This is a genomic window from Candidatus Magnetobacterium casense (assembly GCF_000714715.1).
GTDB classification, from domain to species: domain Bacteria; phylum Nitrospirota; class Thermodesulfovibrionia; order Thermodesulfovibrionales; family Magnetobacteriaceae; genus Magnetobacterium; species Magnetobacterium casense.
The window spans coordinates 1-53,570 of sequence record NZ_JMFO01000022.1; the positions used below are offsets into that span (position 1 = coordinate 1).

A 53,570-nucleotide genomic window follows, 5' to 3' on the forward strand; every position below is an offset into this window, starting at 1 on the left:
AATAAACAATGCAGTAGATGAAGTAAGGAGAAATGAAGTAAAGGAACAAATTAGTACTTCGAGGTAAAAAGTATATATTTCTTAAAAATAGAGATGAATTAACAGAAACACAGAAGGAAGAATTGAAGAAAATAGAATTAATGCCGTATCTGAATTTACAAACTATAAGAGCATTTCATATACGTGAAAATTTTCAATCAATTTATACAGAACAGACACAAGAAGAATTTGAATTAAAACTACATAAGTGGTATTTTTGGGCAACTCATAGTCGCTTAAAGCCTATATATGAAGCAGCCAAAACAATAAAAAGGCATTGGTCAGGAGTAACGAGATGGTATGAAAGTAGAATAAACAATGGAATATTAGAAGGACTTAATAGTCTGGTACAGGCAGCTAAAGCAAAGGCAAGAGGTTATAAAACATTCAAAAACATAAAGACTATTATCTACATGCTAACAGGTAAGCTGGATTATACTAAGATTGGGCTACCCACTTGAAATGAAAAGGAACCAAGATAAATTGCTGTCCTAATTCAAATTACAGGAAGAGACAGAATCGTCATATTCATGCTAAAATATAGGTAAGCGTTAAAGGAGGCTTGTTTATGGCAACGATAAAAGCAAAATATCTGCATGGGGTCTTTGAACCTCTGGAAAAAGTGGAATTGTCTGAAGGTAAAGAAGTAACAATTACGTATGAGGGTGGAATTGATGTAAAGACTGTTAAGGCGAGTGATCTCTTGAAACATACCGGAATAATCTCGGTTGGTGGTGATGCTGTTGAGGATACAATGAATTATGCAAGATAGGGTTATTCTGGATGCTAATATATTGGTCGGACTTTATGACAATAAAGATTCATGGCACAAGCAAGCCAACGAATTAATATACGAGCTGGGGAAAATCGTTAATGACCTGATAATACTTGACTGTGTTGCAAATGAAACTTTCACAGTGCTTTCGAGAAGATTGAAAGAACGTAAGGGTGTTAATTCAATTTTACCCATTTTTGGAAAATTAAAAATGGATTTATCGAAAGAAAAGATAACTACCTCTTATTTTCTCTTAGAAACTGATTATAATGAAATAGTGGATAGAATTGTTAATACCAAAGGGGTGATTAATTTTCATGACTCTTTAGATAATAGCGTTTGCTTTAAAGCATAAAATCCATTATATTGCAAGTTTCGATAAAAACTTTGATGGAATTAGCGGGATAACCAGAATTTATAATGTGGAACAGATTAGTCGCATGTTTTGCTAAGAAGTTACAGTATCGCATTTTGACTATATATAAAACATGCAGCACTCTTTATGGGGTAAAGGTGAGAGGTTAGACCGGTGGAAGAATTCCCGCACTCGGTAGTGCTGAAGGCCTCCGCCGGATCGGGAAAGACCCGTGCGCTGACAAAGCGCTTTGTGAGGTTCCTGTTATCGGCGGATATACGCAATAATTCGCTGAAAAACATCATTGCCATCACGTTTTCCAATAACGCATCCAGGGAGATGCGACAACGCATTGTCCTGTGGCTCAAGGAACTCTCAATTGGCAAGCCCGATACACTCAACGAACTCTCCGCCGAACTCGGCACCGACAACGACTCGCTGCAGCGACAGGCCGGTGGCGTCCTTGATGAGATATTTGAGGGCTTTTCGTTCTTCCAGGTGCGGACGATTGACAGCTTTATGACCTCGATATTCAAGGCATCCGCTCTGGATATGGGCTATAACCCGGACTTTGACATCCTCCTCGATTACGAGGCGCTGATGGAGTATGCCTTTGAGGTCTTCCTGCGGCGCATCCGCCATAATTCCAAGGAAGCCGCCCTCATGCACGGCGTCGTTGACCTCATACACGACAGCCGACAGGACGACAGGACTTTCCTCTGGGAGCCTACCGCAACCATACTCAGAGAGATCAAGGCAATATATCGTAAATTGGCCTCCACGGGCGCCCGCCTCGTCATCAGCGATCACTACAGGGCCATGGAGACCGTTAAACACTCACTGCGACGACAGGCCGAGTCCCTCCACGAACTGATCGAACGCTCACAGCTTGAAAGAAGTGGCACGAGTGCATTTGTCAACATCCTCGAAAACATCCGAACCGACAGATTTGCAGACCTCATCAACCGCGGCCTCAAGAATCCGCCCGTTAAGAAACCTACAAAAAAGAACCATGCCACAATAGCCCTCTACGACGAAATCTGCACACATTGGGCTGAACTTGCTCAGACAATCAGGCAGTATATAAAGTTGTATTGCCAGGTGTACTATACGCCGTTTATACGGGTCTACAAGGCATTTGAGGCCGGCCTTGACCAACTCAAGAGGCAGCAGGGTATGATTTTTATCGACGACATCTCACACAACCTGTCGCTGTACCTTAACCAGGGTATCGTCCCGGACGTGTACTTCAGACTCGGACAGAGCCTCTGCCACTACCTCATAGACGAGTTCCAGGACACGTCGCCGATCCAGTGGAAGAACCTCACGCCGCTGGTGGAGAACTCCCTCTCCCAGGGGGGGAGCCTCTTTGTCGTTGGCGACACCAAGCAGGCCATCTACGGATTCCGCAACGCCGATTACCAGATCATGCGGGGACTGGAACACTCGGCGCCATTCCCCTGCGCTGCGCACCGCATTGAGGAACTCGACACCAACCACAGGAGCCTACAGACAATCCTCAGCTTTAACGAGGCGGTCTTTAAGCGGCTGTTACCACGGGATGAGGACTACAGCATAGCCGGCGCCAAGAGCGGTCTGACCAACTACACGCAGTTTGCCAGGTCCGGCAATCCGGCCGGTGGTTATGCCGAGGTGCGCATCGTTGAACTTGATGCGGAGAATCAGCCCGAAAAGGCCATCGTACAGGCCCACGTTGAGGAACTCCGCAGCCGGGGCTACAGATACCGCGACATCGCCATCCTCACAGACACAAACGACAACGTTGTACAGACCGCTGCATGGCTCAACGAACGGGGGATCGACTTTGTCTCCTTCAGCAGTCTCGACATCCGTACCCGGCGTCTGACAGGCGAGCTGGTTGCACTGTTGAACTTCCTGGATTCCCCGCTGGATGACCTGTCTTTTGCGACCTTTTGTCTGGGGGACGTCCTTGCCGCCGCAGCCGCTAATGATGCCGTGGCGTTGGACAGGGGATTGCTTGAGGCGTTCTTCCTTGAAAACCGCAACAACACACCACTCTACAAGGCATTTCAGGAGAGTTTCCCGGCACTTTGGACAAAATACTTTGAGGGGCTTTTTAAATCCGTTGGGTACCTGCCCCTGTACGACCTTGTCACCGACGTCTATGGCGTCTTCAGGGTCTTTGAGACGTTCAGGGACGAGGAGGCCACGCTGGTCAAGCTCCTGGAGGTCATCAAGAACTACGAGGACATCGGCAACGAAACCATCCGTGACTTTCTCGACTATGCCTCCGAGCAGGACAGGAACCAGGTCGACTGGAACATCGATGTCCCAAAGAGCAAGGACGCCGTTACCATAATGACCGTGCACAAGGCCAAGGGACTGGGATTCCCAGTGGTCATAGTCCTCATGTACGGGCAGAACAACAAGGGCTTTGATTATCTCATCGACAGAAGGGATACTGATGAAATTGATGACACCGGAGTTACACTCCTAAAGGTCAACAAGAAGATTGTTGCAGCGATACCGGAGTTTTTATCTGGCGCCTACGAGGAGGAGGTGCTCAGGGACAAGGTAAACCGTCTCAATGCCCTGTACGTGGCCTTTACGCGTGCAAAGGCGGAGCTTTATGTCGTTGGCGTAAAGGGTGCCAGGGTGTCGTACCCGTTTAATCTGTTGCCCGTGGATGAGTTTCAGCCCCGTGCCCCTGATGTCGGCAAACCGGAGGCCGTCCAGGTGGCGGATGAGCCGGAGTCGGAGCCGTTTGTGTTGCGTTACCATCGCAGAGGCATTGATTTTGCGCCAAGGCAGCATCAGGCGCCGGATATTGGCGTCTTTACGCCAGGGGTGGCCCGTCAGCGCGGCGAACTCATTCATCGGATACTGAGTCTCATTGATTACACCGTGGATGTTATCCCGCAACTGGAGGCGGTTGTTGATCGGGTGCTTGTGGCATCGGCCCATCGCGGCATAAGGGCAGAGGTCGTGGGTATCCTGAGGCGGTTCTTTATGGTGGATGGTCTCATGGAAATCATTGGCAGCAGGGTCGGCAGGGAGTTTCTCAAGGAGCAGGAGTTTGCCCTCCCTGGTGGTACGCTCTGCAGGATGGACTTGGTGGTGGTGGACGCATCTAAGGTAGTGGTTGTGGACTTCAAGGTCAGCGTCGGGGATTCCCCCGTGCATGAGCAGCAGGTCAGCAACTATGTCAGGATACTCCGCGATTATTTCAGGGGCCGTAAGGTCGATGGTGTCATCGCCTACGTAGAACAGCCGCGGCTCAAATGGGGTGGAATTTTTGGTGCGCTATGATATATAATAATAATACAGTTGAAATAAACTAACTTTAAAGAATGGAGAGAGGACACAAAGTATGAAGAAGCGATTGCTGTTGGTAGTGGTAGTAGGAGTGTTTTTAACGACCCTGGCATGTTCAAAGGCACCGGAGGACAATGTGCTTAAGAAGGGTGGCACTACTATTGTCAAGTTGGGACAGGAGACGATAACAAGCGAGCAGTTACAGGATGAGCTGGCAAAGTTGCCGCCAAACATAAAAGCCATGTTTACCGGTAAGGATGGCCTTAAGAGGTTGGTCGATGAAGTAAAAAAGAGGGAGGTACTATACCTTGAGGCTAAAAAGGTCGGACTTGACAAGGACCCTGAGTTTGTCAAAAAAATAGCAGAGTTCAGGAAAATAAATCTCATTAACACCCTTATCCAGAAAAACGTTCAGACGGCAAACGTTAAGGTAACCCCCGAAGAGGCAAAGAAATACTACGACGATAACCAAAAAGAGTTCGTAATGCCCGAACAGGTCAGGGCTGTCCACATCCTTGTAAAGACCGAAAAGGAGGCAACTGACCTCTATGACAAGTTAAAGAAGGGTGGTGATTTTGCCGCTGCGGCAAAGGCATCCTCACTGGATACCGCTACGGCGGATAAGGGGGGAGACCTCGGTTTCTTTTCACGCGGTCAGATGGAACTCAACTTTGATGAGGCTGTATTTAAGCTGAAGAAGGGGGAGTTAAGCACACCCGTTAAGACCTCCTTTGGCTACCATATAATCAAGGTAGTTGACACCAAAGAGGCAAAGGTCACCGAATTTGAAGCCGTAAAGCAAATGATAATTCAGTACCTCACTGGCGAGAAGCAGAAGAAGGCGTTTGATAGCTACTACTCATCTGTGGAGAAGAACTACAGTGTGCAGGTTGACGAAAAGGCCCTTGATGAATTTGTAAACAAGCAGAGTGCCCCCGCTGCCGCAGCTCCAGGTGCAGGTGCGCCCAATGCCCCGGCACCACCACCACCGGCAGGGGAACCACATAAGTAATGTTGCACGCAAAACAGATATTGCTATCTGTGCCTATTAAAGGATTGTTGGTATGTTGAGACTAAGGGATGGCATCGTTGAGTTGTATACAAAGGTGGCCTCATCTATCCCCTCTGACGTGGAGGACGCCTTAAAGCAGACCTATACGTCAGAGACTACAGACAGCGAAACAGGACTAGGACGTGGCAGTGGATGTTTCCATGTTATAATTGATAACGTCAAAAATGCCAGGACAACCAGAAAGCCATTATGTCGTGATATAGGCATACCTGTTTTTTGGGTGAGGCTACCATACGGTCTTGATCGTCAACAGATAACAGTTGAGATCGTGGAGGGTAGTAAGCGAGCAGTTGAAAAGTTGCTCCGCAGTCCTGCAGATAGCGGTGGTTCAGAGGCGGATGTGGCTGCTGTTAATCCTGCCATTTACTTTGAGGATTCCGATAAAAACAACCTCGTCGTAGACCTGCTACTTAAAAACACCGACTGTCAACCTGGCGGAGAGTTATCCCAGGTAGAGGGCAGTGCCTCCTTTGTCTTAAAACCTGATACCGACACTCAGGTCAACACTGAAGATTACTACGACAAAATCAGAGACGTTGTAGCAGATACCGTCAAAAATGCAAAGAAGAGAGTCTGTGGCCCATACACCATAGGGGTTGGCATCGGTTCGGCGGGGGACGATGTGGCCATGATCTCCAAAAAACAACTCCTGAGAAGACTCAATGACATCAACCCCGCAACACAGGAACTTGAAAAAAAACTACTGGAGGACCTCAACGCCATCTATACCACTGCATCGGGTTCAACAGCGGAGACTACTGCTTTGGGGGTTAAGGTCGGGGGCAGTTATTCAGACCCCGCATCCGTTGTGGTAAACGTCTCCATCTGTTGTTGGGCCAACAGACGTGGCAGGCTGATCTGGGGGTAGGTGGCCCTGCCCCTGATGTCTGACACCATTGATATCACATACGACATAACACCTCGCCATAAAGCAGACAACATCGATGCCATACTCCGGGAGATCGCACTGGAGCAGACCGTAGAGGTCCCCGACGGATATTTCTTCAACAAGCCCCACATAAACACGGCTATAGTGCCCACGGTAAAAGACGTCCACCCTACAGAGCAGGGGCGTTACCGTGCAACTCTGGCGTTTAATCCCGAGGTAACCGCTTATCAACTGCCACAGTTTTTAAACGTCCTCTTTGGCAACATTTCGTTTAAGGGCAACATAAGGGTTGTCGCTATAGACCTTCCGGAGGCCTTCCTGGGGACATTTAAGGGGCCGGGGTATGGGATACCGGGGATACGTCAGATGTTGGGGGTTTACGGCAGGCCGTTGTTGTCTGCCGTGCTCAAGCCCATGGGGCTTTCTGCGGCTGACCTTGCCACTGTCGCGACGGAGTTTGCCCTCGGAGGAGCCGATATCATCAAGGACGACCACGGACTGACAGACCAGGCATTTTGTCCCTTTGAGCAGCGCGTGACTCTCTGTCAACAAGCCATTGAGGCGGCAAACGCAAAGACCTCCCGAAAAACCCTATACTTCCCAAACGTCACTGACGGCGCAGACAGACTCGAAGGTCGCATCCGGTTTGCACTGAGACAGGGCATTGTCGGTGTGCTGGTGGCACCATACATCGTAGGGCTTGATACGGTGAGGTACCTGGCCTCAACATATCGGATAATCATCATGGCACATCCGGCGCTGACCGGGGTCTACTTCCACGACCCCCATCACGGCATACGGCCCGCTGTGTTGTTGGGCACCGTGTTTCGGTTGATGGGCGCTGACCTGTCAATTTTTCCCAACGCCGGTGGGAGGTTTAACTTTACGCCGCAGGAGTGTCTGGCCCTGTCACAAGAACTGAGGACGCCGCTTGGGCAACTGAAACCGGCCTTTCCGGCACCAGCAGGTGGCATGAGCCTCGACAACGTCCCCGACATGGCCGCCATGTATGGCCCCGATTCGGTCTGCACCATCGGGGGATCGCTCTTAAAGCATCCCGCAGGTATCAGAGAAAGCACGGCGGCGTTCCTTGAAAAGATTGTCTCCAACTTTCCACAGGCGTATTATCAGCCATCAGCTCAGTTGTCCACCACGCAGCGGCAAGCTCAAGCATCCCAGGTCTCCGTCACACTGGGGGAGGCGTTTGAGCACCTGGCATTTGCCGAGGGCTTTCGGTGGTCAGGTCGGCCCCCACGGCCATACAAGGAGGGCGTCAATCTGCCGTTTCGGTACATCTCCAGGCATGAGCTTATCGGACGGTACGGCGAGGAGACACGCTTTGACCTACGATACTTTCAGATAGACCCTGGCGGGTATTCGACCTTTGAGCGACATCTTCACATCCATGTGGTTATCTGCATCCGTGGTGAGGGCGTGTTTGTAATCGGCGGCAATCGGTACTCGTTGAGGCCATTTGACGTTGCATACGTAGCGCCAATGCGACCACATCAGTTGCTCAATGAGTCAGACGTCCCTTTTGGCTTCTTCTGCATCGTTGACCACGAACGCGACAGACCTATACAGCTTTGAGAATATAGCATATTGCAATTGGATTAAATACAAAATACGTGGTATTTTTACGGGATCAAGGGGGCTGGCCCCCTTGCAGGGGAGGTCTGAGGAGGGCCAGGTGCGACTTTTATGGCAGTGGTGCCTCACCCCCTGGAGCGGAAAAGAAGCTCCGCCGCCCTCCTTCTTTTCTTGATTGGGAACAAATTTATCGTGGAATTGGGATTGACAGTTCCCCTTGTTTTTTGTTACTTTTAAACTAATGAGAAATATTGCGGTGCTGTTTTTCTTGCTGACTCTGGTTATGGTGGGGTTATTGGGCGGAGATTACGCCTATGCCTTTGACGTAGCGGGAGTTAGACCAACCCAACCCAATGCCGTGTTTTCAACGTTTTCTACGGCAACCAACCCCCCGGGTATTTTTGCCAACGAAATCTGCCTTGAGTATGCCGTTGAGCCGACATTTTATCGCATCACATCCTCCGTAACCTACGGGATCGACTCCTGGAGTGAATTGCTGGCGACGGTTCCTTTTCGCATACAGAGTGAAGAGTATGGGTTTGAGGACGTCAGTGTCGGCCTCAAGCACCGCTTTAAGGATGAAGGTGACATCCTGCCATCGATGGCCCTGTTGATGAGCGTTTCACCTCCGTCGGGTATCAGCGACATAACAACCCGCGGGCGATATGGAGGCGGATTAATTACCTCCAAAAAAATCGGACCATTTATGGTACATGCAAACGCCTTTTATTTCTCTCCGTTTGATAGGTCCCTCAAGGGTGAGTGGAATCTGCTCCTGGGTACCGACATGCCTGCAGCGAACAATGTCAACTTCCTCACCGAAGTGGATATCAAAAAAAGTCACTTCTCAAACAATATCGATTTCGTCGAAGGAAGGCTCGGCTACAGGTACAGACCTCTCAAGTACCTCCATACAACCCTGGGCACTGGCTACGAGTTTAAAAGCCGACAGCCAAATCTGAGGGTCTTTCTGTCCTTTACGTTTGTCTATCCCTATAAAGAACCTCAAATTAAAAAGATATACGAGGAGGAATAAGCGTTATAAATCATGTTTGACCTCGGAATGCAGGAAATCATCATGATCTTTGTTGTGGCGCTGCTCGTCTTTGGCCCCAAGAGCCTGCCGGACCTTGCCAAAAAAATAGGTAAGGTGCTCGCTCAGATTAAGCGGATCATGTTTGATGTCAGAAACCAGGTCAACTCCGCCATGTACGCAGAAGAACATAACCCCTTAAGTGAGGAACTCAATAACATAAAAAGAGAACTGCACGACATCAGGCTCAAGGCAAATGAGACAACATTACAAGAAAATTCCAGGCTGACAAAACAACCGGAAAATAAAGAGTCGGAAACGCAGGAGGAAAAGAAACAAAGTTGAGTCAGGACGACAAAATGTCTTTCATCGATCACCTGGGCGAACTGAGACAGCGCCTGCTTATAACCATCGGTGCAGTCATTGTCGTCTTTATCTTCGCCTTTAACTATTCCGAAGAGCTTTTAAGGTTTCTCATGTTCCCGATGGAAAATGAGCTTGTCTTTGCACTTAGGTCGCCTTTTGTCTCATTTGTCTCAAAGCATATGAAAAACGTCTCTCTGGTATTCCTCCAGCCCGCTGAGGCATTCTGGATGCACCTCAAGATAGCGATGATGGCAGCCGTGGTGACGGCAATGCCTGTGGTGCTGACTCAGGTGTGGTTGTTTGTTGCGCCGGGGTTGTTGCCCAACGAAAGAAAGTTTGCACTGCCTTTTGTAGTGAGTGGATGTGTGCTGTTTCTGATGGGGGCGACCTTTTTGTTTTTTTGTCATCCTGCCATTTGCCCTGGGTTTTCTGCTGACCTATAAGACGCAGTCCCTTACGGCAATGATATCCATAGGCAGCTACGTGGACTTTAACATCAAGTTTTTGCTTGCCTTTGGGTTGGTCTTTGAGTTGCCCATAGTGATCCTGTTTCTGACCAGATTTGGATTTGTCACGCCCGAACGACTGGCCAAAAGCAGAAAGTACGCAGCGATCTTTGCCTTTATCATCGCCGGAATACTCACGCCAACACCCGATGCCTTTAATCAGACGTTGATGGCCGTCCCTATTATTGTGTTGTATGAAATTGGTATAATTGCATCTAAGATTATATTTCCAAAGAGCAAGGAGATAGCAGTGGTACAGGAAGATACGTAATGGTCTTATCAGACAGAGACATAAAGAAGTGGCTGCAGGAGGGCAAACTTGCTATAGACCCCGCCCCTGATCTGTCAAAGCAGTTGGGGCCGTGTTCGTTAGACCTCAGACTGGGCAATGAGTTCTGTGTCTTTGAGCACAGCAAACACCCCTATATAGACCTGCGAGGCAGTTACAGCATAGAGGACATAATGAAGCGCGTGCAGATACAGGATGACGAGGCGTTTATCATGCAGCCGGGGGACTTTGTCCTTGCCACGACCATAGAGTCGCTGCACATCCCCAACGACCTCGTAGGTCACATAGACGGTCGCAGCACGCTGGGCAGGCTGGGGTTGATTATCCACGGTACAGCCTCGAAGTTTGACCCCGGCTGGCACGGCAAGGCCACGCTGGAGCTTAGTAACATCGGTCGGATGCCGTTGGCCCTGTATCCGGGGATGCGCATCTGTGCCTTTACCTTTGAGTTACTGTCAAGCCCTGCCGAAATGCCCTACGACAAAAACCCTCGCTCCAAGTACGTCAAGCAAGACACCGTTGAACCTGGCAAGCTCTCTCCTGAAGACCTATAGCCTGACCACCGTGTTGTTTGACATTGGTTCGACGCTGGTAAACAGCCCGGGGCGTTCACCAAATGCCTTAATAGCCGGATTTATCAACAAACCCGGCATTGGCTCCGCCGACATTGGCAGCATCATCATGCAGGAGGACTTCAGCGGACCTGATGAGGTGTGCGTGCGTCTTGAGGGCGCATTTGGCGGCATAGACCCCGGTGTCAGGGAGGACATTGCCAGGCTGTGGGCGACCCAATCTGCCTCGCTGGAGAAGCTCCGCGTCTCAGGGGATGTCGTCAGGTGTTTCAAGGATGCCGGCTGTAAAATAGGGGTTGTCTCAAACATGTGGAGGCCCTACTACGAGGCATTTAAGGATGCCTGTCCTGAACTGTTGGAACTCATAGACTACCAGGCGTTGAGTTTTAAGGAGGGTTACAAGAAGCCCGCCCCGGAGATTTTTCTGACAACGCTGAATGCCCTTGATGCCATCCCGCAGGCAACGCTCATGGTTGGCGATACGTATGACAACGACATCGGACCGGCCATCGCCCTGGGAATGAAGACCGTATGGGTCTTGTCGCGCATTGAGCATGAGCGTCAGGCACTCATCGGGGTAATCAACGGGCAACGGCCAAAACCCCTGTGCTGCGTTGAAGGCATCAGCGACTTCGTATAGAGGGAAGAAGAAGAAGGGGGCCAGCCCCCTTGACCCCTTAAATGTCATTGTGGCCTTTGTTTATGTGCTGGTGGTTTTAGGTCTTTTATCGTGTGAATCTCAGGTCGGTCACTTAACGCCAACGCAGAGGGGGGCAGAGCTGATATTTGACGTGACAACGTTGAAGGGGGAAGTGCCTAAGTTTTACACTTACAGGTATCAGGGTAAGAAAATTAACTTTTTTGTTATCAAGGTGGATGGTAGGGTGATGTCGTTCCTTGACGCTTGCAAGTCGTGTTATCAGAGGAAGTTGGGGTTTGAGTTTCACGATGGTTACTTTATGTGCAGGTCGTGTAAGACTAGTTACTCCGTGCATGAGATCGAAAAGGGGATCAGCAATTGTATGCCGGTAAAAATAGATGGCAGACGACAGGGTGATGACTATCGGATAAGCGTCTCAACCCTTGAGGGTATGGCGTATATGTTTTAGCTGAGGTCTGGGCTACTTCTTTAAACTTAGGCTGTCACTTTCAAAAAATATGTCTTCTTTGATACCCTTGCTCAGGAGAAACTTGACTACTTCTACCGGTTTAAAGAACAGTCTCAGTTTCCACAACTTCTTGCCGGCATCGTTGACAATAGCCCCGTCGAGCTTGTCTATGACGTTAGATAGGGCATCGATGGCCTTTTCACTAAAATCGCTTCTTATCCTTAACTTCTCTGCCAATACGTTTGCATCGTGCAGGTCGATGAGAAACCTCCTGACAACGGATTTCACCGACAGGAGATAGCCTTTACCGGAGTCAGACTTTAAAAACCCGGGTACGTCTAACAGGAAGGACGTGAGCGATTTAACATCAGGCAGATTACCCAGGTACTTTATATCCACGGCGTATTTGTCACTGCAATGTCTCAGCAGTGTGCTTGCCAATTGCTGTGCCTGCTCATGGGCAATCCTGTTTAGCACCAGAAAGGGTTGAAATTTGCAACTCACCTCCTGGACAAGAGGAAAGACCTCCGGATCGATCTCCCTGACCCGATTAACAAACCAGCTCAACATTGTAGACTCATCATGGGCACAGGCCTGCCCCAGGTCTCGTACAATGGCTCCAATATCCTTGTGCTTTCCAAACACCGTCACCATCTTTCTAAACAACGCCCCCTGGATAAACCTGTATGCGTTCATCACGGCTCCCGGTTCGGGCACGGTCACCAAAAACCCTCTATCGGAAAATATGAAGAAGTCCAGTGTACTCAGGTCCATACCCGCACCGAGATCGATGACGATGAAATCGGCATCCAGCGTGTACAGATGTCTTATCAGTTTGATCTTTAGTTCCGCAGCGGGGTTTGACATCGTGGGGGAGTAATGCGCACCGCTTATTAAACTCAGATTGGTTATCGGGGTCTTTACGACGATATCATTGAGAGAGCTAACCTTCTTGTGTATGAAGTGAAACAACGACAACGTCTTGTCAATTACACCGAAATAGGTATGGAGATTAGCCCCACCCAGGTCAAGGTCTACGACTATGACTCTATAGCCCATCATGGCCAGTGTCGTCGAAAGGGTCACGGAGAATATACTCTTGCCCACCCCTCCCTTACCTCCTGCCACTGCCAGGATGTGACCGCCCTTTTTGGGGAACTCAGTCATTACCGTTAATTACTCGGCAGCAAAGGGATACGGCACTCAGTATATGAACCAATGCATAACCCTCTCCCAGCTTTTGGCAAAGGACAGGGCATACTCCTTCCTCAGTCCAACTCGCATGAGAAAACAGTACACATGCAAGGCATTGAGGTAATGCTGTACGAGATGTCGTATATCTCTATGATTTTTCATAATACGTATAGAGGCAATTATTATACCAGAGACACTTGTTATTTTACTACCACTGTCAGGGAAACAAACATACAACCTCTTAGGCTATTCTTGCCCGATATTGGTAAGGATTGCCTCAACCTGGAAAACTCTTCCCACGGATATACCTGTGTTGGTTATGCAGACATCAGTACGGAGAATTGACACTTTATGACAGTCTATCATCACAGAAATATTTACAGCAAGAATTTATGTACCCAGGCAATTGGGGTGCCTTGTTATAGGCACGTGATTATGCTATACTAATAGGGAGTTCAACTGAGCATATCGGGAATTAGGATGAAGGATATGGCCATAAAAAAAGACTTGCTGCTTTTTGAAACAAGACTGCTTGAGAAGTTTATAATCACAGCGGAGCTGATCAGGGATTGGAAACCCCATGTCATGTCATTGCTACGGGAGATCAATGAGTACATAGAGACGTTTAATCTCTTCACGGCATTTAAGACGACCGAGGAAGGGGGTTACGACGTGGAGGTATTTTGGCGACACCAGCCCGACAGTCAGACAATACAAGCATTCGAAGAGCTAATAAAGAAAAGCCTGCAACATGACAACAGAACCCCCGCAGACCTACAATGTAATATAGTCCATGATGTTGCAGACAGGGCCATTACAATGTGCGATACGGTCCCGGTGTCCAGGGTCAAGGCGCTTAAGACCTCAGAGGTAGACGGCATTGTTGGTATAACAACAAACTTCCAGAATCGTGGGGAACCCGAAATGGATTCTCTTGCAGAGAGCGCTCTCAATATCTTTGCCAATGTGGCAGGCTCGATCAAGGTCATCCACGGCTATACCAGGGAGATGGCGTTTTACGCCACGCGCGACCCCCTTACTAACCTCTTTAACCAACGGGTGTTCTGGGAACTCTTGCAGTATGAATCCGGCAGGGCACACAGACGCAACTACAGTTTTGGGCTGATGGTCATAGACTTCGATAACTTCAAGACGATAAACGACAGCTATGGGCATCACTTTGGTGACAGGTTTTTGCAGTTGGCGGCGCTAAAGCTGCGTCAGTCCCTGCGCGATGGCGATATCCTGGCCAGATACGGCGGGGATGAATTCACGATAATCCTGCCCGAAACCACCGAAGAACAGGCCATGCTTGTGGCCACAAGACTGACCAACGACCTGGAGTCCCTGGACCTTAAAGACCCCGCCGGTAGAAAAATAAGAACCACCGCATCCATAGGCATTGCCATATGTCCCACGCACTCCAGAGACGTCAAGGAACTCTTCCGCATAGCAGACAGCGCCATGTACAAGTCCAAGAAAAAGGGCAAAAACATGATAAGCCTGCCCACCAATGAAGACATAACAACCGTATCTCTTCAGAACAAGGAAAAAAGCCTTTTCCTGCTCAACGCCGTAAATAAAAAGGAAAATATCATCCCCCATTTCCAGCCAATTATAAACGTACAAACCGGCGCAACTGAGATAAATGAACTGCTCATGAGACTGGTAAAAGACGAAAAACTCATGGTTGCCGGGGAGTTTATAGATGTTGCCGAGGACATCGGCATAGTACACAAGCTGGACTATATAATTATAGAAAAGGCCTTTGACAAAATCCATACAGAGGGTTATACGGGAAGACTCTTTGTCAATCTCTCACCGCGATCGCTGACCATCACGCGGTTTATACCTACCATCGTAACGTTGGCCACCGACTACGGGATACAACCATCAAACGTTGTCTTTAAACTTACCGAGCAAGATGCGGTTAAGAATCTTGCCGTAGTGGAGAGGTTTGTCCTTGATCTGAGGCACGAGGGATTTCAGTTTGCCATAGAGGACTTTGGCTCCGGCTTCTCGTCATATCACTACATAAAGAGAATACCCATTGATTACATAAAGATCGAAGGAGAGTTTATCAGGGGCATGTTTAAGGACGTCATATACCATGCCTTCGTAAAGAGTATAGCGACCCTTGCTATGGAGTTAAACATAAGGACAGTGGCAAAATACGTTGAGACCCCCGAGACCCTTAAAGAGCTTGCACTGATGTCAGTGGACTATGCCCAGGGGTATTTTATTGGTATGCCCTCAGGGGTTATGAACAATCTACTTGCTGTAAAGAAAATTCTATGACGATATAATAGCACCTGCCATGAGCGAAGGGGGTTCGGCGCCGCTTCTTTGCCGCTCCAGGGCGTTTTTGGCCCATTTAGCCTCTCTATAATTGTGGCCAGGTACTTATGGCTTAGTTCTTCAATACTTTAAATGCGCTATTAGTGTCCTCCCATGTACGGATTGAGCCGTAAAGAGCAGAAACCGAAAAATGTATGATATTATAGGTTAGCCTCAAAATGCGTTGAATATCTTCTGAATTCATATGCTTGCCAAATAGTTTTTTGGATCCTACAGACAAAATATGGATTAAATCTTTACCGCAACATACTTGCATAACATCGTAATTACGTGTCATTTTATTATGAATGTCAGCTTCTAAATCGTTTTCGTTGAGTCTCGATTGCATGTTTGATTTTAACAACACATCTTTTATCATTTTTTTTACATCAATTGATAGTGTCACGTGATCAATAAATACTTCGTATTTAATATCTTTGAATATCAAATCTAAATTTTTTTGAGTTCTTGACGAAATCCAACGCAGATATCCGATAGGCAGTGCGTTATTAGTTAGCAAATCAAGTACATTAGATGTCTTAAGTTTGTCTGAAGAACGATATTCAGAAATAAACTTATCAAATGCAGCGGATTGTAAGATCATTGTTTCAATATCATGTGTATCCGTCATTAATAAATTCTTGCTTGTTATAACATAATTATCCAAGCGCCAATAATCTGCATCAACAACAGCAAGGATTCCATGAAACTTGCCTGTTTCAAGAATCTCAAGTATCTTAATTACTTTCTCCCTGCCATATCCACTAAGAATCCTGCAACTTGAGGCATTTATAAAATCCCCGTATAAACGCACATCTGTTTCTCCCTCGACAATAAAAAAAGAACCTCCATAACCGGAAGTACGAGTCATTCTGATACTGTTAGCCACTCTGTGTGGTTCAATGATGTCTTTCATTTTTCAGGACCTTTCAGCGCTATAGTAAAATCCCAGTAATCTTTAATAATGTCTGGAGAGTGTGTTGCAATCAAGACATCAAAATTCAAAAGATTGGCAATCTCTTTCAAATCGCTTAAAAATTTATACTGCCACTCTATATGTAAGGATATTTCAGGCTCATCGATTAAGATAAGCGAATTTGGCGAAACTTCAAACAACAACTCATAAGTAATAACCAACTCATGCTGTTCCCCTGAAGACAGATATTTAAGTTGCAGGGGTTTACCATTTGAAGTTTTAAAGGTAAAACCGTTTTCTCTATCAATGGACATAGATTTGTAAGAAAACCTTGTACTTATTGTATTTTTAAAAAGCTCTATCCGTTTTTTGATTTCATCAAATATGGCAAGTTTTTTCTCCATATCTTCGGCGTACACCGATAGTACCTCTTTGTTTTGAGCATTAATGTCAGGCATATTCATTACTGCTCCAGTCTCATCAAGAAGTCCTACTTCCATAAGCGCTGCTCTTTTTTTCTCCAGTGAATCTAATTTAGCTTTTAACTCATCTGTATTAATATTTGATCCGGGACTATTTTTAAATAGTCTGGCAGGAAATGTCCCGTCAAGTTCTTGTGATAAGGATGCGTAGTCAGATAGTTTTAGCTTAATAGCTTCAACAAGTCTTCCGGAATACTCTTCAACGACAGATAAAAACTTACGTGAACGTTTCGGATAACCTTTTGTAGTTTGCAAAGGTGCGAATTTTAAAAGTCTCTGAGTTTTTATGAAACTAATAGAAACTGACTTTATCATCTCCTTCAACCAGTCAGGTTCATCGGTAATTTTTTTGACAGACAACTGTTTACCAAATATTTCAAATACTTCTTTCAAAGAAAGTTCTTCTCCTGTAAGTAGATAGAACCAAGTGGAAGTACCTACTTGTACTATACCCGGTATTTCATCTTCTATCAGCTTATGAGGGATATCCATGTCTTCGATTCTATTTGGTCTCAAAACAAATTCTCCTACTATTGTTTTACCCTCCGTGTACTCAAATTTTATGTCTGTATCCTTACTGTCGTCAGCGTCATTTTTAAGGGCACTAAACCTGCTTCCATTATCAAATGTAATAGTCAGTTCACTAAAAGGGGTAACAGTGATATCATGATAGCTTCCCTTAAAAAAACTATCTATTATTGTCAGCATCACAGTTTTACCAAAACCGTTTGGACCGTGAATAATTGTAATATGTTCATGTGTATTTATTGGTATCTTATGATTAAAGATGCCAAACAATCCCTTTACCTCAATTTCTTTTATCTTCATCCTGGTTTACCTCTCTGTCAGTTAACATGTCTTTATAGCCTGAAATATACCCAAGTATTTGTAACAGCTAAAAAGATACTTAATTGCCTTTTAGGTTATAGAAAATCGATACATATTGTCAACAGTATCATAAAAAAGGGTGCATAAATTTTTGGTGGTGAGGCACCCCCGCCATAAATGTTTTTTCTTTGGGATAAGGTGCCACCATTTTTTTATGAACCCATAAAAAAGCCTACAAATATTAGGTTCAGAAGAGAGTCAGGCCGGCTCGTGGCACTTATCCTGTAATCGGCTTACGTGTAACAGTAGGGTGTGGTGGTGGGCAGTGGGATGTCTTCCTTTGTTGGGTATGAGAAGAGGTTGTTTTCGATGATCGTGATGACGTCGTTCATGGCCTCGCCATAGCGTTCGCAGTTTATGACGCACTGACCCATCTTTGCTGCCGGGATGATGCATTTCTCTATGAGACCCAGATGCCCTTGTGACGGATCGGCTCCAAGGGCCTTCCAGTGCTCTTCGGTCTGAAAGCTCTTGCGTCTTAGTTCGTCGGCAATGTGACTGAGCAGCTCGGTCATAAAGGGGTGGTCCTCGTAGTAGTACTTGACGGCGCTGTAGTACTCCTGGCGACGCTTGGGGGATTCGCTGATGTACTTGTAGATCACCCGCGATATCAGCTCTACCATCAGGTACTCGGAGTTGGCACGGTCTCTCATGCAACTGTCAACATCCAGGGTCTTTTTGGATATTACCTCCGCAAAGCGTTCATTGACCTTGTTGAAGGCCTCTTCTACAATTACCTCGGCGAGTTTGAAAAACGAAATCGTATTGAGATTGTTGCTCAACAGCTCATTGCGCATTACCTTTGTCATGCCGCCCCGGAGCAATTCGTATCGCTCCACCAGTCTTATGCAGAATATGTATAGGATGTGTTCGTGGGTCCTTTCGTTTTTTGGCAGATTGAGAGAATTCAGCAGCGGGATAAAGCGGCTGTCCTTCTTGCACCTCTGGATAAGCCCCATGACCAGTTCGTAGGTGGCCATGAAGTCGCCTTCCTCGATCTGGGTTCTCAGTCTGTCGCCTCTCTGGCTGGCAACGTTCATCTTTTTGATAGCGTCCTGCCTGGCCTCCTTGATGATACACATCAGTCTGTGTGCCTTTGCCATTTCCATCTTGGCATGCAGGCTTGCCGCAAAGGCCTCCTGCAAAAGTCGCTCTATGTTGACGCCGATATCCAGGCTGTAGATGTCCTCGCCGCAGTGAAACAGCACTTCGGCCACGTTCTTCCAGGACACGTCAGGTTCGTTTGCGTACTCCCGCGTTATATATTCCCGCATGTAGTGCTGAAAGTACAGGAGTGCGGAGTTTCCCAGATTCTCTTTGGTAAAGACATACTGTTTGACGGTTTCGCTGATGGCCTCAACCAGTGGCTCTTCGTTTACACGCGGACGACTCTTGAGATGTTCCCTCTTGTCACGGTGGAAGACGGGTCTGCCCTTGGTGCGACACTCACCACCCATCTTCTGTATCACGAATCTGTCCTGCCCCTCGCCGATAAGCTCAAAGCGTGCATTGGCCTCCTTCAGGAAAGCGTATGGCCCAAGGCGCTTTTCAAACTGTTTGAGGGTCATAATGGGCATGTAGACTGAAATCGGCGACACCTGCACTACTTCCCTGAGCACCCCGTCGATCTCCTTAAGCTCAATCACGGTGGCACGCGGACACAGCCCGGGCAACAACAGTATTTTCTTCCTCCTGGCGTAGGCAAAGCACTTGGCAAAGTATCTCAGGTAGTTTTGCGTCGTTTCGGCTATATCGACATTGATCGGTTGAGTACTTGCGTAGAGGAGACTGTTGGGGTCGCTCTCAAAGGGGAGCTTGTTGCGCGACATCTCCTGCAGGACGCTTGAGACGCCGATGAGTTCGTCGAGCTTCTGGATGATTTCGGCCTCAACGGTCTTGTCACCCATAAAGCGGACGTAGGCCTCCGTGATGTAGTATATCTTCTCCCAGTGGCTGTTGAGTGCCTCCTCGGCGGCTTCCATCACGGGTTTGCCGTAGAGCGACCACACATGAGGCTCGGCAACAAACGTAAACGCCGGGATCACGTGCTCACCCTGGCTGAAGCAGAAGTAGTCGGTCAACTCAACATCTATCCTCATTCCTTCGGGGACGGTCTTGTTGATGATGGCCTTGATCTTTTCTTCCACGCCGCGTATCTTTATCTTGCGCATTATGGATGCGGCAAAGATATCGGGCACGGGGGAGAGCATCACACGGTCTGAAAAGCGTCTCCAGTAGCGTTGCCTGAGGCGCATGTCTTTGATAAACAGGCAGAGGGTTGATATCCTCTTTTGTGCGGAGAGGGTCTTGCCTGGGGCGTTGTTGTCAAAGTGTGGAACCAACCCCTGAAGTCCTTCCACTATGCCATGTTGACTAAGATCACTCAGAAATGCGTCAAAGTCATAGGCGGGGTCTGAGGTTATCTTGTTGCATATGTCGTTGAGGCGGTTCAAAAACCTGTATAAACCGTCTTGTTTGTCGTGTGGGTCGATGACGATGATGCATTCCTGGAATCCTTGGGTGTGTTGGGTATCGGCGTTGTCATCGGGTCTGATATTTAGCATGTCATTGCCGGGATTGAATTTCTTGTTGACGAGTTCGGCAACGCTCAGGAAGTTTTCCAGTGCTATCTCCTGAAGTATCTGTGTTATGTACTGTCCATCCAGGGGACGGGGACCAAGGCGTTCGAAATGTTTTTTGGTCAGTATGGTGTCGTCCTCTTTGTTGTCATCGGGCAGGAGAGCTACCTGGGAGTCTTTTCGTTGCGACATGGCGTGGGCGTGGAATGAGGGAGTTGTTGCCCCACCCAGTTCCGCCGAATTGATAAAGACGTGAAACCTCTCCAGCAGGTTGCTGAGGCGGTTGCGGTAGACGTTTAAAACGGCCACGAGGGTTGCATTGCATTCGATCCAAGACTTGTCGGACATGTCGGAGATGGCCTTTGTCACGCTTTCGGCCAGCATAAACATGAGGTCTACGACGTATCTGTCGGTCTTGTCCACGGCGATAACCGCGGGGGTGGTACCGTATGCGTTTGACAGTTGTGCCCTGACCTTTTGGAGGTTGAAGAAGAGTTCCTCGCGCTGTTGCTGGGTCAAGGTGTCGTTGATCAGTGAGTGTCGGACGAGGTAGTTGACAATGATGTGGTGAGTGCCCACGATTTCGGCATCGACCACCTTGCCCTCCGACTGGAGCTTGAAAGACCCCTTGAGGTTGGCGATGCGCTGCTCAAGGATAATGCGTGTTTCGGGGTAGAGTCTGAAAACATCAGCCGTCTTTTTCAGGTAACTCTCCAGAAACGCCCACATGATAGATACCTGCGGGATGATCGGATGCGGAATCAGTTCCGTGAAATTCTTCTGCTTTTCGCTATACATTGGCGCAGTGCGCAGTACCTTCAACTGGCTGTTGGCCCCGATGAACTTTTTGACCGTGCTGTTAGCTTCATTCTTCATGTGACTTAAGTGTACCACAAATGCAAGTCGTATGTAAACAGCAGATGTTATAGCGCGTTTGGATTGCATGCGATACAAAGAAAGGGGCGACTCCGCTTATTTTTTTGTATTTCGTCCAATCGAAATCTGCTATAATAGTGGGGATATCAGAGCAGATTATGATAAACATACAACTTAATAAGGAGGATTTGTGACACAACGCACTGTAATCAAGAAGGCCTCAGTGCTGCTTGCTGCTCTTTTCATGTTTGCAGCAGTGCAGTCATCCTGGGGACATCAGAGCCATGAGGAACATGCAGCCAGTCCGCTACTGGAGGAAATGGTGAAATTAAACAGCGCTTTTACCGAAATCGTATCGGGTGTTGCCTTGGGAGATGCAGAGCGCGTGCATAAGGCGCTGGAACCCCTGCATGGGACACTGGAGAAGACCCACGAGGGCATTAAAACCGGCTCCGTGGATATCCCCAAGAACAAACACAACGTCAAGGAGTTCGTGAAATTAGACAAGGCATTTCATGCCGACCTGGAAAAGCTTGCTCACGCCGCACATCAGAACAACCAAGAGGCCATGCTCAAGCTGACAAATAAGCTCCTTGGTGGTTGTGTAAATTGCCACCGGAAGTTCAGACAGTGAGCACGGACAATGATTGATGGTAATAGTTCAGGTATACAGGGGTGAACTATTACGCATTTTCAATACAAACGGTTGTAAAATCGGGATAGGAACGTATGACAATCACGAACATCAACGCCCTGGTATGGAAAGAGGACATAGAGCTGCCTTACCCCACGGAGGTCGATAAGCAGGCCGACACGGAAAGGCTGCTCCAAGGCATAAACAGACATCCGGTGTACATCCCCCTGGGTATTACCAGAGAGTTGCCGACGCTTCTGAGGGCGTCAAACTACTCAATTAGCGTTTCTATGGGTTGGGATGGTCACTGTTACAGGGTCATATCGCTAAACCCTGCCGTCCTCTGCGGAGTAGCCATAGACCTTGGCTCTACCAACATTGCAGGACGCCTCGTGGATATGCAGTCGGGCAGACTGCTGCAAACCTCTCAGGCGTCAAATCCACAGTTGGCCTTTGGCTCGGACATCCTGACGCGGATGTTTTATGCCACCTCGGCAAAGGACAATGCCCTGCACGTGGTGTTAGCGGAGGCCGTAAGGACGCTGATCCGGGACCTTGTTGATGCCCAGGGGGTATCACCCCGGGACGTTGTTGCGGTAACGATTGCCGGTAACACGGTGATGACCCATTTTCTGTTAGACCTGTCTACAGACAACATCCCTGTCAGTCCCTATGTACCGGCCATACACGCACCGGGCTTTATCAGGGGCGACGAGTTGCCCCTGGGGATAAACAGCGAAGCCCTGGTGTATGTGTTCCCTGGCACGGGCAGTTACGTTGGTGGTGACCTGGTGGCCGGCGTACTTGCCACTGGACTGTATCTCAGCGATAGGCCGCAGGTGCTTATAGATGTCGGTACCAATGCCGAAGTGGCGGTCGGGTGCAAGGACTGGATACTTGTGGGTGCCGGAGCGGCCGGCCCGGCCTTTGATGAGGGCGTTGCACGAGCCGGCAGGAGGGCTGCCCCGGGGGCTATTTATCACGTAGACATAGAGCCGGTCACGGCCAGGGTAACCGTCAGGACATTTGACGACCTACCCCCCGATGGCATCTGCGGATCGGGGATGGTGAGCCTCGTGGCAAGTCTCTACAAGGCAGGGTTGATAGATAACCGCGGTGCCTTTATCCCTGCTGAAGCAATCATCTCAGATGCCCAGGGGCAGTATGCCTTTGTCATTGACGACGATGGCACACACAGGATCGTCATAAACCAAGGCGACATAGATACGTTTATGCTGACAAAGGCTGCCATGTTTACGCTCTTTTACGTGCTCATTGGTTCGGTGGGGGTCACGTTTGATGATATCGGGCGGTTATACCTGACGGGGGCTCTTGGCACCGGCATAGACCCCGATGCGGCTATAACACTCGGACTCATCCCCGATTTCCCAAAGGACAGGGTCAAGGCCATCACCAACTCCTCCGTCCTGGGAGCGGAGGCCCTGCTGTTAAACCGCTCACTACTTCAGGACATAAACACCATCACCGGCCTCATAACATACAAGGAAATGAACGAAGACGGCGAATTCATGCGTGAATTTCTCTCGGCTCGCTTCATCCCGCATACCGAGCCAAGCAGGTTGAAGGTTCAGCGTTAAGAAAAAAAAAGGGGGCGGCTCCGCCCCCCTTTCAGAACCCCCCTGCAAGGGGAGGGGTGAGCCACCCCGGGCACGAAGAAGCCCCCTTGACCCCTTCTTGTATTTTGTTCATGGGGGATATTTATACGCAGCAACTTAAAAGTATCGTTTCAACAGTCCTTCAAATGCCTGACCGTGTCGGGCTTCGTCTTTGCACATTTCGTGTACGGTGTCGTGTATTGCGTCCAGGTTGAGTTGTTTTGCTTTGGTAGCGAGGTCTTTTTTGCCTTTGCAGGCGCCGTTTTCTGCTTCAACGCGGGCTTTCAGGTTTTCCTTGGTGCTTGCAACCAGGACTTCACCCAGGAGTTCTGCAAACTTGGAGGCGTGCTCTGCCTCTTCAAATGCGATCCGTTTGTATGCCTCTGCTACCTCGGGCAGACCCTCTCTGTCTGCCTGGCGACTCATGGCAAGGTACATGCCGACCTCCGTACATTCTCCCATGAAGTTGGCTCTCAGGCCGTCCAGTATCTCCTGGTCAACGCCCTTGGCGACTCCTATTCTATGCTCATCGGCCCATGTCAATCCCCCTGTGCTGCTTTCAATAAACTTCTCCGCCGGAGCGCCACACTGAGGACACTTATCAGGAGGGGCATCCCCTTGATGTACATAACCGCAAATCGTACATGCAAATCTCTTCATAATCTACTGTCTCCCTTCTTTTAATTTAATTTGTGCTGTGACGTAAATCACAACATGTTTATTTTACCATATATTAAAGAATAAAAGTTGCAACATACGTATCCTCTTAAAAAATCATGGTAATTTTTATTTCATGGTTAAAAGGCATGGATTCCTGCTTTAGCAGGAATGACAGTTATAGCCGTTTTCCAATTGTGTCATTCCTGGCTTGACCAGGAATCCAGGATGCGTAACAGTATAGTTGCCATGAATTAGCAAAGGAAGCAATACTGAAGGGTAAGTGGCATTGGGTTCTAAAAGCCGCTCTCTTATTTGTTTTTAGTCGCTTAATCCGAGGTATAGCATGAGGATGTCCCTGCCGTAAAAGAGTGCCACTACCGATGCTCCGGCCAGAAACGGGCCAAATGGAACCTTTGTCTTTCGGCCTTTGCCCGCAAGCACAATCAGCGCAAGGCCGTAGACAGACCCCGTGAAGCTCCCGATAAAAGTGACCATCAATGCGTGCTTCCAACCGAACATGGCGCCAAGCATAGCCATTAGTTTAATATCTCCGCCTCCCATACCACCCTTGCTGATCACGGCTATCAGGTAAAACATCCCCCCACCCACCAACAACCCAATGACAGACCCCTTAAACCCCAACACTCCCCCATACCCATATAAGTCAGGGAGGATGAAACTTGCCGCCACCACCCCCGCAATCACTCCGGGGAGCGTTATCACATCGGGGATGATCTGATGGTCTATGTCTATGAATGTTATAACGATCAAGGCAGAGAGCAGCACCACATAAAACAAACAATGCCAGGTTAACCCAAACCGGTGAAATGTAAACACCCAAAACAACCCGTTTAGCAACTCCACAAGCGGGTACCGTAAGGATATCCCTTCTCCGCAGTAGTAACACCTCCCCCGGAGGAAGATGTAACTCAACAGCGGTATGTTCTGCCAGAAGGCAATGGGCCTGTTGCAGTTGGGACAGTGCGAGGGAGGACTGACCACTGACAGTTCCAGGGGCAGCCTGTATATGCACACGTTGAGGAACGAGCCGATTGCCAATCCGGTTGTTAAAAAAACGGCGTAAAAGTAATACGGTGGTATGACACCACTCACATCTGCCATTGTTGATACAGGCAATCGTGAGTGGCAGGACTAGCTTTTGTGTTTTTCGTGAAAGATGTCATCGACAGCCTTTTCCTGACGCATCTTTGTATAGCGTGATTCGCTGATGATGTCAATGTCCCATCCGGTGAGCTTCATGGCTAGTTTCACGTTTTGTCCCTTCTTGCCGATGGCGATTGACAACTGAGAGTCTTCTACTACGGCCATGGCAGTTTTGTCTTCTTCGTTGACGCCGATCTTATCGACCTCTGATGGCGTCAATGCACGTGAGATGTAGATGCGGGGGTCCGGAGACCAGAGGATGATGTCAATGCGTTCTCCCCTGAGTTCGCGTACGATGGTCTGTACACGTGTTCCCTTCATCCCCACACAGGCACCAACGGGGTCTATCGATGTGTCCTTGCAAAAGACGGCCAGCTTGGTACGCTCTCCCGGCTCACGTACTACGCCCTTTATGATGACGATGTTGTCGCCGATTTCGGGAACCTCCATCCTGAACAACTCTACAACAAAGTCGGTAGACGTCCGGGAGAGCATTATCTGTGGCCCCTTTGACGTTATGACGACTTCGCTGATGTATGCGCGTACCGTGTCGCCGACCTTGAGATGCTCCCTGTGTATGGTCTCCTTGACGGGCAGGATGGCCTCCGTCTTGCCGATACCGATGTAGTACATTCCCTTTTCACGACGCAACACCGTGCCGGAGGCTATGGTGCCCACCTTCGTGATAAACTTGTCGTATATGACGTCCCGTTCGGCCTCACGCACCTTTTGCAGTATGACCTGCTTTGCGGTCTGTGCGGCAATACGGCCAAAGTCCTTGATATCAAGCGGCTCCTTGATCGTATCGCCAACGGCAACCTTATCGCTTAACAGGAGGGCATCGCTGAGGGCTATCTCCGTGTGCTTGTCCCTGACCTGCTCTACAACGGTTTTGACCTTGTATGCGGCTATCTCATAGTTATCGGGGTTGATAAACAAGCCGACATTTTCACTCCTTATGAATTTCTTCTTCAGTGCGGTCAACATTGCCGACTCTATGGTTGTTCTCAACTGTGCCTTTGATATACCTTTTTCGTGGCTTAATTGCTCGATTACGTAACGGAGTTCCTTGCTCATCTTATCTCTATCTCCACTTGTGCCCTCGAAATGTTATCGAAAGGGATTTCCACGCTTTTCTTGTCCTCCTCCAGGAGGATAGAAGTCGCCGTTACATCAAAAAGCCTGCCAAGGAAAAAGCTCTGCTTGCCTATCTTCTCCTTAGAAACCACCCTGAGGAGTTTACCGATACTTTTGGCAAAGTCCTCCCTCGTCTTTAATGGCCGGTCAATCCCCGGCGACGTCACCTCAAGCGTATATGGACCCGGTATAATGTCCTCCACATCAAGGACGGCGCTAATTTGCCTGCTGACGTTGCTACAGTCCTCAAGCGTAACCCCGGAGGATGAGTCAATGGTTATAGCCAAAACCCTTCTCCTTCCGGTTCCCTTGAGTACCACGTCAACAAGTTCCACGCCAACCACCTCTGCCACCTCTTGTACCAAAGGTCTCAGACGCTTATCTGTTAAGCCTGCCGGCATCATATATTCATATGTCTTCTTGCTATTAAACTAAAAAAGTGGGATATTCCCACTCTCCTTATGTCATTTACGTTACACCTAATAATTTATCATTTTCGTTAATGAAATGTCAAATTGCTATGTTTTTTTGTGTCCCGCAGAAAATCTATGGTAAATAAAGGAGCATAAATGTTTAGAACATTAGGGTTAAGAATAATGGGGTCAAGGGGACTTCTTCGTGGCCGGGGCGCCTCGCCCCTCCCCTTGCGGGGGGTTCTGAAGGGGGGCGGAGGGGGTGAGGCACCCCTGCCACAAACCGCCCCTTTCTTTCTTGCCTTAAAGTATAGTTACCATGAAATATAAAGAGGATACATATTTTGTCCGCAGTATGTTGAGGATTAAAAGGCCGTCTTATTCAGGTTTGACATCCTCTTCATAGCTTTCGTTGATGTTGTAAGCCTTGTTGACTAGCTTGATGTTGACCTTACCGGCTCGTACCTTTAGTTGGGGCAGGGGTGTTTTTCCTACGGATGTGCCATCTATAAACACCTCGGCAGAGGGTCTGCTCCATACGTTTATGTAACCGTAGCGGACATCGGCAGAGGGGGATATGACCGTTGGTTGTGGTACCGGCAGTGGGGGGGCAAACGGTTTCTTGGTTGCGGGCATTACGAATAAAAACAATGCAACTATTATCACACCTGCAACGGCCGCAACGGCAGCGTATATGCCCTTTTTTGATGATGCGGGGGGCGTTTTTTCCAGGGGGGCCCCTGCTACATGGCCTTTGGATACCTCCGCGTACCTCTTCGCTTCAACCTCCGGAGACTGCTTTGAGGCTTTCTTTTTAGCTGAAGCGTCCTTGAGTACCAACCTGTGGGCTACGCGCCCGGTGGTGACATAGGTGCTATCCAGTTGCTCTATCCTCTGATCAGGGATACCGTCGGGATGATTCTTTGACAACTGTATATAGTTGTCTTTATATTCGTTCTCCCACTGTAGTTTATCGACATTCAGTCTGGCCCTGATGTCGTTTTCGAGGGTGATAGCGGTTGCTTTATCGATATTGTTTGCGGTCATAAATTGGTCTAGTGCTATGCGTTTGTCCAGGGTGATGCGTTTGTGTGCGAGGTGTTTTTCCAACAGTTCGACATATTCCCCCTGTGGGTCTCGCTCAATAGCGGCTATGAATTCATCGATCCCCTTGAACCTGTCCTCAATCCTCACGGCCAATGCTTGCAGGATTGCGTTGCTGAGGACGGGCGATATGTCTATGCCCTCGATGTCAGATGGCTGTTTTAGTTCATCGACGTAGAATCTGTCCGGGGCCGGGGGAGGCAGGATGCCCGTAATCATCAGATACAACGTGGCACCACAGGCATAGATATCCGTCCAGGGGCCGATCTTTCCCCTGGCCTGGTACTGCTCCATGGGGGCATAGCCAGCCTTCAGGACCACGTCGAGGCTGTGACTCTGCTCTGCCGATACATAGCGTGCAGCACCAAAGTCTATCAGTATGGGGGTGCCGGTACTGGTGACATAGATATTTTGCGAGGAAATGTCTCTGTGATACAGGGCCAGTGCATGAACCTCCTTCAGCGCAGCCAGGATGGGAAGCATTAACCTCAGAGACTCATCAACGGGGAGTCGTCCGCCGCGCTTCTTTATGAGGTTAGACAGCGTATCACCATCTATGTAGTCCATGACGATGTAGCCGGTGTTGTTGGCCTCAAAGAAGTTTATGACGTGTACAATATTGACGTTGTTGGCAAACTTGGTTACCTTTCTGGCCTCATCTATAAACAGACGCAGTCCCTCGCGGAAGTTCTCTTCCTGACTCCCCTTAAAGGGCAATACCGTATAGTTGCTCAATTCCCTGCTGGCAAGGCTTGTGGGAAGAAACTCCTTAATGGCCACCTTCTTGTCGAGGTTGATGTCCATGCCTATGTACGTGATCCCAAAGCCACCCTGTCCCAGTACCCTGCCCAACAGGTACTGATCCTTCAGGATTGTCCTGGGTTTCAGAAGCAGGGGATGGTCCGAGTACTTGCTTTCGTCATAGCCACAGTGATTGCAGATAGGGATACTGTTTCTCCGCTCCATGCAGTTGACGCATATCTTCATAAAATCAGAACTGTGTTGTTCACTCATACGCTTATTGCCTCATACGCTTTATCCAGGAGGTTTGGTCTCCATTACAACTGTTGTTCCAGACATTGTATCGTGCCAGTCCTTATTAAGCACGAAAGAAAACGGCTCAAACGGGATAAGCCGCACCAGAGACCTCATTGCAACAACTGCAACAGGTGGGCGCAAACCGTCTGACATCACAACCCGTGTATGTGTGATAAACTTTCCAACCGTCTTACCGGTCATACCCTCTAGTATGCAATAGTACACAAAGTACAAGGCTATAAACACCAGGAGCGTTAATCCTAAGCCGCCTCCCGTGCCGGATGACATGACAATGAACCGCAATATCACGGCAACAACAGAGACCACGGTCAGGTCTGTGATGAAATTTAACAATCTCTTTGTGCGGGGGGCAAGGGGGAGTTGAGTGATTTCATTTTTTTGAACGCTTTTTTGATTTGGTTTGGGACCGGTTTTTGGTTGTTGTTGTAATCCCGTATCGTTTTTTAATATTTGCGTTTGTTCATAGTGTTCTGTTTTAGGAGTATCTGATGGTTGAGGTGTCGGTTGAGCATTGTCCTTAGGTTCGACGGCAATACTTTTTCTTGTCAACTGAAAGACGGCGCAGCCTGCCAGCGAAAAGGCGTCTCCGGGCATGAGCAACGTAGATTCAAAGGGGGCAAGCCTCTGTTTGTCATCCAGGAAGGTGCCAAAGGTTGAGCGGAGGTCTTTGACGTAGAAGGCGCCCTTTTCCCTGTGGATTTCGCAGTGAACGCTTGATATACGTTTTTCGGACAACACGACGGCACACTTGGTGGGGTCTCGGCCGATGAGAACCGGCTTATTGGTCAGGGGGATGCGTTCTCCCTCAAACTCGCCTGCAACCACCAGCAGTTCCATGGCGGTATCGGCCGTGCTTGAGTCGCCTGTAGTTGTCGAGGAATCCGAGGGGGGCATCAGCAGCGCCTGGAACTCGGCAACGGAGGCAGGACGATTCTGTATGTTCATTTCGAGGGCCTTCATGATGGCGTTGGCAAAGTCCTCGGAGAGCTTCTGTCTGGATATGTCTTTGATGTGGAGGAGTTTTTCGCCATTTTGTCTGTCCGGGGCCTTGGTGGGTGAGTCCATGCGTTTCTTTTCGTAGTTGTATCCTCTGAGGCAGCTATACATGGTTGCGGCGCAGGCGTAGATGTCTGTCCAGGGGCCTTGTTTGCCCAGCTTCATATCCGAGCTGTATTGTTCCAGTGGGGCATAGCCGTGGGTAAGGCATATGGATAGCTTTGTGCTGATAGCGTCGCGGGCAGAGCCGAAGTCCAGCAAGATGGGGTTGCCGCTGTCAGGGATGTAGATGTTCTTGGGCTTTATGTCTCTGTGTAATATCCCCCCCTGATGTACTGCATCGAGGCCATCCAGCACTGGCATCATGATGTCCAGGAGGTCTTGCTGTGTGATGCCTTTGTCCTGGAGTTTTATGTGCTCCTCAAGGGTCTTACCCTGGATGTAACGCATGACAAAGTAGGCGGTATTGTTCTCCTTGAAGAAAAACAGGATTGGCGCAATGCTTGGATGATTGAACTGTGCCAGGGTCTGGGCCTCGTCGATGAACTTTGTCAATCCGTACCTGTAATCGTTGGCGTAGTCCTCGGATATTGGAAACACGGTGAGTTGGTCTTTCTGCCGTCTGGCTATGTTTCGGGGCAGAAACTCCTTGATGACCACGCGCATCTTCAGCACCAGGTCAAGGCCAAGGTAGGTTATGCCAAACCCCCCGGAGCCAAGGCACGTACCGATCAGGTACTGCTTGTTTAGTACTACGCGGGGTTGCAACGACACGGCATCGTTTTTGATATCCATGCTGCTGCCACATTGAGGGCAGACACTGGGGGTTGCCTTGGTGTCCGTCATGCAATTACAACAGATATTTTCGTACATTACGTGACCATTATGAGTTGTGCCGTAAGGTTGTCATAGTTTTCCTTTGTCCGCTGTGCCGTCTTGGCAACATCCCTGGTCATTGCTTCTATGATTTTCTGTGCCGGGGTGTTTGTGTAGCGCAGGTGGAGGTTTTGCACGTCGGAGTCGGCCAGGTATTGCCAGAAGCCGTCGGTACAGAGCAGGATGTAGTCGCCCTCCTGCAGGGTAAGGCCATCGGCATGGATGGCAGGTCTGAGTTCATCGGGCATCCCCAGGGTCTTGAGTACGCGGTTGCGGTCGGGGTGGTCCTTTGCTGCCTCTGCGGTGATTTCGCCCATATCCAGGAGCAGTTGCACCACCGAGTGGTCCTTGCTCCGGTAGAAAGGCAGCCCCTGCCTGTATATGTATATGCGGGAATCTCCCACGTATGCCCAAAACATCCTTTCGCCCAAGATTACAACCACCACACAAGTAGACTGCATATTGCGCAGGCGATCATCGGTGTTGCTCCTCTGCCTGATGGCATTGTGAGCGGCCAGCATGGAATTGGTCAGTTCCGTACTGACATTGTCGCCGTTGATGCCGGCAAAGCAATCCGTCACCGTGTTGACGGCAATCTGCGAGGCGATCTGTCCACCTTTATGGCCTCCGAGGCCATCAGCCACAACAAAGCAGTAGCGACCGTTTTGTTCGTCAATGACGGCGTTCCAATTGTCCTGATTTTCGCTCCTGCCGCCCATATGTGTCTTTATCCCGTATTCGATTCTTAGTGTCTTACCCTTGGCAGACCACATAGACATCAACTTTGCTCCTTTGATTGACTTCACCTATATTGTAGCAGATCAATAAAATTTTTGTATATAGCGCCAATGTCTTCACTTCTCTATCCCCCAATCTTTGCAAAGAGGTCGAGGGCGTTTTTGAAGGCCTGGTCCATGTTCAGGTGCTTGTAGTTTGCCAGTCTGCCGATGAGGTAAATGCCGTCTTTTTGGAGTTCTCTGGCGGCCTGCTCATATCGCATGTAGCGGTCAAGGTTGTCCTGCGATGGGACGGGGTAGTAGGGGTCGCCATCCCACGTGGGATACTCCCTGATGATTGTCGTGCGCTGGTGGCGCTGACCGGTATAGCGCTTTGGTTCGGTCACACGCATGTAGCGATGATCGTTTGGGTAATTGATCACAACGTTTGACTGGAAGTACTCCATATCCAGCGTCTCATACTCAAACTCCAATGACCTGTACTGGAGCCTGCCAAATCTGTAATCAAAAAAGGCATCTATACGTCCGGTAAAGATTAATACCCCATACCCCCCGATATCTCTGATGAGCGCATCTCTTTGGGCCAGATAATCAACGTTGAGCATGACGCTTATGTTTTTATGATCGAGGATGTTCTGAAATATACTCGTATACCCCCCAGCCGGTACGCCTTCGTACTTGTCGGAGAAGTATCCGTCATTGAAGTTGGTCCTGACCGGGATCCTGCCAATCAAAGAGGCATCGAGTTGATCGGGCCAGCGGTCCCACTGCTTTTTGGTGTAGTTCTTGAACATCTTTTCATAGAGCACCCTGCCAACCCTCATCAGTGCTACGTCTTCGGAGGTCTTTGGTTCCTTTATCTCTTGCGTGTTGTTTTGCAGCCAGTTGAGCATCTCCACTTCCGAGGACATCGTCAGTCCAAAGAGCCTGTTGACCGTCTCTATGTTGACCGGCACCGGCACAAGCATGCCATCGACATAGCTCTTGACCCTGTGCCTGTAGGGCAACCACTGTGTAAAGCGTCCGATGTACTGCCATACGTCCTCGTAACTGGTGTGGAACATGTGAGGGCCATACAGCGGAATAAGTATCCCGGCCCCATCACGGAAGTCATAACAGTTGCCACCGATATGGCCACGCCTGTCAATGACCAGCACCCTTTTATTGGCAACGGAGGCAAACTTCTCCGCCAGCACACACCCCGAAATCCCAGCCCCTACAACCAGTACGTCTACAGACATGTTGTCAACTCAATCATTGTGCATGTGTACAGATAAACATCCGACTGAACTACCCCAGCATCCTGACTATCTTACCCGAGGCCATGATCTCCGATACCAGGTTGTCGAGCTTGCCACCTTTACTGGCATATGCCACCACTATTTCGTCGGCCAGCTCCAGCATCAGGCGATTACGCAATACGGCGGTTTCAGCCGTAACCCTCTTTACGGTTTCCTCAAACGGGGTGATGAGCAATAGACGATTCCTGTCTATCTGCTGCCTAAACCGAGGCTCAACATCCTTCATAAACCCCTTGGCCAAGGCAATTATTATCGGCTGATTGCCCTTGAGCAGGAAGTACAAGACATCCTTTTCTATATCCGAGTGAAACCCGGATATCACACACACCCCTCTTTGCCGTTGCTCAATTGCCCACTCATAAGACCTCAGAACAACACGCCCGGGGCAATCGCGTGAGCACAGAAATGCCACCTTATGCAGATTCAACAACCCCATGTTACCCTTTGAGTAATATATCATAATCCTTGTTCACCATACATACTATAAGTTCAATTTTACCCTTGATGATAGCATGTTCCCTATTGGATTTACAATAGTGGCTCTTTCGTAAAGTGAGTGGGTTAAGATTAACGGTAGTCCTGCAGAAGTAGTGGTTAACCGTAAACTTAACACCCTTCCTTCACAATGGACATCAAGGGAGGGGTATTGAATATCACTATCTCTGCAGGACTACCCATTTTTTATATCTCTATTAGCATTAATTTAAGAGCCTCTTGCAAAAGTACATGTTATGTAAAATATAGCAAAAAGCTCATTTTGTAAGTGGCTGATATTAAATGATATTTTGGGGGCACTATAATTGCTTGATTTGAGATTTGCAAGAGGCTCTTAATGTAATAATATTATACAACAAATAGAGATATATTTGTTATCTAATTCCTTATAGATAAAGAATGTATGCCTATTTTTTTAATGCGAAAGTTGAGAGATTGCCATTTATAGGGTTAATATGTTAAATTGTAAAATAAGGTTATAGTATGACATTAGGATTGACAATTCGAGGGAGGGGCTGAGGGGAAACGTAGTCTTTTATGCCATCGAAAAACGACAAGACAGAGCCGGTACTGAGTCGGCGTGAGTTCCTGAGCAGGGCGGGCGTAACGGGGGCCATTGCCATGACGGTGGGGACCTTGGGCGCTATTGCCTATTCTGACAGACCCATGCGCCGCAGCCAGGAAACTACCTACACGTTTAAGAACTACAGGGTTGAACCCTCGGTGCTGTATCCGTCAATGGTAATAACCCACGGTAAGGACGCCCGCAAGATGGTGCAGGCGGCCTTTGACAAACTGGGCGGACTGTCGCTGTTCATCAAACCCGGCGACAGGGTGCTGATAAAGCCAAACGTGGGCTGGGACCGGCAGCCGGAACTAGCTGTAAACACCAATCCGGATGTTGTTGCAGCGGTTGTGGCTCTGTGCCTGCAGGGCCGTGCATCGGAGGTGTGGGTGACGGACGTGTCGATCAACGACCCATACAGGAGCTTTGCCCGCTCCGGCGTGGAGGCAGCCGTGTTGAAATCCGGCGGTAAGGTCAAGTTCACCGCGGGCGATGACTTCCTCCAGACCGACCTCAAGGGAGAAGTCCTAAAGCTCTGGCCCGTGTGCAGGTACTTTCATCAAGTGGACAAGCTGATAAACATCCCCGTGCTCAAGCACCACTCGTTGAGCAAGTGTACGCTAGCCATGAAAAACTGGTACGGTGTCCTGGGGGGCAGCAGAAACCGCCTCCATCAGGAGATCAATCTTTCAATTGCCGACCTGGCAAACGCAATCAGACCCACGCTAACGATTATGGACGCCACACGTGTTCTCAAGCGAAACGGTCCCACCGGAGGCAGCATCGCCGACGTTGAGATAGCCAATACCATAATTGCCGGCGTTGACGAGGTGGCAATCGATACCTACAGTCTCAGATTTCTCGACCTGAATGTTGCAGACGTCCCGTTTCTGGGCCTTGCACAGGCGCGAGGCGTTGGCACCACCGACCTGAAGCTCCTCAACACACACGAACTCAGCACGGATTAAAGAACATGTCTGCAAGTGAGGAGATGATGTGCTTATGGCAATAGCCTTGACTATAAGCAAGATAGTGTGATAGAATAATGGGAAATAGAGATAGAAAAGGAGATGAATGTTATGGTTGGTGTTAAGGATGCTTCCGTTGAGGATATAGAAAGTCTAATGGAGGAAACTGACATCGAATCTTTAGATGATCCAGATGCGGGTTTAGAGCTTAGAGAAGAGTTTGAGAAGGAATTGGATCGAAGACTAAATAAGCAATCTAAAATAATCCCACATGCCGAGGTGATGAAGATATTTGCGTCAGCTTGGGTGGACTGAAGAGTCAATAGAAGATTTCAAAAAACTTGATAAGCAAGTAGCGCAAAGAATTGTAAAAAGAGTTTTATGGTTATGTGAGCATTTCGATGATATATCGCCAGAGACTCTTTCAGGTAAACGTAAGGGTGAATTTAAGTTCAAGGTCGGAGATTGGAGGGTTATATACAAGATAGAAACAAACATGATCGTTATTCATGCTGTAGGGCATCGAAGTGAAATATATCAGAGGGGTGTCTTTTGAACGGGAAAATGGGATCAAAAAGATAAATCCTTTTTATGGTTACGAACTCAGCACGGATTGAGGCATGATTAAGAAATACCTGACACTGGCAAACATACGACGGATATACGCCGTGTTCTTCTTCACGCTCTTTGTGCTACTGCTGTTGCTGACCGACTTCAGACGCCTCAAGGGATATGAGACATCGCTGTTTCTGGAGCTGTCTCCGTTGGTGTCTCTATCGACACTTCTGACGGGATGGGGCGTGTACAAGGGGCTTATCCTGTCGTTGTTTATAGTCATCCCGACACTTTTTTTCGGGAGGTTTTTCTGTTCCTGGGTCTGCCCCCTGGGGATACTCAACCAGTGGTCGGCACGCCTGTTGATCAAAAACAGGGCGGTGGACGACTACAAGATCAACGCCTACCACGACATATTCAGATTGAAGTACTACATCCTGGCATCGTTAATAATCCTGGCGCTAATGGGAGTACTACAAGTGGGACTGTTTGACCCCATTGCCCTGATTACACGTTCATTTGCGGTTGCCATATACCCGGCCTCAAACTATTTCACGGGGTATCTGTACATAAAGCAACCCATGTTTGTAGGCGGTATATTTATAGGGCTTTTGTTTCTGTTTATACTGTTTGCCAACAGGTACTTTACACGCCTGTGGTGTCGAGTGCTCTGTCCACTTGGGGCACTGTTGGGGGTGTTGTCAACTGCGGCGTTGTTTAAGGTCCGCCGCAACGTCAGCAAATGTACCGACTGTCAGCGTTGCACGCGTAACTGCCACGGGGGTTGCGACCCGCACGCTTATTTGAAGTTCCACGAGTGTCACCTTTGTTACAACTGCATCGAGGACTGCCCCGAGGGTGCGCTCCACTACGGTCTGGCCGACGCCCACAGCTCCGTGCAGGCACCGCTGGATATCAACCGTCGCAGACTCATTGAGACCGCTGCGGCCTCAGTCATCCTCTACCCCGTGATGAGGAGTTCGGCAACCGCCTCAACCCTTGCAAGCCCCGAGGTGATACGTCCGCCGGGGGCCATAGCCGAGTCTGATTTCCTGCGCCGGTGTATCAAGTGCGGACAGTGTATGCGCGTATGTCCCACCAACGTGCTCCAGCCGGCCTTACTGGAAGGTGGATTTGAGGGCCTGTGGACGCCGATGTTGGTCAACCGGATCGGCTACTGCGAACACAACTGTATCCTGTGCAGTCACGTGTGTCCAACGGGGGCGTTAGTGCCCCTGAGCGTTGAGAGGAAGATCGGCAGGAAACCCGACATCCCGCCAACTAAGATCGGTACCGCATTTTATGATCGTGGCAGGTGTCTACCCTGGGCCATGAACACGGAGTGTATCGTTTGCGAGGAGGTCTGTCCCACCTCGCCCAAGGCCATCTGGTTTCAGGAGGTCGAGGTGCAGCTCAGGGATGGCGGCGTGCGGGTGTTCAAGCGTCCGTTTGTGGATACAAAGCTGTGCGTAGGGTGCGGGATATGCGAAAACAAATGCCCCGTCCGCGACAAGGCTGCCATACGGGTAACATCCATCGGCGAAACCCGCTCAGTCACCAACAGGATGATGCTCCATGGCTAAGAAAAGTGAGAAGACAAGGAGGGCGGCTTGAGGTTGGGTTGGAGCGTAGTACTCGCTTACATAAAGAAATCCAGCATGGCTTTTACCTGTACTCCAAATAATCAATATCCGCCACGAACTGGCCATACATAGTTGAAGTTGGATTTATTGTAGGTGCTGCCAGCACCAGCGCCCATGTAGAAGAACCACGCGTCGGACGTACTGCTATCGGAGGTAGTAGACGACCAGTAGCGGCTATACTGCACATTAATAAAGGATTGCGATTTGAGCCAAGAATCTTTGTAACCAAGCCCTTCAAGTTCCTCTATACGAGGCAACCGCCAATCAGTGTAGCCAAAAGCTGTCCCCTTATTCATCGAGGCAACATAGTCTAACGCCTCTTGCCAAGTCTTCCTACCTACAAGGTCAGCGTCTTTTGTCCACATTCGTCCAGTTGACGTGTCGGTTATAGTTTGGTCACCGTTATCCACAAATCTTTTGGATTGGAGATAATGTTTCCAAGTAAATATTATAAATATGGTTATAAGTAGTGCGATCAATACAGCAAGAATGCGACGATATGTAAAATATGGTGGCTTTTTTGGTGTTGATACCCTTGTTGGTTCATCTCTATAATCAGGCTTTTCCACTGCAACACGTACTTTTTCGGCGGTATTGTCAATACCAATTTCAAAGGCATTTATCCATGTTTTGCCAGTCAGATAAAGTGCGTATGATCCAGCGAGTTCAATATATTCAATGAACACGGGTATTATATGAACATTGTTGTCATCTGCCACGGCAATTTCTCTTTCAACTTGCCTTGATTTCAAAGTATCTGCAGATAGGAGAACAACCATCAACAGCTTAGGATTTTCTTGTATAGTGCTGACTATTTCATCAGCCCAATTTGAACCAGGAGGCAGATCACGATGGTCAATCCAACACCTAATAATGCTGCCATCTTCTAAACTACCCACAAGTTTATCAGCAAAGGCCCGGTCTTTCCTATCATAACTTATAAAGACATCATAGCCCATAATTAATCATCCCCCAATATTGTAACCAAGGACATATCATTTGTTGGCTTATACTCTTTATGTACAGTAGTCAATTATACTAAACACATACAAAGTTTGCAACAAAGTTGTCACCAGCCCTTTACGGGGTTAAGGAGACTGCTTCCCTTGCGGGAGGGTAGATACCTCCCCATTCTTGTTTTTTACCGTTTTTTTCTTCCTTTTTTGTCTAAGTGTGTTATAATATATTAAATAAATGCCAGAGGTAAGCAGATTTTTTGGAATCGTGATAATGATTTATATAAAGACCATAATCCGGCGCATTTTCATGCCAAGTATGGACAACAAACGGGTGTCTTCACCATTGATGAACTAAAACTTATTGAGGGGTACCTCCCTAAAAGAATTGCCTCTTTGGTTATTGAATGGGCATTTGAACACAGGAAGGAGCTTATGGAAAATTGGGAACTCGCTATGGCTAAAAAGCCATTACGTTCAATATCACATCTGGGATAGGAGGTTTGATATGCAATTTGTGAGAAAGGCAGCGTATGTATCAGATTATAAACTTATGATTACCTTTGACAATGGCATTGTAAGATACGTTGATTTAGAGGAACATCTGGACGGTGAGATATTTGAACCCTTAAGGGATATTAATTACTTTAAGACTGTTTGTGTCAACAGTGATATAGATACTATATGCTGGGATAATGGAGCAGGCATATCACCGGATTTTTTGTATGAGATAGGAGTAGAGAAGAAAGATGATATACTGTCAATCAGCTAACAACAAGGATGGCGGCGTGCGGGTAGTTTGTGGATACAAAGCTGTGGGAGCACCACAATCAACTGTGTATGCCGGGGGGTATGCCATTTTATGCCGTCATACTAGGGCATTATTGCCGTGCTTCTGTTATGTGATCTGAGTTCTACCCTTGTTATCCAATATATCTTGAAGCATCGAGGTCCAAACTTGGTATGCCAACCTTACCGGTACATAGTAAATGGCAGCCGCAGGGGCACTCGTATCTTGGAGGCAATCTCTCGCTTTACCGGCTTACGTTTTTTTCGTATCTTCCCGATCCTGGAGATGGCATCGGCAAACGCCCTGAGATAGACCGTTGTTGACTGCTCCATTGTGTGATAGAACACGTGATATATAAGCGCCACGTTTGCCTTGAGCATCATATCAAAGGGGTAGTGCTTCCACGTAAGCCAGAACGTGTTGCGTGTGTAGTAAAACGGTGCCCGCTCTGAGAGTCTGTTTACAGCGGAAGTCTTGTGATATGCTACCACGTCGGGGAAGGATTCGATCCTGTAACCGCTGTCCCACACCCTGAAGGCCAGGTCAAGTTCGTTGGCGTACAGGAAGAACTCACCAGGATAGCCGCCGAGCTTGTCGAGTATCTCTTTTCTGACACCGGCGCCGGCACCGTTAAAGGACATAATGTAGGCACCAACGTTGCCTGATGCGGGGATGGCTGCCGTTGTTACCGTAGCCTCTGCACAGACGTTGTTGTACTGGGCGTAGTCCCTTACGTCAAAGGCCACGATGCCAAGGGTGGGGTCGCCCTGAAACTTTTCCACCATCCGCTTGATGCTGCCCTCGGAGGGGAAACTGTCATCGTCTATGATGATTACGTAGTCGCCACGGCTGGCCCTGAAACCCTCATTGTAGGCGCCAACACCTACGTTTTTGGGCATTCTGATCAGTGTAACGCAGGGATATTCCTGTTGTACCATCTCTGCGGTGCCGTCCGAAGAACAGTTGTCTACAACCACAATGTCAAGGTTCTTGTAGGACTGCGTGGTCAGGTGTGCAAGGCCCTCGCGGGCGTCCTCTCTGCGATTGTAGCACAGCATCACGACACTGACTACAGGCTCCCCAACGGTTGATTGTTGTGCTACCATATGCGCTCCTTATTGTTACATGTAAACTTCATGTCCTTTTACTCAAAGCGGATGGCCTCGACCTTGATGTTCAGGGAGTTTTCTCCGAGGCTTGCATCGATCCTGGAGGGATACGCTATGCCATCCGTCCATACCGTGTCCTTGTAGACGATACGCATGATGCTGTCATCGCCGATGTATAAGGATTGTTTAACCGGAGCCAGTGCGGCCTTGTCTAGGACGACTATCCGTCCATAGGTCTTTAGGATGAGCCAGTTGTCAATGTCGCTGGTTATCAGATCGTTGAACTTCCACCACATCAACCCTTCCCTAATCACCTTGGCAAAGATTTCCTTGTCGGCGTCATCCATTTCGGGACTGCTGGAGAGGTGACCGTCCTTCTGGGTAAACTCTCCGACTAAAAACCCCAGCGAGTAGACGTTGATCTGAAAGCCGGAATCATCCAGGACTATAGAAGCATTGCCGGAGAGGGTCTGCTTGCTTGTCTTGAGATTTAGTTCGACGATGCCCGATATCCTGGTGACATTGTAGAGGCGTTTAAGGAGTTCGTTTAGCGTAATGTCCTTGGGACTGTGGTCTACCGTCGTTGTGCCTTTCAACTTTGGCAGCCAGGCACAGGCATATAGTGACAAGAGCGTCAGGCTAACGATTAATGGCAATCTTAAGTGCTTCATCTATGTTCTTGACACCTCTTAGTTGTATCTGTGGGATTATACTGAGCCTGGTGAGGTTAGCCTCCGGCACAATGGCCTGCTTAAAGCCGATTTTGGTGCCCTCCTTGATTCTTGATTCTGCCTGCGATACGGCACGTATTTCACCGGAGAGACCAACCTCGCCAAAGACAAAGAGGGACTCCTCTACGGGTCTGTCCAGAAATGACGATGCTATGGTGGTAACGATCCCCAGGTCAAAGGCAGGTTCCGAAATCCGCAGTCCGCCAACCACGTTGAGAAATATGTCCATGTGTCCCAGGTGTAGTCCGCCGATTTTTTCAAGCACTGCCACCAAGAGGTTGACCCTGTTTATGTCCACGCCAATGCCCGTGCGACGAGCAACCCCAAAGGTTGTCTGCGTCACAAGCGCCTGCAGCTCGACCAGCAATGGCCGTGTCCCCTCCATCGTGGAGATCACCGTTGTACCGGCAACCCCCATTGGTCGTTCGGCCAGAAACAGCTCCGAGGGATTGGTAACCTCGGCAAGTCCCCCCTCTCGCATCTCAAAGACCCCGATTTCGTTTGTTGAACCAAAGCGATTCTTAACCGCCCGCAATATTCTGTACGGATGCCCCCGGTCGCCCTCAAAGTATATAACCGTATCCACGATGTGCTCCAGTGTCCGTGGACCGGCGATGGCGCCTTCCTTGGTGACATGTCCGACGATAAACACCGGCACCGATGACTGTTTGGCATAGAGCATCAGCCTCATGGCGGCCTCCCTCACCTGCCCCACGGAACCGGGGACGGAGTTAAGCTCTTGCGTAAACACCGTTTGTATAGAATCTATAATGACCACTACGGGTTTTATCTTCTTTATGTGTTCAAAGATCACCTCAAGGGACGTCTCCGAAACGATCAGGATTTCAGCCGTGTCAATCCCCAACCTCTTTGCCCGGAGCTTTATCTGCTTCAGGGACTCCTCGGCGCTGACGTACAGGGCCACTCCACCAACGGAGGAGTTGTTTTTGTAGACCCCCTCCAGCAACTGCAGCACCAACGTTGACTTTCCAATGCCAGGGTCTCCGCCTATGAGTATGAGTGAGCCGGCAACGATCCCCCCGCCAAGTACTCGATTTAGCTCCTGGATGCCGGTGGAGATGCGCTCTTCGTCGGCCAGTTCGATGTCGGAGATGGAGGTTGGTGTGGATTTCAGGGACGGCCTGGAAGTCTTTGAGGGTTTCTCCTGGCGCTCTTCGACAAAGCTGTTCCAGGCGCCGCAGTCCGGGCACTTACCGACCCATTTGAGCGACTGCCGCCCACACGACTGGCACTGGAAAACCGTCTTGTCCTTAGGGGGATTGATCCGAGTGCTCCTTCAACGCTATGTCACTTCTTGCATATATAAACAGCATCCTTACTATTATAGCAGAATAGCTTCATTTTTCGTATCCTCTTAAAAAAGCATGGTAAAATGGGGTCAAGGGGACTTCTTTCCGGCCGGGGCGCCTCGCCCCTCCCCTTGCGGGGGGTTCTGCAGGGGGGCGGAGCCGCCCCTTTCTTTCTTGCCTTAAAGTATAGTCACCATGAAATATAAAGAGGATACCATTTTTCTTTTTTTCATCAGGCATCTTGTTTTTGCTGTATCCTGTTTTTCCACCACAGGGCCTTATCAAGTATGGCGGCTTCGTCTTTGAGGGTGTGCTTTTTGCTTTGGACAACCACCTTGCCATTGATCATCACCGTGTCCACGTCTGCCGAGCGCATGGAGTAGACGATCAGCGAGTAGATGTCATAAAATGGCGTCAAATGTGGCCTGTTCAGGTCGGCTATGACGACGTCTGCCAGATATCCGGGCTTGAGGCATCCGAGTCTGTCACCAAACCCCAACTGCTCTGCCGCAAGACGTGTGGCCATTGTCAGGGCCTGACGGGCGTTGAGGACGGTTGGGTTGTTGCACATGGTCTTGTGCAGACGGGCGGCTATAGACATCTCCGTAAACAGGTCGAGGTCGTTGTTGCTTGCGGCACTGTCCGTCCCAAAGGACACGCTCACTCCACGCTCAAGCATGGCAACCACCGGGGCCACTCCGCTGGACAGCTTGAGATTGCTTTCGATGCAGTGAGAGACACCCACCTGATTTTGTGCAAGCAACTCGATCTCCACCTCAGACAACCACACACAGTGCGCTGCCACCAGACGACTATCCAGAAAACCTATATCGTTTAGGTGTTCAACGGGACGCTTGCCATACCTGGCGATGACCTCCTGCACCTCGTGCTGGGTTTCGGACAGATGGGTGTGCATGGGGACGTTGTAGCGTTGTGCCAAAGCTCTGGATTTCATGAAGGTATCGGGACTGCACGTATAGGGGGCATGGGGGGCTATACAGGGTGTCACCAGCGGGTCATCTTTCCAGTCCTTGATAAATGCCTCTGCGTTGTCGAGGTACCCCTGCGTATCCTTTGCAGAGGCCGACGGGAAGTCCAACACCCCACACCCAAGCACTGCACGCATCGACATCCCCTTAACCGCACGTGCCGCACTGCCCTCAAAGAAATACATGTCGTTGTAGGTCGTTGTCCCGCCCAGGAGCATTTCAAGACAGGCAAGTTCCACCGCATCGTAGATGAACTCATCACTGAGCCACTTGCCCTCTGCCGGCCATATGTAATCCTCCAACCAGTTCTTCAACGGGAGGTCATCGGCCATGCCACGAAAATACACCATCGCCGCATGTGTGTGCGTGTTTACAAGCCCGGGAAACACCACTTTACCGGAACCACCAAGCCTCATGGACGGCCTGTAACGTTGCGATATGAGCTCATACGTGTCTACATCTATTATCTTGTTATCAATCACGGCTATGGCGCCATTAACTATCGGCTCATGGTCGTTTATCATTGTCAGGAGATAGTCTCCGTGTACTATATAATCAACATCTATCATCTACACCAGTCTCCTTTTATGCCTCGCCCTGTGAGGTCTGCCTGTGGTACTCGCTCAGGCCGGTGTTTTCTATATCTTCGAGCATAATTCCCCGTGTCTGCACTATAAGTTCGTAGGCGACTGAGAGTCTGCGTGCTACTTCTTTTAAAGGCATACCTCCGCCGTAGTGCAGTTCGGCTATGGATATCTTCAGGAAATCGTCGGTGATGATCGTTTTTAGTTCAGCGTCTGAGACATCCAGCAGTGCACACGCCTCGGGATACGAAACACCGGAGGCAAGCGCCTTCCTGAGGGTCTCTATGCCCTTGTCATAGATTGCGTCCTCTTCTTTGGTAAACTTCTTGTACGTTACTTCAACCATTGAAATATAACCCCCTCTGTCATAATTTTTTTTTAGTGCAGAGTGCATTAAGCACTATTTGTGACCATGCCCGGCACCGGTCACCGATGGTGGAGGCAATATCAAACCTCCACCCCTTAAGACAAGGCATCCCCAAAATCTTTAATGCTCAGAGATTTCAGGCCCTAAGACTACTTTTTTAAATCCTTGACCTGCTGGATAGGAAATAAATACAGTTCCTTGGCAGCTTCAAGGATTCCACCGAGGTACGTGGTGGTTTCCTCGGATAGTTCGACACCTTTTTTCTGCAGGTCCTTCAGATACGCCTCCCAGCCCTGGTGGTCCCACGTGCCACTGGTCTTTTTGATAAAATCGACGGTGTTGTTGGCGATCCCAAGTATGATGTTCTCAAATCCGGTTGTTGAAGTGGATGTGCTGTAGAGCTTCTTCATCGATTCCAGCATCGATCCCAGATATGACTGCATGTCATGGGTGAGATTGTAACCCATCTTCTGGATATCAGACAGGAACTCAAGCCACGCAGTATGGTCCCATTTGCCACCCTGCTGAGAAACAAACTTTGTCGATAGTTTGATCAGTTCATCAAACGATTCCATCATCTTTTGGTTCATTCAGTTACCTCCATAGTTTTTTTATGTGTCCTTATTGATTTGATATTATATAATTTTTCTTGCAAAAAAAGCACTTGTTTAGTGTAAAATTAAGAGGGTATTTTTTTGGGCGCCCACTATTATAATATACATATTAAGAAGGGGGATTTAATGGCTTCAAATCCACTAACCGAACTCAGCAGGCTCGGACAGAGCTTTTGGTTTGACAACATAAGCAGAGGACTCATAAACTCAGGCCAACTCAAGCGTATGATAGACGAGGATGACCTCCGTGGGATTACATCAAATCCAAGCATCTTCTATAAGTCCATCAAAGACAGTAACGACTACGATGCGCTCATGCAGGAGACGTTTTCCAACCGGAGCAGGACGGCCAAGGATGTTTTCTACGCCCTTGAGCTACGGGATATCACCGAGGCGGCAGACCTCCTGATGGGGGTCTATGAAAAGACCGAGGGCAGGGACGGCTTTGTCAGCATCGAGGTAGACCCCAACTTTGCCTACAACACGGAGGCAACTGTTGCCGAGGCACGGGAGCTGTTTAAGTCAATCGGCAGACCCAACGTGATGATAAAGGTGCCGGCCACCACGGAGGGGCTACCCGCAATCAGGCAATTGACGGCAGAGGGCTACAACGTCAACGCCACACTGCTCTTTTCGGTAACCCGGTACGAGGAGGTCGTCAACGCCTACCTTGAGGGACTATCCGAGCGAGTGCAGAACAAGCAATCCATTGCATCGATTGCATCGGTGGCGAGCTTCTTTGTCAGTCGTCTGGACACCGTCGTAGACGCCATGCTTAAAGATCGCACCGATATCACGGAGGTAGATGACTTCATGGGCAAGGCTGCCGTGGCCAATGCAAAGGTGGCATACCAGACGATGGTAACGTTGTTTTCGTCGGAGCGATTTATCAAACTCAAGGAGCGCGGCGGTAAGATACAGCGCCTGTTGTGGGCCAGCACCAGCACCAAAAACCCCGCATACAACAACTGCCTCTATGTCAATAACCTCATTGGCCCTCACACGGTCAACACCATGCCGGATGAGACTGTCAAGGCATTCAGAGCCGGCGGCATAGCCAAAAGAACCATCGACCAAGACCTCGAAGAGACCCAAATACTATTGGATGCCCTCGATAACTTCAACATAGACATCAACGCCGTAACCCTGAAACTTGAACAAGACGGCGTGAGGCTATTCATAGAATCCTTCAACAGCCTCCTGGACCTGATACAGGCCAAACGAGGATAAAAGATGGTGGCGGTTTTTTTAGCCCTCACAAATGTTTTAGGAGACCCCTCCCTTGTATTCCCTCCCACAAGTGGAGGGAAATTAAAATATGTCAAAGATACCAGCACAAATCACCCTCCCTTTATGGGATGGGTTAGGGGAGGGTTCTTTCTGTTATCTCCCTAATTGTATTATATCTGTCAGAACAATGGAGCAAGATAGTCAGCCATTTGAAGAAGGCAGCCTGACGCCACCAAAAATTTATGCACCCTCTTATGTTATGTCGTTGTAGGGTAAAATCATTAAGTAATAACAATAGCAGGACACTACACTTAAAGGTCAAAAGTTGCAGGGCTAATTTTGTTTTCAGTTTAAAAGCACCTCTCCACCCTCTCTCCCCCCTCATAAAGTGAGAGGAACACCTTATGTCCCCACTCACTTTGAGAAAAATCATTTTTTAACGTCTTAACTTACGCATCAAGACAAGGCTTGAAAGCGCCATAAGGATGATCGTCCCGTACTCGTTGAGCGTCGGCACTGTCGCTACATCCTGGACAAGCGCCACGGGGTCTGTAATAGTCCCATTGACCGTCAAGTCGTTATCGCCTAAGGCACCGTCGGTCAGGTGAAGGATAACGATCTTCTGGCCTTGCACAACATTAACCTCACCGCAGGGTTTGTTGCTCACGCTCTTGTTGCAATTGAAGTCATACCAATGTGGGGTGGCATTTGTAGCGGTAGGCCCGTACTTAAAGACACGGTTTACGTTTATCGTCTGAGGCATGTAGAAGGTGATTTGGGTATCAACGTTGGGTTGCACGTTTGTCAGGGTGAAGGTAATCGTGCCTATCGGTAAGCGTCCGCTATTGCCTGTGCTCAGTTTTAGTCCATTTACGTCGGGGGTTGTGGTAGCGTTGATGCTGGACAGAGTCGCTGTGGTTGCAACGCTGATGGTGATGGGTTGACCTTTGTCGTCAGTGACAACCACTGGGGTTGGTGCGGGAGTGGGAGTTGGGGTTGCTGTTGGCGTTGGTGTCGTAGTAGACGTAGGCGTCGGTGTTGGGGTTGCTGTTGGTGTGGGAGTAGGCGTTGGTGTGGGAGTCGGGGGCAGCGTAGGCGTCGGTGTTGGAGTAGGCGTTGGTGTTGGTGTGGGTGTCGGCGTGGGAGTCGGAGTTGGTGTGGCAAACGTCGCTGTGACGTTCTTTGCCGCCGACATCGTCAGCGTGCAGGTTGAACCCGTCCCCGTGCAGTCCACGCTCCAGCCGGTGAAGGTCGAATCTGAATCCGCCGCTGCGGTCAGGGTCACGGATGCGCCTGTAGGATATGGAAAGGTGCACGTTGAACCGCAGTTGATCTCTGAAGACGCACTCGTCACAGTACCCGAGCCTGTTCCGGTTTTTGAAACGGCCAGATTTAGCAAAGTACCAACAGGTCCGGTGCGCACGGGCCAAACATAGTAGCCGTTGGACTTAGCGCCAACGTAGGTGGCAATATTACCAAAACTCCAGCTAACCCACGCTACAGACGTACTGTAAGCGTAGGTTGTGGAGGACCAATAGTTGCTATTCTGAACATTAATGAACGGATCGATTGAACGATTAAGTAGGCTAAACACCTCTTTTCTGTTTGGCAATTTCCAATCGCTGTAACCAAGGTAATTAGACGTATTAAGACAATTAACATAATCCAGAGCCTCTTGCCATATTTTAATCCCGCCAGTGCAACTGCTCACTGTTGGTGTACCGGCATCTTTGGGCCATATAAGCCCCGTAAGATTATCTGTTATGGTAGTATTGCCGTTGTCTGTAAACCTTGGGTTAGGCCAAGGTACACCTTTTTGTAACGCACCATCATCACCTACAGCGTAGGTTGTAGTCTGGCCAGTTTGAGGTAGACTTATGGTAGCAGCCGATATTGAACGAACCATCCATACATAGTTAGGGGGTACCAGACTTAACTCCGGTGTATACACCTCCATCAGTCATGTTAACGCCCCATGCTTCGGATGTGTCAGTAACCGTCCATGGGCAATCAACGGTAGTCGCCGACCAGTAGAAGTCAGACTGCATATTGGTAAAGCCCTGCGAAATCAGCCACGTCGCCGGATTAGCCTGTCCCGCGTTGACGAGACTCTCCAACTCATATATGTTCGGTAACCGCCAGTCGGTGTAACCATACGTGCCAGCCCCGCTGTTCATTGACGCGACGTAGTCTAGAGCACCTTGCCAGTAGCGAGGGCCAGGAAGGCTGGCATCCTTGGTCCACATCAGCCCCGTGAGGTTGTCGGTAACTGTCCCGTCGCTGTTGTCGGTAAACCGCGGATTCGGCCAAGCCACACCCGCCCTGATTGCGCCGTCGTCCCGTTGTGGGGTGTTGGCGTCGTAGCTCGTTGTCTGCCCCGTCTGTGGCAGACTGACTGTTCCGGCGTAGGCGGCCCCGATCACGGCAACCAGCGCCAAGGTAAGCAGTAGTCCTACGCCCGACCTTCTGTACGACTGGAAATACCTTCTCTCTCTTCGGTTATTACTTCTCCCAAACATACATCCTCCTCAAATTACGTCTTGTTTTTTCCCCTGTACGACCGGTAAAACCGGCCTGCTTATTCTATTGGTTGATTGCGTTAAACGGCTGAGATCGAGCTTAACGACCGTAGGGTGCGCATTGAGCAATAGATAACCGTAAGCGACAGTCACGCGATATTCACCTTCTATGGATTGCGGTAAGAAAGACAGAAAGACAAAGGCTGAAAGGTTGGTTATGGTAAAATAAGTTATTAAACTATTAGTCCGCTCATTTAAGTGAGTGAGTGAGTGAGTGAGTGAGTGAGTGAGTGAGTGAGTGAGTGAGTGAGTGCAATAAGGGTGCCAAGCTCTTTGGCCTCTCTATACTCCCTGCCTCAAGTTCATACATTTTCCCCAAAGGACTATTCAGCCCAGAAATCATAATCCATTAGTTGTTCAAATGTGTATAAGCAGGTCTCAGGTAATTCCCTGGCGCTAATTCCTGTTTCATTTTCAAATGTGCGTTTAGCTTCTATAAATCCTTTAGCAATAACGACTTCTATATTATATTTTAGACTTGGGCTGTCCTCGAGTAAAAATTTAATCTCTCTTCTTTGATTATTTATTGTTTCACGCCAACTCCTACTACGCCGTTTTGGTTGGTACTGCCATTTTAGCAGATGCATTATTAGCACCGTTAATCGGTTCAATAGCTCTCTCTTGTAACTCCTGGCCATGCCTTCCAGCTCCTCTATTATATTTTCAAGGTCTATCTCCGCGAATCTGCCCTGCCGCAACAGATCGGTATTATGAAACGCCCATTGATACAAATCAACCTCGTAGAGAGAATCCGCCGTGAGCGTGTCTTTATGCGTTAAGGTCTCCGTAGATATCGTCTCCATATAGGTATAGTAGCATTACCTCTGAGGCATCTGTCAAGGGGGCGGAGAAAAAATTGAACCTTAACAACCATAGAGACCCCCATACAATGTCTACAACGTCATCCATGTCTCAACGAGACAGTAACACGACAGCGCCTGATTATTGCACAGTTACCCGAATGCCAGGCAGGCTGCCCCTATTAATCCGGCGTCATCGTCCAGGAATGAACGCACTATCTGCGTCTTTGCGTATAACTCCCTGAAGGAGTTTTCCGACGCAACCCTTATGGCCTCCTGCACGTAGATATCCCATGCCCCCGTAAGACCTCCCGTGAGAATTACCGCATTGGGACTGAAGATGTTAATAAATCCGGCAATGCCGCTGCCAAGATAACGTCCCGCCATCTTTAATATTTCTGTGGCAAAGTCATCCCCCTCCAGGGCATACCGGTAGATGTCTGCAGGCTGGATGCTCCTGTCGCCTCCTGTGATATGTCTGCTCATCAGCGAATCCCTGCCGTCATTGATCCCCTCCGTGGCAAGCTCGACCATGGCCCTGGCAGATGCGTATGCCTCCAGACACCCGGAACTGCCGCATCCGCACCTCCGCCCGCCCGTCTCCACGATGACGTGACCAAGCTCGGAGGCTATCTTCAGCGGTGACCGGTTGTATATAACTCCACCGCCTATACCCGTGCCAAGCGTCAATAACACAAAACTGTCAAACTGCCTGCCCACTCCGGCAACAGACTCCCCAAGTGTTGCCACGTAGGCATCGTTTTCCAGAAACACAGGCACCTTAAACCTGCTCCCGATAAGTTCAACTATCCGTATGTCTTCGAGCAACCTGAGGTTGGGACAGGATGTTATACTCTTGTTATCCACGTCGATGACACCGGCTATGGCCAATCCGATACCATGTACGTCGTCCGAAAAAAGCCTCCCGATAGAATCGATCAGGTTATTGATGATTTCCTTGCAGGTTGGCACCTTTATCCTTTCAACGATCCTGCCATCCCTTGCCACCAATGCCACACGGAGGTTTGTACCTCCAAGGTCTACTCCTATAGAGTATGGTTTATTCATGATAAATCTTCCTTATTTTTGCTTTATGCTAACTAATGACGTCTCTATCCCCTGGACTCTATCATAAAGGTCACCGGGCCGTCATTTGTAAGAGTCACCTGCATATGGGCGCCAAAGACGCCGCTAAAGGTCTGTACCCCCTCCTGTTGCACCCGCTCTATAAACCGCTCATACAATGCGTTGGCCGCCTCCGGTGGGGCCGCCATGTCAAAGGATGGCCGATTGCCCTTACGACAGTCAGAGGCAAGCGTAAACTGCGATATCACAAGCAAAGAGCCGCCAACGTCCCGCAGCGAAAGGTTCATCCTGCCATCGGCGTCATCAAAGACCCTCAGGCTGATGACCTTCCTTAGCACGTACTCCAGGTTAGAGTCAGTATCCCCGCGCTCAACACACAGCAACAGGACAAGCCCCCCTGACATGGATGCACCCGGCACCCCGTCAACACGGATGGACGCACCACTGACACGTTGTATGAGCGCCCTCATTTTACCTTGTACCCGGCTCCCTCAATGGCCTGCACTAACATATCGCTCAAGAGCCTTGTATCGTCCACATCCACCGTAGCGCATCCTATCCCGACCTCGGATGATAACACGCCAGGCAGCGACTCTATCGCCTTTCGGACTCGTGCAACACAGTGGTTGCAACTCATACCGTCAATCTCCAACGTAACCTGTGACATACGTGTACGTCCTCCTTTTATTTGTTCCTGCAATATAACCCGGTCAACAACCTTGCAAGATAAGGTTTATAATTATGCCATAACACAGTAGCATAATAAAAGTGGGGTTACTGTAAATATTTCTGTGATGATAGCAAGGTTAAGCATTATAGGGTCAAATGTCATATTTAAGCAAAGACGGGGATTGTCTGAACCAGGATTACACAGATTTAAGGATTTATACTGAAATGACACAGACCTCCCTCCCCTTGTGGGAAGGAATGAGGGAGGGGGATACCTTTTAAGAAAGAGCCACTTTTTTTAATCAAAAAGTTTTTTCCAAGTTTCCATATTAACAATACCATTGTCCAAAATAAGAACACGTCTTTGGAAGGCTTTAACTCCCTTTTCAGTGTTTACACCAAAATCTCCATCAACTTCACCAACTATACCGGCATAACCACGAGCATGCAGAAGTCCCTGTAATATTTTCACATCATGCCCTTTACTTTTTCTATAACGGATGTTCTGCGCAAAAAAAGGCTTACTTCCTTTAAATATAAGGTTTTATAAAAGAAAATGTGTAAACACGTAGACACTAAAACTTGATTTTATTAGTGAGGCATGGTATAATACATTTCATGATAACTTATTAATATAGCAAAGAATTTTAAAATGTAGACACTATCAATTTTGAATAATCGTTTAGTGTCAAGGGGTTACACGATTTTTTACAGTCAAAACCCAGAACATCCGCTATAATAAGATAAAAGCGGAAGAGTTATGTTTATTGAGTACTCTTCATTTACCGGTTCTGGTACTTCTACAACATAAAAGGTTTCTTCGGAATACGTGATACCAGGGATACGAGCTGCGTGTGTCCAGCCTCTACTTTCAGCAGAATCAAAAGTTCCTACACCATAGTCCTCTCCTCGAGCTTCGAATGTTTTACCATTACCTAAACTAATTGCTACATGAGAATGTCTAGGCCTATCACCTTCAAACGGATTTGATGAGAATTTAAACAACAAAGCCCCAGGTATTGTATATGCTTGTTGAACATCTATAAGTTTTCCATGATCCTTACAATGCTTTGCTTGAATCCATGAGCCGTCTGGCATGGTAGGCTCTATTTTTAAACGAGCACAAGCCCATTCAACTAATTCGGCACAGTCAAAAGCTGACGGATTGGAATCAGATAGTGATACTTCTACACCAAACTTATAAATATCCCCTTCCTGTGATTTAACTAAATTTAAAAGCTCTATGTTTGTTTTCATAGCTAAAGAACTCCTTTGTTGTTTGTTAAATAAATTATTTATTTTTTTCTCTTCAATAGCATTAATCATCGAAGAGCTCATAGCACTCTGACCTTTACCGCCAAAATGCCACCAGTTAAGACCTACAATTGAATCGTAAATCTTAAAGTTCCTTAAAAACTCCTTTACTTTTACCTCAGAAGTCTGTTGGGTATATCCTCCTTCACCCCAATATGCTTGACAAGTTATGACAATTGGCTTACTTACATACCTCTTCCAACTATTAATACACAGACGTACATAAGAATCTGGATTGTCTAATGGATATTCAGATTCTAAAAGTCCGGCAGCATGTAGTATCTTTTTCGATGGGAATCTAAACCAATATACCTGAGGAGCAAAGAAATCAACTAATGAATCTGCAACTTTCATTAACTCAGGTTCATGCCAATGTATAAAGCCGTGGCTAGAGACACCTATTGCACTTTCAGGACTCAACGATTCACGTACTTTGCTAAGAAATAAGACAATTTCATCATTCGTCCAGGATGCACCATTTACTTTCTGTTCAATATCGGCAATATAGTCTGATAAACCAAACCTTTCAAGGCTATCAAGAGCTATTTTATATTCACGCGTTATGTTTTCACCCTGACACCATCCCCAACCCGCAACCTCAATACCATAATCCTTAATAGCATTTACAAGTGATTTCGTAGGTTCTATGTCATGAATAGGCATGTATCCGTGGATACGTATCCAGGCATGCTGCATATCAAGCCTTTTCAATGACTTAGCAACTTCTTCAGGACCACCATACTTTGCAATAGTGTGTTCTGCATTGTAAATAAAAGTCCCATGCCCAGTCACAGACTTAGGAAGCTTGGAAACCATAATGTCCTCCTTTTTTGTTTATTAAAACACTTTATTTTTCTAACAGTTAAATATCAGCATACTAAGGATTTGTCCACAAATAACTTGTACAAATGGTGTCTAAATATGTTATGATCAAAAAGTGCAAAGCGATACCGAACTTATGATACAAAGAAAATTTGAAGTACTCAAAGATGTTTTAGACGAACAAGGCAGACGAATGTGGGCTGCAGTGGAAGCCGAGGCATTGGGACGAGGAGGAGTTACTTCAGTTTCCAGATCTACTGGTCTTTCGCGGACAACGATATATGAAGGAATTAGACGTATTGCTGAATCAAAGGAAAAACCTTCAAAAGGGAAAAAGAAGATACGTTTACCTGGAGGTGGACGCAAGCCGGTTGTTGAAACAGACCCATCCGTGCTTGTAGATATTGAGGGGTTGGTAGATCCGGTTACCCGAGGAGACCCTGAGTCTCCATTACGGTGGACCTGTAAGAGTGTTCGTAATCTTGCTGTTGCTCTTCAAAACCAAGGACATGTGATTGGTAGACAAAAAGTTG

The 53,570-nt window shown here is 48.5% G+C and carries 52 protein-coding genes and 1 pseudogene; 25 read left to right on the forward strand and 28 right to left on the reverse strand.

The annotated features are described in order from the left end of the window. Positions 1 to 65: 65 nt before the first annotated feature. The 14 genes and pseudogenes from Mcas_RS11325 to Mcas_RS11385 form a co-directional block, all read left to right on the forward strand. Positions 66 to 500 (forward strand): annotated as a pseudogene (locus Mcas_RS11325) (transposase); the annotation flags it as partial. A gap of 107 nt (positions 501 to 607) precedes the next feature. Continuing rightward, entirely contained in the window at positions 608 to 811 is a 204-nt protein-coding gene (locus tag Mcas_RS11330) for an antitoxin family protein (protein ID WP_040335663.1), read from the forward strand. Next, positions 801 to 1,169, forward strand: a complete 369-nt coding sequence (locus Mcas_RS11335; protein ID WP_040335664.1) for a PIN domain-containing protein — start codon at positions 801 to 803, stop codon at positions 1,167 to 1,169. Before Mcas_RS11330 ends, Mcas_RS11335 begins: the two co-directional genes overlap by 11 nt. A gap of 174 nt (positions 1,170 to 1,343) precedes the next feature. Next, positions 1,344 to 4,460 carry a UvrD-helicase domain-containing protein gene (locus Mcas_RS11340; RefSeq protein ID WP_040335665.1) on the forward strand — a complete coding sequence of 1,039 codons (3,117 nt, stop codon included), beginning with the start codon at positions 1,344 to 1,346 and terminating at the stop codon, positions 4,458 to 4,460. Between the two features lie 61 nt (positions 4,461 to 4,521). Continuing rightward, on the forward strand, positions 4,522 to 5,478 hold the full coding sequence (locus tag Mcas_RS11345; protein ID WP_052567261.1) for a peptidyl-prolyl cis-trans isomerase: 957 nt from the start codon (positions 4,522 to 4,524) through the stop codon (positions 5,476 to 5,478). Between the two features lie 52 nt (positions 5,479 to 5,530). Then, a complete protein-coding gene (locus Mcas_RS11350) occupies positions 5,531 to 6,406 on the forward strand; it encodes a fumarate hydratase (protein WP_040335666.1) in 876 nt (291 codons plus the stop codon). 15 nt (positions 6,407 to 6,421) lie between these two features. Continuing rightward, complete coding sequence (locus Mcas_RS11355; protein WP_156033334.1) at positions 6,422 to 8,017, forward strand: RuBisCO large subunit C-terminal-like domain-containing protein; 1,596 nt, start codon at positions 6,422 to 6,424, stop codon at positions 8,015 to 8,017. A gap of 256 nt (positions 8,018 to 8,273) precedes the next feature. After that, positions 8,274 to 9,053: a hypothetical protein gene (locus Mcas_RS11360; RefSeq protein ID WP_040335667.1), complete on the forward strand. Its 780-nt coding sequence runs from the start codon at positions 8,274 to 8,276 to the stop codon at positions 9,051 to 9,053. Positions 9,054 to 9,065: 12 nt separating this feature from the next. Next, positions 9,066 to 9,395 (forward strand): Sec-independent protein translocase subunit TatA/TatB, encoded by a 330-nt coding sequence (locus Mcas_RS11365; protein ID WP_040335668.1) that lies wholly within the window; start codon positions 9,066 to 9,068, stop codon positions 9,393 to 9,395. Beyond that, on the forward strand, positions 9,392 to 9,859 hold the full coding sequence (tatC, locus tag Mcas_RS18995) for a twin-arginine translocase subunit TatC (protein WP_268749000.1): 468 nt from the start codon (positions 9,392 to 9,394) through the stop codon (positions 9,857 to 9,859). Before Mcas_RS11365 ends, tatC (Mcas_RS18995) begins: the two co-directional genes overlap by 4 nt. Further along, entirely contained in the window at positions 9,849 to 10,193 is a 345-nt protein-coding gene (tatC, locus tag Mcas_RS19000) for a twin-arginine translocase subunit TatC (protein WP_268749001.1), read from the forward strand. The genes tatC (Mcas_RS18995) and tatC (Mcas_RS19000) overlap by 11 nt, the downstream gene beginning before the upstream one ends. After that, positions 10,193 to 10,765: a dCTP deaminase gene (gene dcd / locus Mcas_RS11375; RefSeq protein WP_040335669.1), complete on the forward strand. Its 573-nt coding sequence runs from the start codon at positions 10,193 to 10,195 to the stop codon at positions 10,763 to 10,765. Before tatC (Mcas_RS19000) ends, dcd begins: the two co-directional genes overlap by 1 nt. Further along, the gene (locus tag Mcas_RS16870; RefSeq protein ID WP_052567265.1) at positions 10,731 to 11,423 is read left to right on the forward strand and encodes an HAD family hydrolase; all 693 of its coding nucleotides are present in this window, start codon (positions 10,731 to 10,733) and stop codon (positions 11,421 to 11,423) included. The genes dcd and Mcas_RS16870 overlap by 35 nt, the downstream gene beginning before the upstream one ends. A gap of 49 nt (positions 11,424 to 11,472) precedes the next feature. Then, entirely contained in the window at positions 11,473 to 11,892 is a 420-nt protein-coding gene (locus Mcas_RS11385; RefSeq protein ID WP_040335670.1) for a Fe-S-containing protein, read from the forward strand. 12 nt (positions 11,893 to 11,904) lie between these two features. Here Mcas_RS11385 and Mcas_RS16875 read toward each other — a convergent pair whose 3' ends face one another. Beyond that, positions 11,905 to 13,059 (reverse strand): nucleotide-binding protein, encoded by a 1,155-nt coding sequence (locus Mcas_RS16875; protein WP_052567266.1) that lies wholly within the window; start codon positions 13,057 to 13,059, stop codon positions 11,905 to 11,907. 516 nt (positions 13,060 to 13,575) lie between these two features. Between Mcas_RS16875 and Mcas_RS11395 the strand changes: the two genes are divergently transcribed. Beyond that, complete coding sequence (locus tag Mcas_RS11395; RefSeq protein WP_052567268.1) at positions 13,576 to 15,384, forward strand: putative bifunctional diguanylate cyclase/phosphodiesterase; 1,809 nt, start codon at positions 13,576 to 13,578, stop codon at positions 15,382 to 15,384. Positions 15,385 to 15,496: 112 nt separating this feature from the next. Here Mcas_RS11395 and Mcas_RS11400 read toward each other — a convergent pair whose 3' ends face one another. The 3 genes from Mcas_RS11400 to Mcas_RS11410 form a co-directional block, all read right to left on the reverse strand. Continuing rightward, positions 15,497 to 16,339 (reverse strand): DUF4435 domain-containing protein, encoded by an 843-nt coding sequence (locus Mcas_RS11400; RefSeq protein ID WP_040335671.1) that lies wholly within the window; start codon positions 16,337 to 16,339, stop codon positions 15,497 to 15,499. Further along, the gene (locus tag Mcas_RS11405; protein ID WP_040335672.1) at positions 16,336 to 17,649 is read right to left on the reverse strand and encodes an AAA family ATPase; all 1,314 of its coding nucleotides are present in this window, start codon (positions 17,647 to 17,649) and stop codon (positions 16,336 to 16,338) included. The genes Mcas_RS11400 and Mcas_RS11405 overlap by 4 nt, the downstream gene beginning before the upstream one ends. Before the next feature lie 293 nt (positions 17,650 to 17,942). Beyond that, positions 17,943 to 21,164 carry a hypothetical protein gene (locus Mcas_RS11410; protein ID WP_040335673.1) on the reverse strand — a complete coding sequence of 1,074 codons (3,222 nt, stop codon included), beginning with the start codon at positions 21,162 to 21,164 and terminating at the stop codon, positions 17,943 to 17,945. A 190-nt stretch (positions 21,165 to 21,354) separates the two neighbouring features. Here Mcas_RS11410 and Mcas_RS11415 point away from each other — a divergent pair, with 190 nt between their 5' ends. Beyond that, positions 21,355 to 21,798: a cytochrome c gene (locus tag Mcas_RS11415; RefSeq protein ID WP_040335674.1), complete on the forward strand. Its 444-nt coding sequence runs from the start codon at positions 21,355 to 21,357 to the stop codon at positions 21,796 to 21,798. Between the two features lie 95 nt (positions 21,799 to 21,893). Beyond that, entirely contained in the window at positions 21,894 to 23,396 is a 1,503-nt protein-coding gene (locus Mcas_RS11420) for an ASKHA domain-containing protein (protein WP_040335675.1), read from the forward strand. A gap of 135 nt (positions 23,397 to 23,531) precedes the next feature. On the opposite strand, the gene Mcas_RS11425 is transcribed toward Mcas_RS11420, so the two are convergent. The 9 genes from Mcas_RS11425 to Mcas_RS11465 all read right to left on the reverse strand — a co-directional run bounded on the left by Mcas_RS11425 (position 23,532) and on the right by Mcas_RS11465 (position 33,321). Then, positions 23,532 to 24,074, reverse strand: coding sequence for an NADH peroxidase (locus tag Mcas_RS11425; RefSeq protein WP_040335676.1), 543 nt, complete (start codon positions 24,072 to 24,074; stop codon positions 23,532 to 23,534). Positions 24,075 to 24,392: 318 nt separating this feature from the next. After that, a complete protein-coding gene (locus Mcas_RS11430; RefSeq protein WP_081853811.1) occupies positions 24,393 to 25,196 on the reverse strand; it encodes a prepilin peptidase in 804 nt (267 codons plus the stop codon). A gap of 30 nt (positions 25,197 to 25,226) precedes the next feature. Next, positions 25,227 to 26,315 (reverse strand): transcription termination factor NusA, encoded by a 1,089-nt coding sequence (gene nusA, locus Mcas_RS11435; RefSeq protein WP_052567270.1) that lies wholly within the window; start codon positions 26,313 to 26,315, stop codon positions 25,227 to 25,229. Next, positions 26,312 to 26,779 (reverse strand): ribosome maturation factor RimP, encoded by a 468-nt coding sequence (gene rimP / locus Mcas_RS11440; RefSeq protein ID WP_052567272.1) that lies wholly within the window; start codon positions 26,777 to 26,779, stop codon positions 26,312 to 26,314. The genes nusA and rimP overlap by 4 nt, the downstream gene beginning before the upstream one ends. 387 nt (positions 26,780 to 27,166) lie before the next feature. Continuing rightward, positions 27,167 to 28,906, reverse strand: a complete 1,740-nt coding sequence (locus Mcas_RS16880) for a serine/threonine protein kinase (protein WP_052567274.1) — start codon at positions 28,904 to 28,906, stop codon at positions 27,167 to 27,169. A gap of 21 nt (positions 28,907 to 28,927) precedes the next feature. Then, positions 28,928 to 30,793: a protein kinase domain-containing protein gene (locus Mcas_RS16885; RefSeq protein ID WP_162176315.1), complete on the reverse strand. Its 1,866-nt coding sequence runs from the start codon at positions 30,791 to 30,793 to the stop codon at positions 28,928 to 28,930. Between the two features lie 26 nt (positions 30,794 to 30,819). Next, positions 30,820 to 31,602, reverse strand: coding sequence for a PP2C family protein-serine/threonine phosphatase (locus Mcas_RS11455; RefSeq protein WP_052567279.1), 783 nt, complete (start codon positions 31,600 to 31,602; stop codon positions 30,820 to 30,822). Between the two features lie 83 nt (positions 31,603 to 31,685). After that, positions 31,686 to 32,801: a UDP-galactopyranose mutase gene (gene glf, locus Mcas_RS11460; RefSeq protein WP_040335677.1), complete on the reverse strand. Its 1,116-nt coding sequence runs from the start codon at positions 32,799 to 32,801 to the stop codon at positions 31,686 to 31,688. A 49-nt stretch (positions 32,802 to 32,850) separates the two neighbouring features. Then, positions 32,851 to 33,321, reverse strand: a complete 471-nt coding sequence (locus Mcas_RS11465; RefSeq protein WP_040335678.1) for a DNA-processing protein DprA — start codon at positions 33,319 to 33,321, stop codon at positions 32,851 to 32,853. A 572-nt stretch (positions 33,322 to 33,893) separates the two neighbouring features. Here Mcas_RS11465 and Mcas_RS11470 point away from each other — a divergent pair. From Mcas_RS11470 to Mcas_RS11485, 4 genes are all read left to right on the forward strand, one after another. After that, on the forward strand, positions 33,894 to 34,889 hold the full coding sequence (locus Mcas_RS11470) for a DUF362 domain-containing protein (RefSeq protein ID WP_052567284.1): 996 nt from the start codon (positions 33,894 to 33,896) through the stop codon (positions 34,887 to 34,889). Between the two features lie 111 nt (positions 34,890 to 35,000). Further along, positions 35,001 to 35,204 carry a hypothetical protein gene (locus Mcas_RS11475; RefSeq protein WP_040335679.1) on the forward strand — a complete coding sequence of 68 codons (204 nt, stop codon included), beginning with the start codon at positions 35,001 to 35,003 and terminating at the stop codon, positions 35,202 to 35,204. Beyond that, positions 35,182 to 35,445, forward strand: a complete 264-nt coding sequence (locus Mcas_RS19270) for a type II toxin-antitoxin system RelE family toxin (protein WP_040335680.1) — start codon at positions 35,182 to 35,184, stop codon at positions 35,443 to 35,445. The genes Mcas_RS11475 and Mcas_RS19270 overlap by 23 nt, the downstream gene beginning before the upstream one ends. 64 nt (positions 35,446 to 35,509) lie before the next feature. Next, on the forward strand, positions 35,510 to 37,027 hold the full coding sequence (locus Mcas_RS11485) for a 4Fe-4S binding protein (protein WP_040335681.1): 1,518 nt from the start codon (positions 35,510 to 35,512) through the stop codon (positions 37,025 to 37,027). Positions 37,028 to 37,128: 101 nt separating this feature from the next. On the opposite strand, the gene Mcas_RS16890 is transcribed toward Mcas_RS11485, so the two are convergent. Then, entirely contained in the window at positions 37,129 to 38,046 is a 918-nt protein-coding gene (locus Mcas_RS16890) for an Lcl domain-containing protein (RefSeq protein ID WP_052567286.1), read from the reverse strand. Positions 38,047 to 38,298: 252 nt separating this feature from the next. Between Mcas_RS16890 and Mcas_RS19005 the strand changes: the two genes are divergently transcribed. Both Mcas_RS19005 and Mcas_RS11495 read left to right on the forward strand, forming a co-directional pair. After that, on the forward strand, positions 38,299 to 38,541 hold the full coding sequence (locus Mcas_RS19005) for a DUF4160 domain-containing protein (RefSeq protein ID WP_268749002.1): 243 nt from the start codon (positions 38,299 to 38,301) through the stop codon (positions 38,539 to 38,541). 10 nt (positions 38,542 to 38,551) lie between these two features. Then, the gene (locus tag Mcas_RS11495; protein WP_040335682.1) at positions 38,552 to 38,815 is read left to right on the forward strand and encodes a DUF2442 domain-containing protein; all 264 of its coding nucleotides are present in this window, start codon (positions 38,552 to 38,554) and stop codon (positions 38,813 to 38,815) included. 200 nt (positions 38,816 to 39,015) lie between these two features. On the opposite strand, the gene Mcas_RS11500 is transcribed toward Mcas_RS11495, so the two are convergent. From Mcas_RS11500 to Mcas_RS11530, 6 genes are all read right to left on the reverse strand, one after another. Further along, entirely contained in the window at positions 39,016 to 39,939 is a 924-nt protein-coding gene (locus Mcas_RS11500; RefSeq protein WP_040335683.1) for a glycosyltransferase family 2 protein, read from the reverse strand. Between the two features lie 38 nt (positions 39,940 to 39,977). Beyond that, entirely contained in the window at positions 39,978 to 40,613 is a 636-nt protein-coding gene (locus tag Mcas_RS11505) for a hypothetical protein (protein ID WP_156033335.1), read from the reverse strand. Further along, complete coding sequence (gene radA, locus Mcas_RS11510; RefSeq protein WP_040335685.1) at positions 40,582 to 41,958, reverse strand: DNA repair protein RadA; 1,377 nt, start codon at positions 41,956 to 41,958, stop codon at positions 40,582 to 40,584. Before radA ends, Mcas_RS11505 begins: the two co-directional genes overlap by 32 nt. A gap of 257 nt (positions 41,959 to 42,215) precedes the next feature. Beyond that, positions 42,216 to 43,541 carry an amidohydrolase gene (locus tag Mcas_RS11520; protein WP_040335687.1) on the reverse strand — a complete coding sequence of 442 codons (1,326 nt, stop codon included), beginning with the start codon at positions 43,539 to 43,541 and terminating at the stop codon, positions 42,216 to 42,218. Between the two features lie 16 nt (positions 43,542 to 43,557). Further along, positions 43,558 to 43,902 (reverse strand): hypothetical protein, encoded by a 345-nt coding sequence (locus Mcas_RS11525; RefSeq protein ID WP_040335688.1) that lies wholly within the window; start codon positions 43,900 to 43,902, stop codon positions 43,558 to 43,560. A gap of 170 nt (positions 43,903 to 44,072) precedes the next feature. Continuing rightward, positions 44,073 to 44,513 (reverse strand): hypothetical protein, encoded by a 441-nt coding sequence (locus tag Mcas_RS11530; RefSeq protein ID WP_040335689.1) that lies wholly within the window; start codon positions 44,511 to 44,513, stop codon positions 44,073 to 44,075. 150 nt (positions 44,514 to 44,663) lie between these two features. On the opposite strand from Mcas_RS11530, the gene tal reads away from it, so the two are divergent. Then, positions 44,664 to 45,767, forward strand: coding sequence for a transaldolase (tal, locus tag Mcas_RS11535; RefSeq protein ID WP_040335690.1), 1,104 nt, complete (start codon positions 44,664 to 44,666; stop codon positions 45,765 to 45,767). A 436-nt stretch (positions 45,768 to 46,203) separates the two neighbouring features. Here the strand turns inward: tal and Mcas_RS18240 are convergent, their stop codons facing one another. The 8 genes from Mcas_RS18240 to Mcas_RS16900 all read right to left on the reverse strand — a co-directional run bounded on the left by Mcas_RS18240 (position 46,204) and on the right by Mcas_RS16900 (position 53,031). Beyond that, the gene (locus tag Mcas_RS18240; protein ID WP_156033336.1) at positions 46,204 to 47,724 is read right to left on the reverse strand and encodes an Lcl domain-containing protein; all 1,521 of its coding nucleotides are present in this window, start codon (positions 47,722 to 47,724) and stop codon (positions 46,204 to 46,206) included. Next, positions 47,684 to 48,286 (reverse strand): Lcl C-terminal domain-containing protein, encoded by a 603-nt coding sequence (locus tag Mcas_RS16895; protein ID WP_052567289.1) that lies wholly within the window; start codon positions 48,284 to 48,286, stop codon positions 47,684 to 47,686. The genes Mcas_RS18240 and Mcas_RS16895 overlap by 41 nt, the downstream gene beginning before the upstream one ends. Before the next feature lie 383 nt (positions 48,287 to 48,669). After that, a complete protein-coding gene (locus tag Mcas_RS11555; RefSeq protein WP_052567291.1) occupies positions 48,670 to 49,149 on the reverse strand; it encodes a DUF29 domain-containing protein in 480 nt (159 codons plus the stop codon). Between the two features lie 150 nt (positions 49,150 to 49,299). Continuing rightward, on the reverse strand, positions 49,300 to 50,214 hold the full coding sequence (locus tag Mcas_RS11560; protein WP_040335693.1) for an ROK family protein: 915 nt from the start codon (positions 50,212 to 50,214) through the stop codon (positions 49,300 to 49,302). A 44-nt stretch (positions 50,215 to 50,258) separates the two neighbouring features. Beyond that, positions 50,259 to 50,702, reverse strand: a complete 444-nt coding sequence (gene dtd / locus Mcas_RS11565) for a D-aminoacyl-tRNA deacylase (protein ID WP_040335694.1) — start codon at positions 50,700 to 50,702, stop codon at positions 50,259 to 50,261. After that, positions 50,699 to 50,899, reverse strand: a complete 201-nt coding sequence (locus tag Mcas_RS11570) for a heavy-metal-associated domain-containing protein (protein WP_040335695.1) — start codon at positions 50,897 to 50,899, stop codon at positions 50,699 to 50,701. Before Mcas_RS11570 ends, dtd begins: the two co-directional genes overlap by 4 nt. Before the next feature lie 300 nt (positions 50,900 to 51,199). Then, positions 51,200 to 51,373, reverse strand: a complete 174-nt coding sequence (locus tag Mcas_RS17735; protein ID WP_162176316.1) for a peptidoglycan-binding domain-containing protein — start codon at positions 51,371 to 51,373, stop codon at positions 51,200 to 51,202. A gap of 242 nt (positions 51,374 to 51,615) precedes the next feature. Then, on the reverse strand, positions 51,616 to 53,031 hold the full coding sequence (locus tag Mcas_RS16900) for an NlpC/P60 family protein (RefSeq protein WP_052567293.1): 1,416 nt from the start codon (positions 53,029 to 53,031) through the stop codon (positions 51,616 to 51,618). 142 nt (positions 53,032 to 53,173) lie between these two features. Between Mcas_RS16900 and Mcas_RS17740 the strand changes: the two genes are divergently transcribed. Continuing rightward, a partial coding sequence (locus Mcas_RS17740) for an ISAzo13-like element transposase-related protein (RefSeq protein ID WP_040335555.1) occupies positions 53,174 to 53,570 on the forward strand: 397 nt, incomplete at its 3' end.

Excerpts from the sequence above, each read along its gene's own strand:
- Mcas_RS11330 (WP_040335663.1), top strand. The coding sequence starts at position 608 with ATGGCAACGATAAAAGCAAAATATCTGCATGGGGTCTTTGAACCTCTG.
- Mcas_RS11335 (WP_040335664.1), top strand. The coding sequence starts at position 801 with ATGCAAGATAGGGTTATTCTGGATGCTAATATATTGGTCGGACTTTAT.
- Mcas_RS11345 (WP_052567261.1), top strand. The coding sequence starts at position 4,522 with ATGAAGAAGCGATTGCTGTTGGTAGTGGTAGTAGGAGTGTTTTTAACG.
- Mcas_RS11350 (WP_040335666.1), top strand. The coding sequence starts at position 5,531 with ATGTTGAGACTAAGGGATGGCATCGTTGAGTTGTATACAAAGGTGGCC.
- Mcas_RS11355 (WP_156033334.1), top strand. The coding sequence starts at position 6,422 with ATGTCTGACACCATTGATATCACATACGACATAACACCTCGCCATAAA.
- Mcas_RS11365 (WP_040335668.1), top strand. The coding sequence starts at position 9,066 with ATGTTTGACCTCGGAATGCAGGAAATCATCATGATCTTTGTTGTGGCG.
- dcd (WP_040335669.1), top strand. The coding sequence starts at position 10,193 with ATGGTCTTATCAGACAGAGACATAAAGAAGTGGCTGCAGGAGGGCAAA.
- Mcas_RS16875 (WP_052567266.1), bottom strand. The coding sequence starts at position 13,059 with ATGACTGAGTTCCCCAAAAAGGGCGGTCACATCCTGGCAGTGGCAGGA.
- Mcas_RS11395 (WP_052567268.1), top strand. The coding sequence starts at position 13,576 with ATGGCCATAAAAAAAGACTTGCTGCTTTTTGAAACAAGACTGCTTGAG.
- Mcas_RS11400 (WP_040335671.1), bottom strand. The coding sequence starts at position 16,339 with ATGAAAGACATCATTGAACCACACAGAGTGGCTAACAGTATCAGAATG.
- Mcas_RS11405 (WP_040335672.1), bottom strand. The coding sequence starts at position 17,649 with ATGAAGATAAAAGAAATTGAGGTAAAGGGATTGTTTGGCATCTTTAAT.
- Mcas_RS11410 (WP_040335673.1), bottom strand. The coding sequence starts at position 21,164 with ATGAAGAATGAAGCTAACAGCACGGTCAAAAAGTTCATCGGGGCCAAC.
- Mcas_RS11420 (WP_040335675.1), top strand. The coding sequence starts at position 21,894 with ATGACAATCACGAACATCAACGCCCTGGTATGGAAAGAGGACATAGAG.
- Mcas_RS11425 (WP_040335676.1), bottom strand. The coding sequence starts at position 24,074 with ATGAAGAGATTTGCATGTACGATTTGCGGTTATGTACATCAAGGGGAT.
- Mcas_RS11430 (WP_081853811.1), bottom strand. The coding sequence starts at position 25,196 with ATGGCAGATGTGAGTGGTGTCATACCACCGTATTACTTTTACGCCGTT.
- nusA (WP_052567270.1), bottom strand. The coding sequence starts at position 26,315 with ATGAGCAAGGAACTCCGTTACGTAATCGAGCAATTAAGCCACGAAAAA.
- rimP (WP_052567272.1), bottom strand. The coding sequence starts at position 26,779 with ATGATGCCGGCAGGCTTAACAGATAAGCGTCTGAGACCTTTGGTACAA.
- Mcas_RS16880 (WP_052567274.1), bottom strand. The coding sequence starts at position 28,906 with ATGAGTGAACAACACAGTTCTGATTTTATGAAGATATGCGTCAACTGC.
- Mcas_RS16885 (WP_162176315.1), bottom strand. The coding sequence starts at position 30,793 with ATGACGGACACCAAGGCAACCCCCAGTGTCTGCCCTCAATGTGGCAGC.
- Mcas_RS11455 (WP_052567279.1), bottom strand. The coding sequence starts at position 31,602 with ATGTCTATGTGGTCTGCCAAGGGTAAGACACTAAGAATCGAATACGGG.
- glf (WP_040335677.1), bottom strand. The coding sequence starts at position 32,801 with ATGTCTGTAGACGTACTGGTTGTAGGGGCTGGGATTTCGGGGTGTGTG.
- Mcas_RS11465 (WP_040335678.1), bottom strand. The coding sequence starts at position 33,321 with ATGATATATTACTCAAAGGGTAACATGGGGTTGTTGAATCTGCATAAG.
- Mcas_RS11470 (WP_052567284.1), top strand. The coding sequence starts at position 33,894 with ATGCCATCGAAAAACGACAAGACAGAGCCGGTACTGAGTCGGCGTGAG.
- Mcas_RS11475 (WP_040335679.1), top strand. The coding sequence starts at position 35,001 with ATGGTTGGTGTTAAGGATGCTTCCGTTGAGGATATAGAAAGTCTAATG.
- Mcas_RS11485 (WP_040335681.1), top strand. The coding sequence starts at position 35,510 with ATGATTAAGAAATACCTGACACTGGCAAACATACGACGGATATACGCC.
- Mcas_RS16890 (WP_052567286.1), bottom strand. The coding sequence starts at position 38,046 with ATGGGCTATGATGTCTTTATAAGTTATGATAGGAAAGACCGGGCCTTT.
- Mcas_RS11495 (WP_040335682.1), top strand. The coding sequence starts at position 38,552 with ATGCAATTTGTGAGAAAGGCAGCGTATGTATCAGATTATAAACTTATG.
- Mcas_RS11500 (WP_040335683.1), bottom strand. The coding sequence starts at position 39,939 with ATGGTAGCACAACAATCAACCGTTGGGGAGCCTGTAGTCAGTGTCGTG.
- Mcas_RS11505 (WP_156033335.1), bottom strand. The coding sequence starts at position 40,613 with ATGAAGCACTTAAGATTGCCATTAATCGTTAGCCTGACGCTCTTGTCA.
- Mcas_RS11520 (WP_040335687.1), bottom strand. The coding sequence starts at position 43,541 with ATGATAGATGTTGATTATATAGTACACGGAGACTATCTCCTGACAATG.
- Mcas_RS11525 (WP_040335688.1), bottom strand. The coding sequence starts at position 43,902 with ATGGTTGAAGTAACGTACAAGAAGTTTACCAAAGAAGAGGACGCAATC.
- Mcas_RS11530 (WP_040335689.1), bottom strand. The coding sequence starts at position 44,513 with ATGAACCAAAAGATGATGGAATCGTTTGATGAACTGATCAAACTATCG.
- tal (WP_040335690.1), top strand. The coding sequence starts at position 44,664 with ATGGCTTCAAATCCACTAACCGAACTCAGCAGGCTCGGACAGAGCTTT.
- Mcas_RS18240 (WP_156033336.1), bottom strand. The coding sequence starts at position 47,724 with ATGGAGGTGTATACACCGGAGTTAAGTCTGGTACCCCCTAACTATGTA.
- Mcas_RS16895 (WP_052567289.1), bottom strand. The coding sequence starts at position 48,286 with ATGTTTGGGAGAAGTAATAACCGAAGAGAGAGAAGGTATTTCCAGTCG.
- Mcas_RS11555 (WP_052567291.1), bottom strand. The coding sequence starts at position 49,149 with ATGGAGACGATATCTACGGAGACCTTAACGCATAAAGACACGCTCACG.
- Mcas_RS11560 (WP_040335693.1), bottom strand. The coding sequence starts at position 50,214 with ATGAATAAACCATACTCTATAGGAGTAGACCTTGGAGGTACAAACCTC.
- dtd (WP_040335694.1), bottom strand. The coding sequence starts at position 50,702 with ATGAGGGCGCTCATACAACGTGTCAGTGGTGCGTCCATCCGTGTTGAC.
- Mcas_RS11570 (WP_040335695.1), bottom strand. The coding sequence starts at position 50,899 with ATGTCACAGGTTACGTTGGAGATTGACGGTATGAGTTGCAACCACTGT.
- Mcas_RS16900 (WP_052567293.1), bottom strand. The coding sequence starts at position 53,031 with ATGGTTTCCAAGCTTCCTAAGTCTGTGACTGGGCATGGGACTTTTATT.